53 protein-coding genes (1 of these 53 running past the window's edge) are annotated in these 56339 nt (G+C 64.7%); 28 read left to right on the forward strand and 25 right to left on the reverse strand.

All coding sequences use genetic code 11. The features are described 5' to 3' along the window. Positions 1-132: 132 nt before the first annotated feature. The 3 genes from AC3WUM_RS20170 to AC3WUM_RS20180 all read right to left on the reverse strand — a co-directional run bounded on the left by AC3WUM_RS20170 (position 133) and on the right by AC3WUM_RS20180 (position 6036). Positions 133-2499, reverse strand: a complete 2367-nt coding sequence (locus AC3WUM_RS20170) for a TonB-dependent receptor (protein ID WP_492412534.1) — start codon at positions 2497-2499, stop codon at positions 133-135. Between the two features lie 171 nt (positions 2500-2670). Next, the gene (locus AC3WUM_RS20175; protein WP_492412536.1) at positions 2671-5124 is read right to left on the reverse strand and encodes a TonB-dependent receptor; all 2454 of its coding nucleotides are present in this window, start codon (positions 5122-5124) and stop codon (positions 2671-2673) included. Positions 5125-5379: 255 nt separating this feature from the next. Then, positions 5380-6036, reverse strand: a complete 657-nt coding sequence (locus AC3WUM_RS20180; protein WP_492412538.1) for a flavodoxin family protein — start codon at positions 6034-6036, stop codon at positions 5380-5382. An 82-nt stretch (positions 6037-6118) separates the two neighbouring features. Here AC3WUM_RS20180 and adhP point away from each other — a divergent pair, with 82 nt between their 5' ends. Next, entirely contained in the window at positions 6119-7150 is a 1032-nt protein-coding gene (gene adhP, locus AC3WUM_RS20185; protein ID WP_492412540.1) for an alcohol dehydrogenase AdhP, read from the forward strand. A gap of 197 nt (positions 7151-7347) precedes the next feature. Here adhP and AC3WUM_RS20190 read toward each other — a convergent pair whose 3' ends face one another. The 9 genes from AC3WUM_RS20190 to AC3WUM_RS20230 all read right to left on the reverse strand — a co-directional run bounded on the left by AC3WUM_RS20190 (position 7348) and on the right by AC3WUM_RS20230 (position 16355). Then, positions 7348-7698: a hypothetical protein gene (locus AC3WUM_RS20190; protein WP_492412541.1), complete on the reverse strand. Its 351-nt coding sequence runs from the start codon at positions 7696-7698 to the stop codon at positions 7348-7350. A gap of 176 nt (positions 7699-7874) precedes the next feature. Then, a complete protein-coding gene (locus AC3WUM_RS20195; RefSeq protein ID WP_492412543.1) occupies positions 7875-8279 on the reverse strand; it encodes a VOC family protein in 405 nt (134 codons plus the stop codon). Between the two features lie 13 nt (positions 8280-8292). Continuing rightward, entirely contained in the window at positions 8293-8763 is a 471-nt protein-coding gene (locus AC3WUM_RS20200) for a DUF5990 family protein (protein ID WP_492412545.1), read from the reverse strand. Between the two features lie 60 nt (positions 8764-8823). Further along, on the reverse strand, positions 8824-9222 hold the full coding sequence (locus AC3WUM_RS20205; protein ID WP_492412547.1) for a VOC family protein: 399 nt from the start codon (positions 9220-9222) through the stop codon (positions 8824-8826). Between the two features lie 455 nt (positions 9223-9677). Continuing rightward, positions 9678-9860: a hypothetical protein gene (locus tag AC3WUM_RS20210; RefSeq protein WP_492412549.1), complete on the reverse strand. Its 183-nt coding sequence runs from the start codon at positions 9858-9860 to the stop codon at positions 9678-9680. Between the two features lie 701 nt (positions 9861-10561). Beyond that, entirely contained in the window at positions 10562-11512 is a 951-nt protein-coding gene (locus tag AC3WUM_RS20215) for a hypothetical protein (protein ID WP_492412550.1), read from the reverse strand. Positions 11513-11587: 75 nt separating this feature from the next. After that, positions 11588-12067 (reverse strand): hypothetical protein, encoded by a 480-nt coding sequence (locus AC3WUM_RS20220; RefSeq protein ID WP_492412551.1) that lies wholly within the window; start codon positions 12065-12067, stop codon positions 11588-11590. 1275 nt (positions 12068-13342) lie between these two features. Then, positions 13343-15082, reverse strand: a complete 1740-nt coding sequence (locus tag AC3WUM_RS20225) for an FAD-dependent oxidoreductase (RefSeq protein WP_492412552.1) — start codon at positions 15080-15082, stop codon at positions 13343-13345. 148 nt (positions 15083-15230) lie between these two features. Continuing rightward, positions 15231-16355, reverse strand: coding sequence for an acyl-CoA dehydrogenase family protein (locus AC3WUM_RS20230; protein ID WP_492412756.1), 1125 nt, complete (start codon positions 16353-16355; stop codon positions 15231-15233). A 299-nt stretch (positions 16356-16654) separates the two neighbouring features. Here AC3WUM_RS20230 and AC3WUM_RS20235 point away from each other — a divergent pair, with 299 nt between their 5' ends. Together AC3WUM_RS20235 and AC3WUM_RS20240 are read left to right on the forward strand one after the other, a co-directional pair. Then, entirely contained in the window at positions 16655-17740 is a 1086-nt protein-coding gene (locus tag AC3WUM_RS20235) for a 3-ketosteroid-9-alpha-monooxygenase, oxygenase component (protein ID WP_492412553.1), read from the forward strand. A 193-nt stretch (positions 17741-17933) separates the two neighbouring features. Further along, positions 17934-18506: a hypothetical protein gene (locus AC3WUM_RS20240; protein WP_492412554.1), complete on the forward strand. Its 573-nt coding sequence runs from the start codon at positions 17934-17936 to the stop codon at positions 18504-18506. 32 nt (positions 18507-18538) lie between these two features. Here AC3WUM_RS20240 and AC3WUM_RS20245 read toward each other — a convergent pair whose 3' ends face one another. Together AC3WUM_RS20245 and AC3WUM_RS20250 are read right to left on the reverse strand one after the other, a co-directional pair. Continuing rightward, positions 18539-19915, reverse strand: coding sequence for a sigma-54-dependent transcriptional regulator (locus AC3WUM_RS20245; protein WP_492412555.1), 1377 nt, complete (start codon positions 19913-19915; stop codon positions 18539-18541). Positions 19916-19928: 13 nt separating this feature from the next. Continuing rightward, positions 19929-21674, reverse strand: a complete 1746-nt coding sequence (locus AC3WUM_RS20250; protein WP_492412557.1) for a sensor histidine kinase — start codon at positions 21672-21674, stop codon at positions 19929-19931. Positions 21675-21772: 98 nt separating this feature from the next. Between AC3WUM_RS20250 and AC3WUM_RS20255 the strand changes: the two genes are divergently transcribed. From AC3WUM_RS20255 to AC3WUM_RS20295, 9 genes are all read left to right on the forward strand, one after another. Then, positions 21773-22834: a hypothetical protein gene (locus tag AC3WUM_RS20255; protein ID WP_492412559.1), complete on the forward strand. Its 1062-nt coding sequence runs from the start codon at positions 21773-21775 to the stop codon at positions 22832-22834. A 95-nt stretch (positions 22835-22929) separates the two neighbouring features. Continuing rightward, positions 22930-23325: a hypothetical protein gene (locus tag AC3WUM_RS20260; RefSeq protein WP_492412560.1), complete on the forward strand. Its 396-nt coding sequence runs from the start codon at positions 22930-22932 to the stop codon at positions 23323-23325. A gap of 191 nt (positions 23326-23516) precedes the next feature. Next, on the forward strand, positions 23517-24164 hold the full coding sequence (locus tag AC3WUM_RS20265) for a thermostable hemolysin (protein WP_492412562.1): 648 nt from the start codon (positions 23517-23519) through the stop codon (positions 24162-24164). Further along, a complete protein-coding gene (locus AC3WUM_RS20270; protein WP_492412564.1) occupies positions 24164-25669 on the forward strand; it encodes an AMP-binding protein in 1506 nt (501 codons plus the stop codon). Before AC3WUM_RS20265 ends, AC3WUM_RS20270 begins: the two co-directional genes overlap by 1 nt. Further along, the gene (locus AC3WUM_RS20275; RefSeq protein ID WP_492412566.1) at positions 25666-26331 is read left to right on the forward strand and encodes an iron-containing redox enzyme family protein; all 666 of its coding nucleotides are present in this window, start codon (positions 25666-25668) and stop codon (positions 26329-26331) included. The genes AC3WUM_RS20270 and AC3WUM_RS20275 overlap by 4 nt, the downstream gene beginning before the upstream one ends. A 1-nt stretch (position 26332) precedes the next feature. Further along, positions 26333-27142 (forward strand): SDR family oxidoreductase, encoded by an 810-nt coding sequence (locus AC3WUM_RS20280; RefSeq protein WP_492412568.1) that lies wholly within the window; start codon positions 26333-26335, stop codon positions 27140-27142. 14 nt (positions 27143-27156) lie between these two features. After that, complete coding sequence (locus tag AC3WUM_RS20285; protein WP_492412569.1) at positions 27157-27810, forward strand: hypothetical protein; 654 nt, start codon at positions 27157-27159, stop codon at positions 27808-27810. A gap of 6 nt (positions 27811-27816) precedes the next feature. Beyond that, complete coding sequence (locus AC3WUM_RS20290; protein WP_492412570.1) at positions 27817-28479, forward strand: methyltransferase family protein; 663 nt, start codon at positions 27817-27819, stop codon at positions 28477-28479. A 9-nt stretch (positions 28480-28488) separates the two neighbouring features. Next, positions 28489-30177: a phosphoethanolamine transferase gene (locus AC3WUM_RS20295; RefSeq protein WP_492412571.1), complete on the forward strand. Its 1689-nt coding sequence runs from the start codon at positions 28489-28491 to the stop codon at positions 30175-30177. A 4-nt stretch (positions 30178-30181) separates the two neighbouring features. Here AC3WUM_RS20295 and AC3WUM_RS20300 read toward each other — a convergent pair whose 3' ends face one another. Beyond that, entirely contained in the window at positions 30182-30559 is a 378-nt protein-coding gene (locus AC3WUM_RS20300; RefSeq protein ID WP_492412573.1) for a steroid Delta-isomerase, read from the reverse strand. A 297-nt stretch (positions 30560-30856) separates the two neighbouring features. On the opposite strand from AC3WUM_RS20300, the gene AC3WUM_RS20305 reads away from it, so the two are divergent. Further along, positions 30857-32092, forward strand: a complete 1236-nt coding sequence (locus AC3WUM_RS20305; protein WP_492412575.1) for a helix-turn-helix transcriptional regulator — start codon at positions 30857-30859, stop codon at positions 32090-32092. 395 nt (positions 32093-32487) lie between these two features. Here the strand turns inward: AC3WUM_RS20305 and AC3WUM_RS20310 are convergent, their stop codons facing one another. The 3 genes from AC3WUM_RS20310 to AC3WUM_RS20320 all read right to left on the reverse strand — a co-directional run bounded on the left by AC3WUM_RS20310 (position 32488) and on the right by AC3WUM_RS20320 (position 34608). Then, entirely contained in the window at positions 32488-32970 is a 483-nt protein-coding gene (locus AC3WUM_RS20310; protein WP_492412577.1) for a nuclear transport factor 2 family protein, read from the reverse strand. 94 nt (positions 32971-33064) lie between these two features. Beyond that, positions 33065-33829 (reverse strand): SDR family NAD(P)-dependent oxidoreductase, encoded by a 765-nt coding sequence (locus AC3WUM_RS20315; RefSeq protein ID WP_492412579.1) that lies wholly within the window; start codon positions 33827-33829, stop codon positions 33065-33067. Next, positions 33826-34608 (reverse strand): SDR family oxidoreductase, encoded by a 783-nt coding sequence (locus tag AC3WUM_RS20320; protein ID WP_492412581.1) that lies wholly within the window; start codon positions 34606-34608, stop codon positions 33826-33828. Before AC3WUM_RS20320 ends, AC3WUM_RS20315 begins: the two co-directional genes overlap by 4 nt. Positions 34609-34742: 134 nt before the next feature. Between AC3WUM_RS20320 and AC3WUM_RS20325 the strand changes: the two genes are divergently transcribed. The 6 genes from AC3WUM_RS20325 to AC3WUM_RS20350 all read left to right on the forward strand — a co-directional run bounded on the left by AC3WUM_RS20325 (position 34743) and on the right by AC3WUM_RS20350 (position 40011). Then, entirely contained in the window at positions 34743-35591 is an 849-nt protein-coding gene (locus AC3WUM_RS20325) for an alpha/beta fold hydrolase (RefSeq protein ID WP_492412583.1), read from the forward strand. Positions 35592-35621: 30 nt separating this feature from the next. Then, complete coding sequence (locus AC3WUM_RS20330) at positions 35622-36419, forward strand: fumarylacetoacetate hydrolase family protein (protein WP_492412585.1); 798 nt, start codon at positions 35622-35624, stop codon at positions 36417-36419. A gap of 21 nt (positions 36420-36440) precedes the next feature. Continuing rightward, on the forward strand, positions 36441-37346 hold the full coding sequence (locus tag AC3WUM_RS20335; protein ID WP_492412587.1) for an acetaldehyde dehydrogenase (acetylating): 906 nt from the start codon (positions 36441-36443) through the stop codon (positions 37344-37346). Between the two features lie 20 nt (positions 37347-37366). Next, positions 37367-38422: a 4-hydroxy-2-oxovalerate aldolase gene (dmpG, locus tag AC3WUM_RS20340; RefSeq protein WP_492412589.1), complete on the forward strand. Its 1056-nt coding sequence runs from the start codon at positions 37367-37369 to the stop codon at positions 38420-38422. A gap of 131 nt (positions 38423-38553) precedes the next feature. Then, positions 38554-39558: a Rieske 2Fe-2S domain-containing protein gene (locus tag AC3WUM_RS20345; protein WP_492412591.1), complete on the forward strand. Its 1005-nt coding sequence runs from the start codon at positions 38554-38556 to the stop codon at positions 39556-39558. 126 nt (positions 39559-39684) lie between these two features. Continuing rightward, positions 39685-40011 (forward strand): 2Fe-2S iron-sulfur cluster-binding protein, encoded by a 327-nt coding sequence (locus AC3WUM_RS20350; RefSeq protein ID WP_492412593.1) that lies wholly within the window; start codon positions 39685-39687, stop codon positions 40009-40011. Positions 40012-40032: 21 nt separating this feature from the next. Here the strand turns inward: AC3WUM_RS20350 and AC3WUM_RS20355 are convergent, their stop codons facing one another. From AC3WUM_RS20355 to AC3WUM_RS20365, 3 genes are read right to left on the reverse strand one after another with little or no spacing between them, the layout of a single operon-like run. After that, positions 40033-40830: a sulfite exporter TauE/SafE family protein gene (locus AC3WUM_RS20355; RefSeq protein ID WP_492412595.1), complete on the reverse strand. Its 798-nt coding sequence runs from the start codon at positions 40828-40830 to the stop codon at positions 40033-40035. A 2-nt stretch (positions 40831-40832) separates the two neighbouring features. Then, a complete protein-coding gene (locus tag AC3WUM_RS20360; RefSeq protein WP_492412597.1) occupies positions 40833-42506 on the reverse strand; it encodes a bifunctional protein tyrosine phosphatase family protein/NAD(P)/FAD-dependent oxidoreductase in 1674 nt (557 codons plus the stop codon). A gap of 23 nt (positions 42507-42529) precedes the next feature. Then, positions 42530-43414 carry an MBL fold metallo-hydrolase gene (locus tag AC3WUM_RS20365; RefSeq protein WP_492412599.1) on the reverse strand — a complete coding sequence of 295 codons (885 nt, stop codon included), beginning with the start codon at positions 43412-43414 and terminating at the stop codon, positions 42530-42532. A 243-nt stretch (positions 43415-43657) separates the two neighbouring features. Between AC3WUM_RS20365 and AC3WUM_RS20370 the strand changes: the two genes are divergently transcribed. The 6 genes from AC3WUM_RS20370 to AC3WUM_RS20395 all read left to right on the forward strand — a co-directional run bounded on the left by AC3WUM_RS20370 (position 43658) and on the right by AC3WUM_RS20395 (position 48602). Next, entirely contained in the window at positions 43658-44962 is a 1305-nt protein-coding gene (locus AC3WUM_RS20370) for a sigma-54 interaction domain-containing protein (protein WP_492412601.1), read from the forward strand. Between the two features lie 304 nt (positions 44963-45266). Continuing rightward, entirely contained in the window at positions 45267-45485 is a 219-nt protein-coding gene (gene cydP / locus AC3WUM_RS20375) for a cytochrome oxidase putative small subunit CydP (RefSeq protein WP_492412603.1), read from the forward strand. After that, positions 45475-47040, forward strand: coding sequence for a cytochrome ubiquinol oxidase subunit I (locus AC3WUM_RS20380; protein WP_492412605.1), 1566 nt, complete (start codon positions 45475-45477; stop codon positions 47038-47040). Before cydP ends, AC3WUM_RS20380 begins: the two co-directional genes overlap by 11 nt. Before the next feature lie 10 nt (positions 47041-47050). After that, positions 47051-48187, forward strand: coding sequence for a cytochrome d ubiquinol oxidase subunit II (cydB, locus tag AC3WUM_RS20385; protein WP_492412607.1), 1137 nt, complete (start codon positions 47051-47053; stop codon positions 48185-48187). A 17-nt stretch (positions 48188-48204) separates the two neighbouring features. After that, on the forward strand, positions 48205-48324 hold the full coding sequence (gene cydX, locus AC3WUM_RS20390; protein WP_007187247.1) for a cytochrome bd-I oxidase subunit CydX: 120 nt from the start codon (positions 48205-48207) through the stop codon (positions 48322-48324). Next, entirely contained in the window at positions 48321-48602 is a 282-nt protein-coding gene (locus AC3WUM_RS20395; RefSeq protein ID WP_374680103.1) for a cyd operon YbgE family protein, read from the forward strand. Before cydX ends, AC3WUM_RS20395 begins: the two co-directional genes overlap by 4 nt. 25 nt (positions 48603-48627) lie before the next feature. On the opposite strand, the gene AC3WUM_RS20400 is transcribed toward AC3WUM_RS20395, so the two are convergent. Together AC3WUM_RS20400 and AC3WUM_RS20405 are read right to left on the reverse strand one after the other, a co-directional pair. Beyond that, positions 48628-49779: an acyl-CoA dehydrogenase family protein gene (locus tag AC3WUM_RS20400; protein WP_492412610.1), complete on the reverse strand. Its 1152-nt coding sequence runs from the start codon at positions 49777-49779 to the stop codon at positions 48628-48630. 12 nt (positions 49780-49791) lie between these two features. Continuing rightward, positions 49792-50304 (reverse strand): nuclear transport factor 2 family protein, encoded by a 513-nt coding sequence (locus AC3WUM_RS20405; RefSeq protein ID WP_492412612.1) that lies wholly within the window; start codon positions 50302-50304, stop codon positions 49792-49794. Positions 50305-50444: 140 nt separating this feature from the next. Between AC3WUM_RS20405 and AC3WUM_RS20410 the strand changes: the two genes are divergently transcribed. Genes AC3WUM_RS20410 through AC3WUM_RS20420 form a run of 3 tightly spaced genes read left to right on the forward strand, consistent with a single transcriptional unit; the run spans position 50445 to position 53523 of the window. Continuing rightward, a complete protein-coding gene (locus tag AC3WUM_RS20410) occupies positions 50445-51551 on the forward strand; it encodes a DUF1214 domain-containing protein (RefSeq protein WP_492412614.1) in 1107 nt (368 codons plus the stop codon). Then, on the forward strand, positions 51548-52720 hold the full coding sequence (locus AC3WUM_RS20415) for a sulfotransferase family protein (protein WP_492412616.1): 1173 nt from the start codon (positions 51548-51550) through the stop codon (positions 52718-52720). The genes AC3WUM_RS20410 and AC3WUM_RS20415 overlap by 4 nt, the downstream gene beginning before the upstream one ends. Positions 52721-52731: 11 nt before the next feature. Then, positions 52732-53523: an SDR family oxidoreductase gene (locus AC3WUM_RS20420; protein WP_492412618.1), complete on the forward strand. Its 792-nt coding sequence runs from the start codon at positions 52732-52734 to the stop codon at positions 53521-53523. 271 nt (positions 53524-53794) lie between these two features. Here the strand turns inward: AC3WUM_RS20420 and AC3WUM_RS20425 are convergent, their stop codons facing one another. Both AC3WUM_RS20425 and AC3WUM_RS20430 read right to left on the reverse strand, forming a co-directional pair. Beyond that, positions 53795-54766, reverse strand: coding sequence for a flavin reductase (locus AC3WUM_RS20425; protein ID WP_492412620.1), 972 nt, complete (start codon positions 54764-54766; stop codon positions 53795-53797). Between the two features lie 18 nt (positions 54767-54784). Next, a protein-coding gene (locus tag AC3WUM_RS20430) for a DUF1302 domain-containing protein (RefSeq protein ID WP_492412622.1) crosses the window boundary here: on the reverse strand, positions 54785-56339 show its 3' portion. It continues 350 nt past the right edge of the window; the window shows 1555 of its 1905 coding nt (coding positions 351-1905); its start codon lies beyond the right edge, outside the window — the gene reads right to left on this strand; its stop codon occupies positions 54785-54787.

Genomic DNA, 56339 nt, shown 5'->3' on the forward strand with positions numbered 1-56339 from the left:
GATCTCTTGCCCATCTCGTTCTCCGTTCATCAGAAAATTACCAACGTCCTGATGTACGTCAAACCGAGGCAGGGTCACTCCCGCAAGCGGGAGAGGGGAACAGCATGGCCTCTGGCTAAAAAAGGCAGCGCACTACCACCGCACCGAGCCCGTGATCCCGAACGTCCTCGGCTCCACGAAATTCGCCACCGTCAGGCTGCCGAAGCTCGGGCCGAAGTCGATGTAGTTGGTGGCTGCGTCTTCGTCAGTCACGTTGCGCATCCACAAGGCGAATTCCGCCGACCCGCTCGAGCCAACGCGGATATCGGCCAGCGCGAGCCGCAGGTTGAGCAGCCCGTAAGCCTTCACGCGCGTGTCCGCGGCGACCTGGTTCGCAGGGTTGTACTGCGTACTGCCGGGACCGTCGAGCTGGTAGGGATAAGTGAAGAAGGCGCCCGTGTAGGCGTAGTCGACGACGCCGCGCAGCGTTCCCCACGCTGCGCGATGCAGCGTGCTGTCGAGCAGCACATTGAACGTGTGCTTGGGCGCATGCACGAAGGCGCGGTTGTCGGCCGCGTTGCCGGCGACGAAGCTGCCCGCGTCGCTGGCGTCGGCCGGTGTCGCGTCGTCAGGGTTGCGCACCAGGTCGGTGAACTCGTCGTATTCGGCGTCGAGATACGCGTAGCTCAGGCGCAGCTGCGTTCCCTTCACCGGCACGAGCACGGCCTCGATCTCGGCGCCCTGCACCGTCGCCTCGCCGGCATTGCGGATGACCGAGCCGGCCGCGCTGGTTTCACCGCCGACGAAGGTGGAGGTCTGCATGTCCTTCAACTCGTTGTGAAACAGCGCGAGATTGAACAGCGCCCTGCCATCGAACCAAGTGGTCTTGGCACCGATCTCGAACGAGCGCTGCTTTTCGGGCTTGAACGGCGTCTGCGTCTCCTCGATGTTGATGTTCGGGCGATCGGCCGGCGGCGCGGTGTTGCTGTATTCGCCGTTGAAGCCGCCGCTCTTGAAGCCTTCGGCGTAGCGCGCGTAGAGATTGACGCCCTGCGTCGCGCGCCAGGCGAGCGAGGCCATCGGCGTGGTGGCTTCGAAATCGCCGCTGGCGCGCGTGCCTTCGGGAATGAAGTAGAAGAACGGATCGCTGGTCGAGCCGCTGACTCCGAAGCTGCGGGTCAAGTCCTTCTTCTCGCGCGTGTAGCGCGCGCCGACCGCGGCGGTGAGCTGCTCGGTGAGCCGATAGTCGATCTGGCCGTAGGCCGCCCAGGCCGAGGTCTTGGTGCCGTAGCGCGAGTCGTAGTTGGCGCCGCCGAAGATCAGCTGCTGCGGATTGTAAGTGTCGCCTTCATCGCCGAAGTAGTACACGCCGGCGACGTAGTTGAGGCGTTCTCCGCTGCCGAGCAGTTGCAGATCCTGCGACAGCTGATCGTAGTCGGTGAAGCGCTGGGTGAAGACGAAGTCCAGCGGCGAGCCGTCGATGTCGATCGAATCGTTCCACTCCAGGCGCCGATAGCCGGTGATCGACTTGAGCGTGATCTGCTCCGAAAGATCCCAGCTCAGCGTGAACGAATGGCCCATGATACGGGCCTGTTCGAAAGTCGGCGCATCGATGTCGGCCTCGTCCTGGCGCTGCGTCGAGGCGTACGAGGCGAGCACCGGATAGAGATCGGCGAGCGGCCCGAAACCCGGGTCGAACAGCCCGGTCGGCCGCAGGCGATAGAGCTGGTTGTAGTTGTTGCTCTGGTTGACGTTGGAGCGGTCGAAGCGGTACTCGCCGGCCCAGTCATCGGCGAAATCGAAATCGGCCGCGATGCGCACGGCGTCGTTGTGTCGATTGTTGAGTTCGTCGACCGAGCTCGTGCGTGCCGTGTCGACCCAGCCGTCGCGTCGCTCGCTGCGCACGCCGATCGAGATGCGCGCGATACCCCACTGCGGCAAATCCACCGAGGCCTTCTGCACGAGCGCGTTGTAGTTGCCGTACTCCAGGCTCGCGCTGCCCGAGAACTGCCCGCTCGGCGCGCGCGTGCGCAGGCTGATCGCGCCGGCCAGCGTGTTGCGCCCGTACAGCGTGCCCTGTGGGCCACGCAGCACTTCGACCTGGGCCAGATCCACCACGTCGAATATCGAGCCCTGCGCCTTGCCGATGTAGACGCCGTCGACGTAGATGCCGACCGCCGGGTCCCAGTAGATCGCCGGATTGATCTGGGTGACGCCGCGAATCGCGATCTGCGAAATGGTGTTGTTGGAGGGCGTTCGGCTGATCTGCAGGCCCGGCGCGAGCGCGGACAGATCGTCCACGCTCTGGATGCCGCGCGACTCGATCTGCTCGGACGAGAACGCGGTGACCGCCAGCGGCACGTCCTGCAGCTTCTCTTCACGGCGTTGGGCCGTGACGACTACCTCGGCGATGCCACCCTCTTCCACGCCCGATACTGCTTGCGGAGCATCGTCCTGGGCGGCTGCCGTCAGACAGATCGTGGCCAACAGGCTCGTCATCACGCGACTGCTGTGATTCATGCGGCTCTCTCCCGTGTTCGCGAACGCGCGGTGGCCGTCTGGTTCGACGGCCCCACGCTTATTGGTATGCGCAAGCCCGGCGATCGCCGGACCTGCTCTTGAATAGACCGCGAATGCAGCCGATGCCTCACCCGTAGAGACGAGCTCGGCGCCCCCGCGCTGCGCGAAGGCTTACTGCCAGCGGTAAATCAGCTCCGCACCGATCGTGCGCGGCTCGCCGAACAGCACCGCCCGATCGGCATGCGGCTGGTTGTCGATCGCCGAGATCACGTATTCCTTGTCGAGCAGGTTGCGTCCCCACAAGGCGACTTCGGCCTTGCCACGGCTGCCGGCCGCGATCTCGCCGAGGCTCAGTCGCGCGCCAAGCACGCCATACGAGTCGATTGCCGTCATGCCCTCCTTGCCCGGCTGGCGGCTTCCCTTCCGGTCGCCCGTGTAGTTGTAGTTGAGGTTGCCGCGTAGCACGCCCCAGCTGCGATCGAGCATCGTCCAGTCGATGGCCGCGACGAAGGAATGCGGCGGCGCCGAGACGAACGAAAATTCGTCCGTCACATCTTCACCGTTGATGTTGCGCACCTTGGTGACGTCGGCATCGAGATAGGCGTAATCGAGCGAGAGCAGCAGGCCCGGCGCGGCCAGCAGCGTGGTTTCGAGCTCGAAGCCGCGCATGCGCGCCTTGCCCGCGTTGGCGACCTTGGTGTCCGACACCGTGCCCGAGATCAGGAAGTTGATCTGCATGTCGGTGTAGTCGCTGTAGAACACGTCGGCGTTCACGCGCAGCCGATGCTGCAGCCATTCGCTCTTGACGCCGAGCTCGTAGGCGTCGACGCGCTCGGGCGCGAAACCTTCGACGAAACCGTAGCCATAGTCGATGCCGTCCGAAGCCGGCCCCGAGTCGCCCGATATCTGCGGATCGCGCGTGTTGAAGCCGCCGCTCTTGTAGGCCTCGGCGTACTTCGCGTAGACGTTGACGTCGCGGTCGATGTCGAAGGCGACGATGCCGGTGATCGCGTCATCGCTGAACTTTCGCTTGGCGCGCACATTGTCGAAGCGATCGGCGCTGCTGAGCAGCACGGCGGTTCCGAAGCCGTTGAAGCTGCCTTCGAGGTAGGTGTCGTTGACGCGGAATTTGAGCGCTTCGCGCCGGTCTTCGGAATGCCGGTAGCCGAGCGTCAGATGCAGGCGCTCGTCGAGCAGCTTCGGCGTCCAGGTGCCTTGCGTGTAGAAAGCCAGCGCCTCGTTGTCGATGCTGTTGAGCACCTGGTCGAAGTTGACGAGCCGCGGGTTCAGCAGGCCGCCCAGCAGCGGCTCCAGCGGCGCGATCAGCTCGGGGCTGATGTTGCTGCTGAACTGGTGATAGCGCTGCTTGCGATCCTCCTTGGCCTTTTCACTGAAGTAGAAGCCGCCGACGATGTATTGCAGCGCATCGTCGAACAGCAGGCCGCTGAGCTGCAGCTCGTGCGACCACTGCTTCTGCGTGGTGCGCGGAATCATGAGTTCGGTCGGCCCGCCGTTGGCGACCTGCGCCGCGGGGCCGTCGTAGACGTTGCTGTCGAGCCGATACGTGGTCGAGCCGGCGCCGCCGCCGAGGTCGGTGTAGGCCGCATCGTCGAGCTCGCGATGCGCGCCGATGTACTTGAGCTCGTGCGCTCCGAGGTCGAGCGTGAACGTCGCCGCATGGCCTTCGATGTCGACACGCGATTCTTCGAGCGGTGCGCCCGTGGCGAGCGATTTCAGGCGATGGTGGCTGTACACCGACTGCGACTGCGCGTAGCGCTTGAACAGTTCGGCGGCACCCTTGTCGCCATCGGGCGGCAGCACGGCCTGGTAGAGATAGTTGTAGTAGTCGCTGCGGCTGCGGTCGTAGCTGTAGTCCACCGTGAGCGAATCCGTCGCCTGCCAGCGCAGGTCGAAGCGGCCAGCGAGATCGTCACGATCGCCGAAATCTCCGCCGGGGCCGTCATTGTCGACATAGCCATCGACATTGCTCGCGAGCACGGCGAGCTTGACCGCGAGATCGTCGGCCAGCGGCACGTTGACCGAGCTGCGCAGATTGCGGATGTTGCGCTCGCCGAGGCCGAACTTGTGGCTCATCGAGAAGCCGTCGGTCGACGGTCGGCGCGTCACCAGGTTGACCGCTCCGCCCGTGGTGTTGCGCCCATACAGCGTGCCCTGCGGGCCGCGCAGCACCTCGATGCGTTCGAGATCGGCGACGTCGAAGGCGTTGCCGGTCGATCGCGCGATGTAGACGCCGTCGATGTAGACGCCTACGGGCGGATCCTGCGTGACCTGCGCATCGAGCAGGCCGATACCGCGAATGAAGAAGCGCAGGCTCGCATTGCTGGTCGGAAACGGATCGACCGTCATGCCCGGCACATTGCTGCCGAGATCGCCGAGGCCGTCGATGCCGCGTGTCGCGAGCTGATCGGCATTGAAGGCTTCGATCGAGATCGGAGTCTTCTGCAGCGACTCGCTGCGCTTCTGCGCGGTGACGATCACCTCTTCGAGCGCCGTCTCCTCGGTGGCTGCGCTTTCGTTCTCGCCGGGTTCTCGCACTTCTTGAGCGGACAACGAGAACGGCAAGGCCACGGTGATCAGCGCAAGACGCATATCGAGCTTCTTCATGCTTGCCTCCCCAGACAAGAATCGTGACACGTCGGCGATGCTAGGGGGGCCTTCGAAAAAGCTTCCTCATGCAAGCGGATGAGGGATGGCGCCGTTCAGCAGGTGATGGCTCGGTCAGGCCACGGGGGCGCAGCCTGCTTCATTCGCTGAAACGCCTTGCCCTCTCCCGCTTGCGGGAGAGGGGTTCTCGAGACTTCATATATCCGAGCCTTGTCATCTTGGACGATAGCCGCATGCGCCAAGCACCAGGGATCTTCACGCGACGGGAATGGAAGTCACCGTATCGGCAAACTTCCTGAGCTTTCTGCACCCTCTCGTTTCGGACCAGAAATCGCCATCGTCCAGCGCGACGCCCGGAAAACGATCCCGCTCGATCACTTCCGCATACGGATCGATCAGTGCGCCCATCTCGGCGAGGCACTGTTCTGAGCCGCTCGAACTCATCGTGCAGAACAGTGCCACGCGCGGCATCACCGATGCGTAGCGGCCAAGATAGCTGCGCACGGGACTCGAGACGCGCGCTGCCCAGACCGGCGATCCGACCACGACGATGTCGTAATCCCTCGGGTCGTGCCGCATCTGGTGAATGCGCGGCTTGATCTCGGCGAGCGCCTCGAACGCGCAGCGCAGCATGCCCAGCCGCCCCGTGCGCTTCCCCGAAACGAGAATTTCTTCTTCGTCGGCTCCGAGCATTTCGGCGAGCTGGCGCGCCACGCTGCGCGTGCGTCCACCCCGCGAATAGGACACCACGAGGATTTTCCTCGGGCGATGCGGAGTCGGGCCGCCGGCATCCGCGCTCGCTCCGGGCGAATGCTCCGGCGGCTTCTGGTCCGAACCCGTCGGGGACAATGTCATGAATGAACTCCTTCGATGCGGTTTCGTCAGCGTCCACTCGTGACTCGACCTCGGCATTGATCACGGTCAAGGTGAGGCGTCGGGTGTGCGGCGATCCTAGCTGCACCGCCATCGAGCACGACCGGACGAGATTCCGACCATGACCCAGACCATGAAAGCCGCTGTAGCGCATCGCTTCGGCGCAGCCTTGAGCATCGAAGAAGTGCCGGTGCCGACGCCGGGCCCGGGCGAAGTGCTCGTGCGCGTCATCGCCAGCGGCGTCTGCCACACCGATGTGCATGCCGCCGACGGTGATTGGCCGGTCAAGCCGGTGCTGCCGTTCATTCCGGGACACGAAGGCGCCGGCATCGTCGCCGCGCTCGGCGCGGGCGTGAAACATCTCAAGGAAGGCGATGCGGTGGGCGTGCCGTGGCTGCACGACGCCTGTGGCGGCTGCGAGCACTGCATGACCGGCTGGGAAACGCTCTGCCACGATCAGCACAACACCGGCTACGGCGTGCAAGGCTGCTTCGCCGAATACGTGATCGCGAACGCCGACTATGTGGGCCGGCTTCCGTCGAATGTCGACTTCGCTTACATGGCGCCGATCCTGTGCGCCGGGGTCACCACCTACAAGGGAATCAAGGAAGCCGATGTCCATGCCGGCGAATGGCTCGCCGTTTCCGGCGTGGGCGGGCTCGGCCACGTGGCCGTGCAGTACGCCAAGGCGATGGGCCTGCACGTGGTGGCGATCGACATCGGCGACGAGAAGCTCGAACTGGCCCGCTATCTCGGCGCCGACCTGACCGTCGACGCCACCGATCCGCAAGCCTGCGAACGCGTCATCCGGCAAACCGGCGGCGTGCATGGAGCGCTGGTGACCGCCGTTTCGCTCGGCGCCTTCTCGCAGGCGCTGCGCATGCTGCGGCGCAAGGGAACCGTGAGCCTGGTCGGCCTTCCGCCGGGTGAGTTCCCGATTTCGGTCTTCGATCTGGTGCTCAACCGGCTGACCGTGCGCGGCTCGATCGTGGGCACTCGCAAGGACCTGCAGGAAGCCATCGATTTCGCCGCCGAAGGCAAGGTTCGCCCCACCATCACGCGGGCGCCGCTCGCCGACATCAACCGTGTGCTGAGCGACCTCAGGGAAGGCCGCGTCAACGGCCGCGTCGTGCTCGACATCGCGAGTCCCTGAGCCGACTCGCGATCGGCGCGGCGGCGGTGATCAGTCGCAGTGATCAAGGCTTTCGCCTTCACTGCGGGAGAGCATGAGCATCGCAGGTACGCTCGGCATGATTCGACGCAACCCATGCCGGCGTGATGCCGGCCACCGATGCGTGCATGCGCCAATTCGGCCTGTAGCTCGATTGCCTGTGCCGGGCCGAATGATCTTCAGCGCTTGAGGGCTTGCCTCAGATCGGAATAACTGTCGCGCAGGGTCTCGAACAGCAACTGGGTCGCGTAGGCCACTTCGAAGCTCGACTTGTCGATCGATTCGCGTGCTGCGTGCACCTGGTTCCGCAACTCGTCCCAGCGCTGCTCGGCAAGCTCCCAACGGTCTTTCGCCTCGGCCTTGAACAGGTGCGCCTGCAGCGCCAGCTCGTCGCGGAGCTGCGCCAGGGAATCGAAATCGTGCAAGGAGAAAGGACGCGGTTTTTTCATCGGGGGCTCCTGCCGCCGGCGGGATAGCGGCTTGTCGAGCGCATGGTGGGACACCGAGGTCCGCTGCGCCTTGACCCGCATCAAGCGACTGCGTCGGAGGCCCGGCTTCGTCCTCGCCGCTACTGCAGGCCACGACGCACGAGCTTTTCGAACTCCGCCGCCGCGAACACCGGCACCGCAAGCGACGTACAAAGCCAGTTCGATCCAGCCGAGCGGGCCCGATACGAAAGACGCGGTGGCGATCACCCGCAGGCGCGTTACGCGCCCTTGTTCTTCTCGTCCCAGGCCATCGGCTCCCACAGCTCGACCTTGTTGCCTTCCGGATCCATGATCCAGGCGAACTTCCCGTTCTCGTGGGATTCGGGCCCGCCGACGACTTGAACGCCATCCGTGCGGAGCTGCGATATCAAGCTGACCAGATCATCGACCCGGTAATTGATCATGAAAACCGAGTCGCTCGGACTGAACCACTGGCTGTCCTTGTCCGCGATGTTCCAGACGGTAAGCCCCTCGTCATCGGCCTTGTCGTCCGGCCATTTGAAAATCGCCCCGCCCCAGCTTTCGAGCGCGATTCCCAGGTGCTTCTGATACCAGCCAGCCAAGGCCGCACTATCGTTTCTGCTCTTGAAGAAGATGCCGCCGATTCCGGTGACCTTCGCCATCGCTCGCCTCCTTTCAAACCTTCGGATTAGACAGGACTTTCCAGCCTCCACCGAGGATTGGAACCGTTCCGCAACAGGGGCCACCGTCTCGAGCGAGACCATGGATCTCCGCAAGAAGAACCGCATTGTCTTGTGCGAGGACGGCATCGACCAATGCCCAGGAGATGGTGCCTGTCTTGATCTTGGCACGCCGGGTCCACTCAGTACCCGTTTGTCCCGCCATCGTTCCCGAGTTCAGGTAGAGAAAGCGATCCGAGACCGGCCCCTGTGCGTAAAGCCCAAGGATGTTGGGCACCTCGCTCCCGGTCCGAGACGCAACTCGGACTGGCAGGTCGAACACCAGCTCCCCATCCGTACAGCTGCCGGGTCCGAGCAGTTCCGATTTTCCTCGCTGCACCGCGAATCTCACACCGCTCGGAGCGTCCCTGACCACGATCCGGACCATGAGCTCGCGATTCTCCATACCTGCGCGATCTTTCTTCATGACGGACGCTCCAGATCCAAACCAGCTGTGCCGCGAATGGCCTCGGTGTTTGCGTTGGGCCTATCGCTGCGCCGACTCAGCGTCATGGCAGACCGCTTCAATGTTGTGTCCATCCGGATCGCGAACGAAGGCGCCGTAGTAGTTTGGATGATAGTGAAGGCGCAAGCCCGGCGGCCCGTTGTCCGTCGCTCCAGCGCACATCGCCGCAGCATAAAAGGCGTCAACGAGCGCGCGGCTGGAAACACGGAACGCAACGTGGATGGGCGGAACATTGGGCCCGCCAGCGCCGATCCAGAAATCAGGCTTTGGCGGAACGCCGAAACCTGCCGCGTCATGGCCACCAGTCAGTTCGCCCGGAACCTCCATGAGTAGCTGATAGCCGATGGGCCCGAGCGCAGCGACGTAGAAGGCTTTGCTGCGCGCGAAGTCGCTAACTGCGATTTTGATGTGGTCGATCATGGAATGTCCTTACTTCCTAATCTTCGTCGGTAGCTAGCTTTAAGCCCAACCTTCAGTAGCGCAGCGGAATCAATACGTCGGCTGGAAGCTCTTATTGGACCGCATGGCGCTACCAGAGCCGCAACAGTGGAAGATGCGGATAAATGAAGGTGTACGTGACGGGAACGATAACTCCTATAGCGACGTGCCGCAGCCCGATGATGGGCGAACGCACGGCCAAGATAACCCCAAGCACTACGCAGGCGATGCATAGCAGAACTAGTAGGCAACCCGTAACGAGCTCTATGAGATCCGAAGCACCGTAGGGCTCACCGGGCTCCGGAATCCAACTAGCCCATACCAGCGAGCGGAAAGCCAAGCCGAAAGCGGCCAGGAGCAAAACTGCCCATGAAATCCCGGCTGCGGCTCGGCTTAGAGATGCGGCCTCGATCATGCGCTTTTCAAGGACTGGTGTCCTAGCTCAGCCCACCACCCGGCTTTTCGGATGGTTCGGCCGTAGCGCCTTGTTGGGTGCCAGGAGCGATGTAAATAATCTGCAACTGATGCTTTGATGCGATGGCTAGCATGGCTGCGATAGCCGCCATGCCAATAATAACAACAGGCAACGTTGAAAAAATGTAAGCACTGATGACAAACATCAGAAGCAATGCCCATTGAATCTTGGTGACAGCCTTTGACTGGCATAGGCCGGATCGGCAGCTGCCGCATTGTGTAGCGACTCGGCCCGCGGCTATGGCTTTTCTCCATAGCTCAATGCGAGCGCCGCATACGGGGCAAGCCGATGCTTGTTGCTGCTTCATGGAGCCCAGCGCAGAGCTAAGCGGACGGCCGGCTTTTGGGCCGTTTCGATTGAGCCCTCTGGACTACCTTTGACTCGAATATAGCGACAAGCCCTAGAAGAGTTTCACGCTCAGCAGCATCCATCTGTGCTCCCGTATCGTTCAATAGGCCGGCGACGAGGTAATACTCGGTTTCATTGCGAATACAGCCGCGCCTTATGACTGCCTTGTACTTACTCCAATAACGCCGCCGCACCTCAGAGAGTGTAATAACCTTCCGGGCACGGAAAGCCGCATCGACTGCTGCAACCTGCGCCGGTGTGAAATCTCTTGTTGCCTCTATCGTGTCGTTTGTCGCTTGGCGAAGGCCTGCAAGTCGCTGAGACTTGCTGACCTCCCCGGGTATAACGTCCATGTGATGCGATGGATGGATATCGGAACTTTCTGGGATGCCCCGTAAAAGAGTGGAAAACAGACTCACATACGCCGACAAGTCCGCAAACTCCTGCTCATTTACTAATGACATTTTCGGCATAGCTGTCTAAGCCCGACGCCCCGGTTCACGCGTGGCCCGGACGGAGCGGCGAAGCCACAGAGCCCGGGACGTCGCCTTGAAGCAATGGTTGGGCGACACGCCGAACTGCGCGCACATTCAACTTGAGATCCGGCGACGAAAATTGTGGATAGGTAGTTCGAATAGACCAATCTTTAAAGCCATCTGGCTCAGAGCACCTCTGCTCAGAGGCATCTATGAGCTTCAGAGTGTTCTCATAGTAGTCGGACACTTTGGGGTCGGCATTGCACGAGGAGACCGCCGCGCGAAGACTGTGCTTTCGGGTTCTTCGCCAATGCCTTGGCCAGTCCAATGCGTAGTCCGAGAGGACAGCGCCGGTGCCGTGCTTAAGGTGCTGCCTGAAGTTGATGGTGAACCTAGCAGGTACCACCTGTCTGATGAAAGACGGGGTCAACGAAGCACCGACAATCTTCTGCGCCTTCTCTCCTCTGGCTGCATCGATCATGGGCCTTCCAAGAAAGACTCTACGTTGTTCATCGATAATGGACGGGCCCAGAGAAATTGCGCCTCGAAGCGGCAAACCAATTTCGAAGGCGTGACAAAGAAGGTTATTGCATGCCTCGAGAAAACGATCACAGGGGATGATGTGATACTTCCAACCCTCTCCGGGGTCTGTGCCCTGCGACTCTCGTTCGGCCTCAGATAAAGAACGTGCTTGCGGAAAGTGAGCGTGCGCCCACAGCACGATTGAGTCGCTAGCATAGGCTCCATTCACACGATTGAAGATAAAGGCGTCACCGTCCGCGGTCCAGGTAGCTTCGTCTTCAATATGAAGAAAGCGGTTGAGTTCGCTTGCATGGACGTTCATCGCATTGACGTCGCTAATGAGCGCATCGTATAGCTTGGCCATCTCGCCGAGTCCAAGCTGCTCAAACTTTGATTCGAAGCCGAGGACATCGAACAGCGCGACGAAATACCACAGGTGCTCGTTGTTCATGGCGCCCAATTCCGAGCTTAAGCCGCAGCCATGCCGAAGCGAAGCGGAGGTGTGGCTGTCGGCTTGAAGCTCTCGCTAGAGCGTGACACGGCCATCTAACCTCTCCTTGTAGCCTACCAATGGTGCAACTGCATTGAATGCTCTTGCTGCAAACGCCTCTACAAGCCCCCACACAGGGAAGTGCTTCTGGCCCGTTATGATGTACTCCAGCTGCTTTGTAGAATACAGGCCATTTAATATTTCAAAGGCTCCCTCCTCTGGCCCTTCGAATGTGGCGTGATTCAGCAAGCCCAGTTCTTTTGCCTTTTCGAAGCACGCAACCAAGTTGTGATTTAGATCCCGTATGCCCTTAAGCGACACGCCGCAATGAACGAGGTAGGACTTGAGGGTGAGTTCTATTGCGTGACCAACCAAGTACATGGCTGGGATTGGAGCCACGATTTCGAACCCAGGGCGGTGGCCGATTTCTTCGTCAACGACAACCGCCGCTTCAAAGAACTCGTATGCATAGCGAATCAGGCCGAGTGCTGTAGTTTTCTCGGGATCGTTATGCATTGCCATAGCTCCAACGCCAAATTAAGCCGGGGACCGGCCGCGAGGCTGGGCTGTCGGTCTTGAATTGATGGTTATGCCTTCGCTAAGACTCACAGGTTTTAGTCTCATAATTGTAGCGGCCATCATGATCTAGGCATCTATCTACCCGCCAATAGTGGGTGCGGCTTTGCAGCATGGCCACTAGCAAGCCCACGGCTATGCAACCTAGCCCCTTTGCAATGCCTCGACGGCTTTCAATAAATACCGCGCGCACAGTCCAGATAAAGCCGACGACCACGAGCAGCATCGAGACGAACAGCACCGCGTATTCGACTAGATCACGCATGGCTCTTTGTCAGCATCACGCCAATTAGAAGACACGGATTTTCCCAGTAAACTGACAACGCATTTCGACAAGCTCCACACGGTCTTCGTAACCCCTTGAATGATATAAATCTCCCAACTCCCCGGTGGGATTTTCATGTCCGATAAACCGGCGGGTTCGCAGAGCCCGAAGGCGCATCTAACAGATGCGCCTTCGAACTTGCGCCAGGCATTACCGCCCTCGGTACGGAACCGGGTTTTGTTGCCTGGATTAAACCCTTCATCCTGTTGCGGAGCAAATGGAGGGCTTGCGGCTTCGCTGGAAAGGGGATCGATTTCTCTCGGTCCGAAAATCGCCATCGGCATGGCATGGACGAATAGGCTCGCGTGACTTGAAGCCGCTGAGTCTTATGGCTCAATCGCAGGCTGATGCGGGCTCGTCGCGCTCTGCTCGAGTGGCATCTGATCACAGGCCATGCCGATATCTTCATACCAGCGCATTGGCCGTGCCAAACGGCACGAACGGGTCTGCAATACGGGTTTGCGGCGCAAAACCCATGGCTGGATCGGCGCCCGCTCGATGGGAAAGCTAGCAGCAGAGCGTACGCGGAAGCACCGGCTGCACAGATTTCCGCCCCGCCTCACCGCATGTGATTCACCGTTGCTTCGCCAAACATTTCTGGGTTCCGGCAACGCATTCGCGAGATCCGACTCCGACTCATTTTGGCGCGAAGGCGGTTCAAAAAGATACGAAGCCGCTTCCGGATGAGCCGGGCTTGCGTCAAAAAGAGTCGGCTAGGACTGTTCGCGGACCTGCCTGGGTTTCCGGAACAGCCGAATCGATCCCCAACACCCGAACTCGGGTCGAGATCAGTCGAGTTCGCACCAGAATGAGTCGGCTTCGGGATCGGATCAGTCGAACTCGGGTGTTCAGGAGTCCAAGCCGGCTGCTGAAGACACCTGTTTCACTGGTCAGGACGGCATCTGGATGCTTTGACCCACGACCGCCTTCGCCATATCCCCGGCCGCCACATAGCCGAACGTCATCGCCGGCCCGAGCGTCGAACCCGCACCTGCGTAGGTCGGCCCCATGACTGCCGATGAGCAGTTGCCGATGGCGTAGAGCCCTGCGATGACACCGCCGTCCTCGCGCAGCACGCGTGCGCGCTCGTCGGTCAGCAGGCCGCCCTTGGTACCGATCTCGCCTGCGTCGAGGCGAAGCGCGTAGAACGGTGGCTTCTCGATCGGCCCGAGGCAGCTGTTGGGCTCAACCTTCGGATCGCTGTAGTAGCGCTCGATCGACAGCTTGCCCTTGCCGAAATCGAGATCGACGCCGGTCTTGGCATAGGCACCCATGAGTCGCACGGTGTCGCGCAGGCCGGCCGCATCGACGCCGATCTTGGCCGCGAGCGCATCGAGTGTCTCGGCGCGGTAGTACACGCGGTCCTGCCATTCGCGCGGCAGTTTGCTGTCGGGCGCGATCTGGCCGGGCAGCAGCGGGCCCATCGGATACTTGTAGCGAAAGTTCGCGTCGAACACGATCCAGCACGGCACCGCGCCGCCGCCGCGCGCATGCTCGGCGTACATCGCATCGACGACGTCCGGATACGAGGCCGCTTCGTTGACGAAGCGCTTGCCCTGCCGATTCACCATCACGCAGCCCGGCAGCGAGCGCTCGATGAACAGCGTGGTTTGCTGCGCGGCGCCCGGCACGTGCACGGTCGGCGATCCCCAGGTGCGATGCATGAAATCGAGCTTGGCTCCGAGCGCCTTGCCGGCGCGAATGCCGTCGCCGTGATTGATCGGCGGCGCCGCGGTCCACTGCACCTGCGTGGGTTTTGGCAGATATTCTTCGCGCATCTGCTGATTCGATTCGAAACCACCACATGCCAGCACCACGCCACGTCTCGCTCCGATACGCAGCTTGCGGCCGCCGGTTTGCGTCGCGAGCACGCCCTGCACTCGCCCATCGCTTTCGATCAGCGAATCGAGTCCGGTGGACAAACGCAACGGCACATTGCGCTGGATCATCGCGTAGCGCAGTTGCGCGACGAGGCTTTGGCCGAGCACTTGGCGGCGATCGCGATGCGTCTTGCGGCGCCAGCCCAGGTCCAGCGCATAGCGCAGCATCATGCGCAGCGTGAGCCAGAGCCAGCCTTTTGCGCGCGTGAACAGCACATGCGCCTGGATCTGGTCCATGCCGATGCGGCCCATCAGCTGCGTGCCCTTGAAGGCTTCGCGCTGATTGAAGAACTCGTCGCCGAGCCTGGATGCATCGAACGGTACCGGCTCCAGCGAACGATAGCCGTCCTTGCCGCCGGGCTTGTCGGGATAGTAGTCCGGGTACTTGGGAACACAGCGAAATTCGACGCCGTGCCGCTCCTGCAGAAAGCGAACCATCTCGGGCGCCTTGCGCAGATAGGCTTCGATGCGCTCGGGCGCGACGCTGTCGCCGATCAAGGTCGTCAGATAGACGTGCGCCTCTTCGAAGCTGTCGCGTCCACCGTGCGCCTTCATCTGCTCGTTGCACGGAATCCAGATGCCGCCGCCGGATACCGCGCTCGTGCCGCCGTACTGATCGCTTTTTTCGAGCACGATGGCGCTCAGGCCAAGCGATTGCGCGCTCAGTGCCGCGGTCATGCCGCCGGCGCCGGAGCCGACGACGACCACGTCGTATTCTTCATCCCAGGTGTTGCCGCTCGCGTCTGCCATGACGTATTCCCGATCCGACTGCAGTCATCATCTACCGGCACAAGCCGGAGCTTAGAGTTGGTGGCGCATCAAAAGCCCCTCTCTCCCCGCCTTCGGCGGGACTCTCTCCCGCGAGCGGGAGAGAGGAACGGCCGGCACTTTCTTCGAGCTAGAGGAAGAAGTCGGTATTGTCGCGGCCCAGCAGCACGCCGCCGAAGTTGCGGCCGAACACGTCCGGGTTGTTCGCGTAGTGCGCGCGCGCCGACAGGATGTCGAGGAAGAAACGCACGAGCGGAAAGTCGTTGAAGATGCCGCGGCCACCGCAGGCCGAATGCAGCTGGTAGGCGTGCCGGGCGCAACGCTCGACGACCTGCGCGGCCTGGTAGCGATAGAGCAGGCGCGTGTTGAGATCGACCATCTGCCCAGCCTTGATGCTCTCGAGCAGCGTGCCGAAGTTGCGCATCAGCGTGGTCTTCATCTCGTCGATGGCGACCGAGGTATCCGCCACCGCCATCTGCGCAGGCACCTGCTCCGAGGTCTTGGCGCCCATGTTGCCGGTCCAGTTGCCGCCGAACTCGACGAAGCAGTTCAGCGCGCCCTGCAGGCCTCCGATCGCGGCGGTCGAAACCGCGCGCACGAAGATCTGTCCGAAGGGCAGCTTGTAGAGATTGGCTGTGAACGTCTCGCGGCCCGGATTGGTGCCCATGAAGCCGTCACTTGCCTTGTGCGTGCGGTACTCGGGCACGAACACGTCCTTGACGATGATGTCCTTGGAGCCGGTCGCCTTGAGGCCCATGGTGTTCCAGGTGTCGACGACTTCGTAGTCCGACTTCGGCAGCAGGAAGGTGCGGTATTCCGGCGGCTGGCCTTCGTTGAAGATCAGGCCGCCGAGAAACACCCAGTCGCAGTGATCGATGCCGCTCGAGAAGCCCCAGCGGCCGCTGAAGCGAAAACCGCCTTCGACCGGCGTCACCTGCCCCTTGGGCATGTAGGTCGAGGCGATCAGCGTCTGCGGATCGCGGCCGAACACGTCCTGCGCCGCACGCGGATCGAACAGCGCGATCTGCCAGTTGTGCACGCCGAGCACGCCGTAGACCCAGGCCGTCGACATGCAGCCTTCGGCGAGCACCATTTGAATGTCGTAGAACACCTGCGGGTCCATCTCGTAGCCGCCGTAGAGCTTGGGCTTGAGCACTTCGAAGAAGCCCGCGGCCTGCATGTCCGCGATCGTCTCGGCCGGCAGCATGCGCGCCTCGGCGGCCTTGTCGGCGCGCTGGGCGAGAACCGGCACCATCTCGCGGGCCCGCTGGATCAGCACTTCGGGCGTGACGATCGAGGTGACGTTGTGGCGTTGCGATTGCACGGGGCTCTCCTGCGATGTCGATGGGTCTATCGCGGCGGCGGATAGATCGTGGCGACTGTTGCCGATGGTCGCCGTGCTGGCTTCATCCGAAGTGAGTAGTGGCGACGACGCGGTGGGTCACGCGCTTCGCGCCGACCCAACCCGCGATCATGCGAATGGACGATGCGTATGCGCGGGCAGCTTCCTAGCCTGCCTCCCAGCATCGATCGGACGTGCAACAGGAGCGGGTAATGGCGACTTCGAAGGACTACGGACTGGGTGAATTCACCTTTCCGCGCGGCTGGTTCATGGTGGCCGAGTCCGAGAAAGTAACGAGCGTTCCGCAGGGCGTGCGCTACTTCGGCCAGGACTTCGCGCTCTATCGCGGCAAGGACAGCGGCAAGGTGATCCTGCTCGACGCCTATTGCCCGCACATGGGTACACACCTGGCGCGCAACAACACCTCCTACGTGATCCAGGACGGCGCCGTGGAAGGTGATTCGATCCGCTGCCCTTACCACGCCTGGCGCTTCGGCCCGGACGGCAAGTGCAACCACATTCCGTATGCGAGCGGCCCGATTCCGCCGGCCGCGCGCGTGCGCTCGTGGCCGGTGGCCGAATCGATGGGCGCGGTGTTCGTCTGGTACGACGCCGAAGGCGGCGAGCCCGAGTGGGAGGTGCCGTTCATCGACAAATGGGACGATCCGTCGTGGGTGCGCTGGCGCTTCGACGACCTCGGGCAGATTCAGGTGCACCCGCAGGAGATCCTCGACAACATCACCGACGTCGCCCACTTCAATCCGGTGCATGGCTCGCTCACGCAACGCTTCGAGAACGAGTTCCGCGGCCACAAGGCGATCCAGCGCATGGCCGGCGGCCATCGCACGCTGACCACCGAAGGCGGCCCGCAGCTCGTCACCGAGGCGATCTATCACGGCCCGAGCGTGCTGATCACCTCGATGACCGGCACGCACGATTCCTACATCTTCATCGCCCATACGCCCGTCGACGACGGCTCCACCTACGTCTGGCATGCGCTGATGGTGAAATCGCCGACCGGCCAGGCCGTGGCGAGCGCAGAAGACCTGCCGATCGCACGCGGCTACCAGGACTTCGCGCTCGCCGCGTTCGCGCAGGACTTCGATGTCTGGAAGCACAAGCGTCCGTGCATCCAGGGCCTGTTCGTGCAGGGCGATGGCGCGTTCCACAAGCAGCGCACCTGGTATCGGCAGTTCTACAACCCGCGCGCCAAGCGCGACGAGTATCTGCGCGCTTCCGAGGGCATCCACGTCCCCAAGGGCATGCAGCCGTTCAGTGGGAGTTCGAAGGCGGCCTAGCGCCCGGCCTTCGGTCGTTCGACGACAGAGCCGCGTTCATCCTGAACGCGGCTCTTGTGTTTGCGGGCTCCGGATCGGCCTCGATCGGCGTGCGCCTGCGGGAAATGCGGCAGACTTGCGCTCGCACTTTATCTTCATGCCGATGCCCGATCCGATGAACCGTCCCGCGATTGGCCAAGCCACTCGAGCTTCGATGCTCGTCGGCCTTTGCGCCTTGCTCGCGCTCGCCGCCGGCGCCGAGGAGCCGCAGATGACCTACGCCTTTCAGCCGTCCGAGCGGCATGCGCAGGAGCTCGCGCAGATCGCCTGCCGGGAACCGCATGGCGTCGAGGTCGACCGCATCAAGGCCGTGACCACCCGGCAGAACGATCTCGAGCAGGCATTCGGGGTCGTCGAATGCAAGCCCCACGACTTCATCCGCGGCCAGCCCGTGCGCTATTCGGTCGATTGCCGACGCAGCGACAAGCGCTGGGATTGCGACGAAGGCGCCCTGGAGTTCGCCGTCGCGCTCGGCAGCAAGACCTTGAGAGTGAGGCCCGGGAAGTTCGACAAGGACTTCGCGTACGACACGGTTCAACGCATCGCCACCGCCGGCAACTTCCAGGGTGTGTCGCTTGCTGAGGCAATGCGTTCACCCTGCGCACTGTCTGCCGGCGAGAAGAGCGAGCTGATCGAGATTCACTGCACGGGCGTGCGCGTCATCGCCTCGCAGTGGTGTCCGCGAGGCGGCTGTCCGCGCATCATCTCGGTGGACAGAAGCTTCTAGCCGCTCGGTTGCGGCGTTCGCGATGTGCGCGGCTACAGGCCGTACTTCTTGATCTTGTACCAGATCGAGCGCTCGCTGATCCGCAGCAGCTGGGCGGCCTTGGACTTGTTGTCTCCGCTGGCCTCCAGTGCGCTGCGAATCAGGCGCGTCTCTAGTTTTTCGATGGCCGTTTCGAGGTCGAGGTCGCCGATGTCGCCTTCATTCGCGCTCGGCGGAGATGCCGCGGCGCTCGGCGATTCGATCGGAAAATGCGCCGCCTGCAAACGACGCCCGCCCGAGAGAATCAGCGCACGCTCCACGAGGTTGGCGAGTTCGCGGACGTTGCCGGGCCAGGCGTAGGCGCGCAGATGCGCGAGCGCCTCGTCGCCGAGCTCCGGCGCGACGGCGGTATCGCCGACTTGCTGCCTGATGAAATGCGCGACCAGCGCAGGCAGGTCGTCGAGCCGATCGCGCAGCGGCGGCAGCTGCAGCGAGAACACGTTGAGCCGGTAGTACAGGTCTTCGCGCAGTTTCTGCTGTTCGACGGCCTGCCTGGGCGAACGATTGGTCGCGGCGATCACGCGCAGATCGAGCTTGATGCCTTGATTGCCGCCCAGGCGCTCGACCTCCGATTCCTGCAGCACGCGCAGCAGCTTGGTCTGCAGCGCCACCGGCATTTCGGTGATCTCGTCGAGGAACAAGGTGCCCCGGTTGGCGAGTTCGAATTTGCCGATGCGCTCGCGCAGCGCGCCCGTGAACGCGCCCTTCTCGTGCCCGAACAGTTCGCTTTCGAGCATTTCGGCCGGAATGGCAGCGCAGTTGATGGCGACGAACAGCTCGTCGCGACGCGGCGAAGCGCGATGGATCGCGCGGGCGACGACCTCCTTTCCGCTGCCGGTCTCGCCGCTCAGCAGAACCGTCGCCCGCGTCGGCGCCACCTGCTGGATCTGCTCGCGCAGCTTGAGGATGGCCGGACTCGCGCCGACCAGGCCCTGCCAGACACGGTCGTCCTGCTCGCGCAGATACTGGTTGCGATCGAGCACGCCCTGCACGCGCAGCACGCGGTTGATCGAAAGGTCCAGCGCCTCGACGTCGAAGGGGCGCAGCAGGTAGTCGCAGGCGCCGAGCCGCATGGCCTCGACGGCGCTCTCGATGCTGCCCTGGGCCGTGATCATGATCAGCGGCACGCCGATGCCGGCGTCGCGCAGCTTGGCGAGCAGCTCGATGCCGTTGACGATCGGCATGCGCAGATCGCTGATGACCAAGTCGAAGCCGCCCTCGCGCAGCAACTCGAAGGCGGCCTGGCCGTCGCCGGCACTGACGGTCTTGTGGCCGCGCCTCGACAGCATGATCTCGAGCACGCGGCGCATGTTGGCCTCGTCGTCGACGACGAGGATGCGCAGGGACGGCATGGCGATGCTGGGGCTCATGGGCGGATCACGTTCATTGGGTCAGCGGCGTCGGCAGCCAGAAGCGGAACGCGGCTCCGCCGAGGGCGCTGTCTTCGACCACGATGTCGCCGCCATGTTGCCTGACGATCTGGCGCACCACCGCCAGGCCCAGGCCGATGCCGCCTTCGCGCTTGAAGACGAAGGGTTCGAAGATGGCGCGCCGGTCTTCGGCCGGAACGCCGGGGCCGTCGTCGCAGACTTCGACGATCCAGCGCTCGGCCTCCTTGCGCGTGCCGATCTCCACGTGTCCGCCGGCCTGCAGGACCTGCAGCGCGTTCATCGCCAGGTTGAGCAGGACCTGTGTGATCTGTTCGCCGTCGCAATCGACCCAGGCTTCTTCGGAGGCCCGCCGGATCGACAGCGCGATGCCACGGTCGCGCGCCTGCGCGGCGAGCAGCATGCAGGCGTGATCGATGATGGCGTGCAGATCGTCGCGCCGTATCTGCGGAGGATGCGTGCGCGCGCTATCGAGCATCGAGCTCACGAGCCGGTTCAGGCGTGCGACTTCGCTCTCGATGATGCCGGTCAGTTCGATGCCTTCCGCACTCAGGCCGGGCTCCATGCGCAGCATCTGCGCGGACGAACGCAGGATGCCGAGCGGCGTGCGCACCTCGTGCGCCATCAGCGCAGTCACTTCTCCGAGCGCGGCCAGCTTGGAGGCTTGCGTCAGCGTGGCCTGGGATCGATGCAGGTCTTCGACCAGCCGGACGAAGCTGCGATTGAGTTCGCCGATCTCGCCGGGCCCTTGCGGCGGCGTCGGTGGCGGTGGCCCGGGCTGCAGGTAACGGCGCGTGAAACTGGTCAGTGCGACGACCGGCCTGGCGATCACGCCGGCGACCCAGCTCGACACCAGCACCGTGATCAGCAAGGTCACCGCGAGCAGGCTCGCGAAGGTCAGGCCCATGCGGTGAACCGGCGCCAGCGCAAAAGCGCGTGATTGCAGCAGCAAGGTGGTCCAGCCGAGGCTCGGGTACGGATCGATCGGCGTGGAGCGGGCGGACCCCACGAGCAGATCGCCATCCATCCAGCGCATGCCGCTGAGCGCGCGGATGCGGCTCGTGTCCGCACTGCGCCACTCCGAAGCGTCGGCTCCGGGCTCGGCTCCGGCCTGTCGCAGCGCGGCGGACGCCGCGACGACGCGATGCTGTCCGTCGACGACGAGCACCTGGCGCGAGGGATCGGCCGCCGCATCGAGCCGGCCCAGCAGTTGCCGCCAGTCGTACTCGAGCACGAGCTCGCCGAGCTTGCCCTCGGTGAAGCTCGATTCGATGTCGGTGCGGATGCGCAGCTTGTCGGCGGCGATGCGTTCGAGGCGCACCTGCCCGCCCGGAAGATCGAGCGTCATCCAGGCGGCGCCCGCGACATCGTGCTGGCCGATGCGCCCGGCCGAGCTGCTCGCGACGACGCGTCCCCGCGTATCGACGGCGAGCAGATCGACATAGGCCGAGCCGTAGCGGCGCTTCATCTCGGCCAGGAACACCGACAGCCGCTTGTCGACGTCGTCGAGCCGCAGATCCTGCATCACTTCGAGGTGATTCCAGGTGGTGGCGTTGAGCAGGCGTTCGAGCAGCAGGCGATCGAGCTCGGCCGAGGTGGCGGCGGTCGAGCGGTCGATGCCTTGCTCGATCTCGTCGAGCATCGCGGTGCGCGAACGCTCGAACGCCAGCCAGGTGACGCTGCTGGCCGGAATCAGCCCTGCCAGCAGGAACGCGGCAAGCAATAGCCTACGGATGGTCACGATCAGCGGATCACAGCCTTGCGTTCGATTGAATTAGAGTGCGCCCGATTCGAGGCAGCCAGAGCCCTGAGAGCCGGCCACCCATGATAGACCTTGCGATGCGCCCCCTGAGCCGGCTCGCCGGCCTGCTGCTGGCCTGCGCGTCGGGCTGTGCCTGGGCGCAGGAGCCTGCGACCGGCTCGGGCACCGGCTTCGATCCGATCGCCCGCCGCTACGAACTCGGCCACGGCTTGCCGCTCGGCGACACCGGCGCCGTGCTCGGCGGCTACGGCACCATCTCGGCCGGCGATGCCCAGGGTGCCGACTGGCGCGCCGGAGTCGATTCGCTGAGCGCGTTCCTGTGGTGGGACAACGGCGGCAGCTGGCATTTCTTCTCCGAGACCGAGATCGAAGACGGCCTGGTCGCCGGGCCCGGCCGATTCACTACCGACGAGGCCGAAGTCGAACTCGAGCGCTTCTACGTCGACTACACGCCGGCCGACGCCCTCAAGTTTCGCGTCGGCAAGTTCCTGACGCCGGTCGGCCGCTGGAACCTCATTCACGCCTCGCCGCTGGTCTGGACCACGGCCCGGCCGCTGATCACTGAGACCACGTTTCCGACCAACGCGACCGGTCTGATGGTCTACGGCACGCTGCCGTGGACCGCGAACGGTGTCGAGTATTCGCTGTACTACTCGCCCGGAACCGAACTCGCCCGCGACCGCGATATCGATACCTTCGAGGACGCGCTCGGCGGCCGGCTGCTGTTTTCACCGTTGCCGCATACCGAGCTCGGACTGTCGTACGCCAACTTCGAACAGCGCCAGTCGCCGGACGATCGCAAGAACCTCTACGGCATCGACTTCGCGTGGTCGCGGCGGCGCTGGGAGCTCAGCGGCGAGTTCCACTATCGCGTCACCTCGAGCCGCTTCGAGGATCGCGACGAGCAGGGGCTTTACGTGCAGGCGGTCGCCCCGCTGACGGCGCGCTGGTATGCGGTCGCCCGCTACGAAACCTTCCGGCGCTCGGGCTCCGCGCGCGACATCAACGTCTATCTCGGCGGCCTCAATTTCCGGCCCAGGCCGGCGGTCGTGCTCAAGGCCGAGTACAGCAGCGCCACCGACACCGACGACATCGAGGTCCGCGACGGCTTGCTGTTTTCGCTGGCGGTGCTGTTCTGAATTCCCGGCCGAGCCGCTGGGCGCTGCTCGCAGGCGCGGTCGCGCTCGGCGCCCTGCTGCCGCCGTCGCTACGCGCGCAGTCGGGCGCCCCGCCCTTGCTCGTCGTGGTCTCGGCCGACAACGCCGATGCGCCGAGCGCCGACGAGATCGCGCTGATCTTCAAGCGTCGCAAACTGTTCTGGAGCAACGGCACGCGCATCCAGCCGGTCAATCTTCCGGCCGACCATCCGCTGCGCCAGCACTTCGCGCACACGCTGCTGCGCATGTCCGCCGACGCCCAGGAGGAATACTGGAACGAGCAGTACTTCCACGGCGTGCTGCCTCCGCATGTGCTGGCTTCGGAAGCCGCGGTGCGGCGCTTCGTCGCGGAGACGCGTGCCGGCATCGGCTATCTGTCGGCCTGCGAAGCCGGGGCGCGCCTGCGCGTGGTCCTGCAGCTGACGCCGGAAGGGCGTCCGGAAGCCGCCGGCAACCTGCCCGACTGCCGCTGAGACGCTTCGCGACCCTGCAAGAATTGTCTGCAAAGCTTGCGCACCGACCATTCGTGCAGGCTTTGCATGCATCGAGCGTTTATTCCATCTACCTGAAATAACGCTGCTTTTTAGGTTTGAGCCGGCTGGCACCGGCGTTGCCCGATCGATTCCGAAGCCCGCCGCCGGCGGTGCATGCAGTCGGTCCCGACATGACGCCAGCCCCGCTCCACCGAGCGACAGCCAGCCCGAAACCCGCGCTGATCGAAGCGCAGGCCGCGACGCGTGACGCGCTGACGGCTTTCATCGCCGAGCGCTTCGCCGAGGTCTACGGCGCGAGCCTGTACTGCTACCTGCCCCGCCTGTTCGGCCTGCATGGCACCGATGGCGAGCTGCTCGCCGCGGTCGGCCTTCGCGGCGCGGCCAGCGGGCCCTTGTTCCTCGAGCGCTATCTCGACGATCCGATCGAAGCCTGGGTCGCCAAGCGCCAGGCGCGTCCGGTGTCGCGGCAGCAGATCGTCGAGGTCGGCAATCTCGCGGGCGCTACGCCGGGAGCCTTGCGCGAGCTGATTCCAATGCTCTGCGAGCTGCTGCAGGCCGAAGGCTTCCAGTGGGTGGCGTTCACCGGCGCCGCGCGCCTGTGCAACGGCTTTTCGCGGCTCGGACTGCCACTCGAGATCATCGCGCCCGCCCCGATCGAGCGGCTCGCCGAGCATGAGCGAGCTGCCTGGGGCCGCTACTACGACAGCGCACCATCGGTGATGCTCGGCGACATCGGCAACGGCAGCCGGCTGCTGCGGCACCAGCAGCGCGAGGGCGGCGATCCGCTCGCAGCGCTCGCACGCGTCGGAGCGCCGTGATGAGCGGCCACGACAGCCGCGTCATCGCCGCCTTGCATCGCCACGCGGCCGAGTCGCCCGAGCGCATCGCCCTGGTCGGCGGCGATCGGCGCGTCGATTACGCATCGCTGCTCGATACGGTGAAGGAACTCGCGGCGGGCCTGCGTGCGAGCCGCGGCACGCGGGTCGGCATCGTCGCCGACAACGGCATCGCCTGGGCGTTGTCCGAGCTTGCCGTCCTGCACGCCGGGCTGGTCAGCGTTCCGCTGCCCTTGTTCTTCTCCGCGCAGCAGATCGCGCACGCGATCGCCGACGCCGGCATCGATCTGCTGCTGATCGATCGCCGGCTCGCGCTGCCAATGGCCTTGCCGGGCGCGCAAGACGTCTCGCAACTGCTGCCGCCCGCGACGGCCTCGCTGCTGCGGTTGCTCAGCGTGCCGGCGCAGGCTCGCCCGCTGCACGCGGCGACGCGCAAGATCACCTACACGTCCGGCACCACCGGATCGCCCAAGGGCGTCTGCCTCGGCATCGAGCAGCAGGAACGCGTCGCCGAAGCGCTCGCGCAAGCCAGCGGTGCGAACGCGCAGTCGCAGCATCTGTGCGTGCTTCCGCTGGCGACCCTGCTCGAGAACATCGGCGGGCTCTACGCCCCGCTGCTGGTCGGCGCCACGACGCATGTGCCCTCACTCGGCGCGGTCGGCCTGGATGGTGCGAGCGGCTTCGATCCGGCCAGGTTGCTTCAGCAGATCGAGCTGGCCCAGGCCAACAGCGTGATCCTCGTGCCGCAGCTGTTGCTGGCGCTCATCGCCGCGATCGAAGCCAGGGCGCCGCTGCCGAAGAGCCTGAGCTTCGTCGCGGTGGGCGGCGCGATGCTGTCGCCGACGCTGCTGGGCCGCGCGACTCGATCGGGACTGCCGGTCTACGAAGGCTATGGCCTGTCCGAGTGCGCCTCGGTGGTTGCGCTCAACACGATCCACGACTGGCGAGCCGGCACGGTAGGCCGGCCGCTGCCGCATCTGAGGCTGCGGATCGCGCCCGATGGCGAAGTGCGGGTCGCGGGCAACGGCTATCTGGGCTACGTCGGCGAGCCGGCGCACGAATCGACCGACGAAGTGGCGACCGGCGACATCGGCCACCTCGACGAAGACGGCTTCCTGCATCTGACGGGCCGCAAGAAGAACATCTTCGTCACCGCCTACGGCCGCAACGTCTCGCCCGAATGGGTCGAAAGCGAGCTCGCGCTGCAGCCGGCGATCGCACAGGCCGCGGTGTTCGGCGAAGCCAGGCCCTACAACGTCGCGGTGATCGTGCCGCGCACGCGCGATCTGGTCGCAGTGCAGTCGGCGCTCGATGCCGTGAATCACGGCCTGCCCGACTACGCGCGCATTCATCGCTGGATCGTCGCTTCGCAGCCGTTCGCGCCGGCCAACGATCAGCTCACGCCCAATGGACGCTTGCGCCGAAGCGCCATCGCATCGGCGTACCGCCTTCAACTCGAATCCCTCTACGACGAGACCGCTGCATGAGCCACTACGAAGTCCTGCAGGCCGAAACGCTGGCCGAGCGAACCGCGCTGCTGAACCAACCCCTGTTCGCGGACGCGATGGCCGGGCGCGTGAATATCGCGATGTACATCGCGTTCTTGACCCAGGCCTATCACCACGTCAAACACACCGTGCCGCTGATGATGGCCTGCGGCGCCCGTCTGACCGATCGCCACGAATGGCTGCGCGCCAGGATCGTGAGCTACATCGACGAGGAATACGGCCATCACGAATGGGTGCTCGACGACATCGTCGCGAGCGGCGGCGATCGCGAGTCGGCGCGGCACAGTGTTCCGGCGTTCGAAACCGAGATGATGGTGGCCTACGCCTACGACCTCATCGAACGCGGCAATCCGGTGGGCTTCTTCGGCATGGTGCACGTGCTCGAAGGCACCAGCACCGCGCTGGCGACCAATGCCGCGAAACAACTCGCGCTCGCGCTCGGCCTGCCCAGGACGGCCTTCACCTACCTGAGCAGCCACGGCGCGCTCGACGTCTCGCATGTCGATTTCTTCCGCGACCTGGTCAACGAGCTGACGCCCGGCGATCTCGACGCGGTGATCCAGGCATCGCGCCGCTTCTACCGGCTTTACAGCGCCATCTTCGCCGCGCTGCATCGCCAGTTTTCCGTGAGGGAGCGCTGACATGAAACTCGCAGACAGTCGTGTACTGCTGACCGGCGCATCCGGCGGCATCGGCAAGGAAGTGGCATTCGAACTCGCCGCGCGCGGCGCCGAGGTGCTGTTGTCCGGAAGACGCGCGACGGTGCTCGACAACATCGCCAGCTCGATCGTCCATCTCGGCGGCAAGGCGCGCGTGCTGACTTGCGACCTCAGCGAGCCATCGTCGGCGGAGAACCTCATCGCACGTGCGACCGAGGACGGCCTGCGGCTCGACGCGCTCGTCAACTGCGCCGGTGTTTCACATTTCGGCCTGTTCGAAAACCTGTCCAAAGCGCAGCTCGATGCGATCTGGCAAACCAACGTGACCGCACCGATGCAGCTCGCAAGCGCTGCGCTGCGACCGTTCAAGGCCCAGGGCAGCGGGCTCATCGTCAATGTCGGATCGATCTTCGGATCGATCGGCTTTCCGTGCTTCACCGCGTACTCGGCGAGCAAATTCGCCTTGCGCGGCTTCTCCGAAGCCTTGCGTCGCGAACTCGCCGGCAGCGGCGTCGGCGTGCTCTACGTCGCTCCGCGCTACACGCGCACGCCGATCAACGAAGGCGCGACGAGCCGCATGGCCGAAGCGGTCTCGATGAAGCAGGACGAGCCGCAGACGGTCGCTCGCATCATCGTCGACGCGATGCAGGCCGAGCGGCGCGAGCGCTATCTCGGTTGGCCGGAACGCTTCTTCGTCAAGCTCAACGCGGTGTTCCCGCGTCTCGTCGACAAGGGGCTGCGCGAACAGGGCGAGCGTATGCGGCCCTTCGCACTGTCGCAGACATTGAATTGATGGAGGCTACGAACATGTTCAGCAACCCGATGACCAAGAGTCTGCTCCTGCTGGCGGCCGGACTGCTCGCCAGCTGGCTGATGCCCGCGCACGCCCAGACCTGGAGCGATGACGTCGCCCGGCTGCAGCACGGCTGGGCCGAGGCGTACTACCAGACGCCGGAACACGACAAGCTCGCGAAGTTCGAGCAGCTCGCCGCCGATGCGCAATCCGCCGTCGAACACAACAAGGGACGGGCCGAGCCGATGATCTGGCAGGCCATCATCCTGAGCAGCTACGCGAAGTTCCAGGGCGGGCTCGGCGCACTCGACAAGATCAAGCAGGCGCGCGACGAGTTGCTCGCCGCCGAGAAGATCGACGCGACCGCGCTCGACGGATCGGTCTACACCTCGCTCGGCAGCCTCTACGCCAAAGCGCCCGGCTGGCCGCTGTCGTTCGGCGACAAGAAGAAGGCCAAGGCCTATCTGGAAAAAGCGCTGCAGCTCAATCCGAACGGAATCGATCCGAACTTCTTCTACGGCGAGCTGCTCGCCGACATGAGCGAGCGCGATCAGGCACGCCGCTATCTCGAAGCGGCGATGTCGGCGCCCGCGCGCGCAGGCCGCGAAGACGCCGATGCCGGTCGGCGCGGCGAGATTCGCGCCGCCCTCGACAAGATCAAGGGCTGAGGCGTGATGAAGCATTCGGCAACGGCCCCGGCAACATCGGTCTCCATCGGCGCCGCCCCGCCCGCTGCCTTGGGGCCCGTCCAGCGCCGACGTCGGCGACGCCTTCAATGGCTCGGCATCCTGCTGCTACCGCTGTTGCTGGTGTGCCGCTCGGCCTGGCCCGACAGCAGTCCCGCGCACGAGAGCATCGAGGCGCTCGGGCAGCTGCTGATGCTGGTCTGCATCGCCGGCCGCACCGGCTGCACCTTGTATGTGGGCGGCCGCAAGTGTGCGGAACTCGTCACCGATGGTCCCTACTCGGTCAGCCGCAATCCGCTCTATGGCTTCTCGCTGCTGGGTGCGGTCGGCGCCGGCCTTCAGTCGGGCTCGATCACGGTCGCCGCCGTGATCGGGCTAGGCTTCTTCGCCGTGTTCGACCGGCTCATCCGCCAGGAAGAACGCTATCTGGCCACCAAGTTCACGACGTTCGCGAGCTACTGCGCCTCGACTCCGCGCTGGCTGCCCAGGCCAGGGCTGTGGCACTCGGCCGATCAGCTGCTCATCGAGCCTCGGCACGTTTTCAGAACCCTGCGCGACGCCAGCCTGTTCCTGCTCGCGTTTCCGGTGTTCGAACTGATCGAATGGGCGCAGACATCGGGCCACGTCGGCGCGCTGGTCTCGCTCTACTGAGATGGCGCGATGAACCATGATGTCGAAGCGGCTGGCGGCACACGGGTGGCGTGGCGGGACCGGCTCGATCGGCTGTCGCGAATCACGGTGACGCCGACCACGCTGATGCTGCTGGTGGTGGCCTACCTGCTGCTCACGCAGAACCAGTCGCTCGCCAAAGCGGTCGTCGGCTCGCTGCCGAAGCCGTTCGGCTTGCAGGAGTGGCGCATCGCCTTGTCGGCTCTGATCACCACGTTCGATGCCCTGATGCTGGCCATGATCGCGCTGAGCTGGAAGCCGGTGCAGAAGCCCGCGGCCTGCGTCCTGCTGGTGACCGCCGCGGTCTGCAGTTACTTCATGGACAGCTTCGGCACGCTCATCGACAAGTCGATGATCATGAACGTGGCGCACACCGACTTTGCCGAGGCCTCCGACCTCATGGGCGGGGCGTTCTGGACCCATGTGACGGTGTTCGGGCTGCTTCCCGCCACGATCGTCTGGAAGCTGCAGCTGCGCCGGAATGGCTTCTGGAAAGAGTTCCGGACCCGGGCCGCGCTGCTGATGCTCGTGCTCACGGTCCAGGCCGCCGTGATCGGGCTGCAGTACAACGAACTCTCGTTCTGGGGCCGGGAAAACCGGTCCGTGGCGGTGCTGATCAACCCGGTCTCGCCGATCAACTCGGCGTACTCGTATCTTCGGCACCAGTATCGCGAACACCATGCCGCCCCGCTGCTGCGCATCGCCAGCGATGCGACCCGCGCCGCGACCGTGGGCGTCCGTCCGTTGCTCGTGGTCATGGTCGTCGGCGAAACGGCCCGGGCACAGAATTTCCAGCTCGACGGTTATGGACGCGCCACCAATCCCGGGCTGTCGGCACGACACGACCTGTTCAACTTTTCCGCCGTCCGTTCCTGCGGTACCGCGACCGCTGAATCCGTGCCCTGCATGTTCTCCAATCTCGGGCAGAGACGCTTCTCGCCGCGGCGTGCGGCCGAACAGGAGAACGTCCTGGACGTGCTGCAGCGTCTCGGCGTCCGTGTCGCCTGGTGGGACAACGACTCCGGCTGTCAGGGCGTCTGCAGTCGCGTCGGCTCGATGTCGGTCGGCCAGAAGAACGATCCGCAATTCTGCTCGCAAGGCCAGTGCTTCGACGGGGCGCTGCTGAGCGATCTCGGAAACGTGAAGCTCGACACCGACGAGTCGATGCTGCTGGTCCTGCACATGAAGGGCAGCCATGGCCCCGCCTACTTCAAGCGATACCCGGACAGTGCGCGCCGCTTCACGCCCGATTGCCGCGACGAGAGCGTACAACGCTGCTCGTTGAGCGAGGTCGTCAACGCCTACGACAACTCCATCGTCTACACCGATTCGGTGCTTTCGGATCTGATCGGGCAGCTCGACGCGCGATCGGCTTCCACCGACTCGGTCGTGCTCTACGTTTCGGATCATGGAGAAAGCCTCGGAGAGGCGGGCCTCTATCTGCACGGCATCCCGTATCGACTGGCGCCCGATCAGCAGACGCACGTGCCGATGTTCCTGTGGCTTTCTTCGCAGACATCTTCACGACTGAAGCTGGATACCCGCTGCCTCGCACAGGCCACCGCGCAGCCGACATCCCACGACGCCGCGTTCCACACGCTCATGGGCCTGTTCTCGGTGCGATCGAAAGCGCATGACCCGAAGCTGGACCTGCTGAGTGCTTGCGAGAACGCGAGCTGAGGCTTCAGCCCATCTGCATGTCGCTCAAGCCCCAGAACGCGCGCATCGAGGCGATCTTGCCTTCGGCGTCGAAGCGCATCACGTCGATCACGCGAATCAGCGCCGGCCCCTGCGGCATCTCGAGTTGCACGTCGAAGGCCATCGCGGCTTCCTGCCCCTGCGAGGCCCGGATCGGGGCCGCGAGCGCGAGCTTGGCTCCGGTCTTGATCGAGTTCCGGTAGAACTTGGCGATCGCCGGCTTGCCCTGCATCGGCGGCTTGCCGACCGGGTCTTCGACCGTCGCGTCGTCCGCATACAGATCGATGATGGCCTCGGCGTCGCCGTGGTTGAAGCCGTCGATGTAGCTTTGCAGCACTTTCTTCATCTGTTTTTCGTCGACCATTCGGTTTGCCCTGTTTTCGAATTTGGGAAGTGCAATAAAAAAATTAACTCTGTCCGAGCGATTACCGTACGAATCCTCTGACTTCTCCGCGATAAACTACTGTCCCAAATAGGTAATTTCGGCAATTCATCCGAACGGACGAGTTTTTGCCGATCGCTGAAAACCTGTGCCTATACTTCGACACCCCCGGCCGCCATGGATGTGTGTGCAAGGGGTCAATCCGTTCCGAACCATCGCACAGGCCCCCCAGGGGCGAACGGAGTCACGACAAGACGTGGGTGGAGGAGATCCAGACGCATGTCAGCAAAATTCGATGCACTCGATGTAATTGAACGCCCGGTCACCGAGCGGCCGGTCGTCACCTCGATCAGATCGCGTTTCGTCGCACGCGACGACGAGTCCGAACCTGCGGAAATCGTTCCGCTCGATCGGCTCATCGGCGCGATCTACGAGGGACCGATGGAGTCCCCGCCCTGGCAATCCGCGCTGCAGCTCATGCGCGAAGCCCTGCGTGCCGGACACGTGACCCTGATCCTGCGCCCGCCGACGAGCGACAGCGCGGGCATCATGATCAACACCGGCAAGACCACGATGGAAGGCCTGGAGTCGTACTCCAACCGCTTCTTCGCGCTCGATCCGTTCGTACGTCTCAAAGAAGGCGAAGTGGTCACCGCCGAGGAGCTGATCGGCCGCCAGTGGCTCGAAAGCCCGATCTACAAGGAGTACATGCGCTCGATCGACGTGCGCCATCTGCTCGGAGCCGACATCTCCGGCGATGGTGTGGAATGTCGCCTGCGAGTGACGCGGCCGCATGGAGCCCCCGAATTCTCGGCGCAGGACAAGACGTTGTGCCGCACTCTGCTGCCGCACCTGAAGCGCTCGATCCAACTGCACACGCGCATCGATTTCCTCGAATGCGAGCGCCAGCTGTTCGCCGGTGCGGTCAATCGCATGCTGCTCGGCATGGTCATCTTCGACCAGAACGGCACCATCATCGAAACCAACCAGGAAGCCAAGCGCATCCTCGCGGAGAAGGACGGCATTCGCCTGTTCGGCAATGCGCTCGGCGTCGATTCGAGCACCGAGAGCCGCGAGCTGCAGAGCATGATCCGTCACGCCCTGACGGGTCCGTGCTCGGCCGGCAATGGCGGACCCGTCATCGTCGAGGCGATGTCGGTTTCGCGTCCTTCGGGCCGCGCCAAGCTCGGCGTGCTCGTGCGTCCGATTCCGCTCGGCCAATGGTCCGAAAGCAAGCAGCGGCCGGCCGTCGCGGTGTTCCTGCGCGATCCCGAATCGAATGCGGCGCAACCGTCGAACGAGCTGCTGCGCAAGCTGTTCGGGCTCACGCGCATGGAAGCTTCGCTCGCGATGCTGCTCGCCGAAGGCTTCACGCTCGACGAAGCCGCCGAGAAGATGGATGTACGCCGCAATACGGCGCGTACGCATCTGCGCTCGATCTTCTGCAAGACCGGCGTTACGCGGCAGACGATGCTGGTGCGGCTGTTGCTCAACAGCGTGATTTCGGTCAGTTGATCGTCGGGAAAAGCCCCTCTCCCGCACGCGGGAGAGGGGACTGCAAAGAGTCGCTGTACTCCGAGGGTTCGTTCGGAAAGTGCGTGCATGCTCCGACCTTCCCCTCTCCCGGTCCTTCGGACCACCCTCTCCCGCAAGCGGGAGAGGGGACCAGCAAGGCGTGCATCCTATCGGCGGTGATTCGATAAACAGGTACTTCCGCAGCACAAGCTGCCGTTCCTCTCTCCCGCTTGCGGGAGAGAGTCTCCGCGCAGCGGGGGAGAGAGGGTTCGTTCGGAAAGTGTGCGCATGCTCCGACTCTCCCCTCTCCCGGTCCTTCGGACCACCCTCTCCCGCAAGCGGGAGAGGGAAACTGCATCGCAGCGGTGCTCAGAGCAGCATCGCAGAATCGCAACTCACCCCAGCTTCTTCCCACTCCTCGCCAGCCAATGCGCGGTGATGTTCGGTGCCTGCTCGAACGGCGTGACGATCTCGTAGATGCGCTCGTAGGTCGCGCGCTTGATCAGCCATTCGCCGTCGCGCTTCACATAGGTGTCACGATACAGCGCGCTGCCGTCGGTGATGATCTTGTTGCGCAGGTCGAGAAACCAGTCTTTCAGATACCAGACGCCGGTGGCTTCGGTGTCCGAGACGAAGTCGATCTCCGGATGGTTGACGTGATGCAGCGCGATCGCGTCCGCATGAAAGGCGTAGCGCAGGGCATCGAGGATCGAATCGCGGCCCTGCGCTTCGAAGCGATAGGTGCCGCCCACATAGCAGACGCTCGCGTCCTCGACGAACAAAGCCTGCAGCTCGTCGAAGTTGGCGGTGTCGATGCAGCGGCAATAGCGGTACTTGAGTTTGCGGATCAGCTCGAGGTCTTCCAGCGGCAGCGGCATCGTCGGTCTCCTGCTCATGAAGGTGTGCGCCGAGCATGTTGCGCGGGGCGCGCAGCGGCTTCGTCCATTCGCAGGAGCGCGCGATGCAGCACGCTCAAACCCCGAAGCCGCCCGAGACGTTGATCTGCTGGCCGGTCACGTAGCCGTTGGTGGCGAGAAACACGACCGCATGGCCGATCTCCTCGGGCTGACCCCAGCGCTTGATCGCGAGCAGCTTCTGCGTCTCGTCGATCCACTCCTGACCGAACACGCCACGCTCGGTGAGCTCCTTGAACATGCCGGCCTCGATGACGCCGACGAGTACGGAATTGGCGCGCACGCCGTGGCGCCCTTCTTCTTTCGCGATCCCCTTGACGAGCGCTTCGTTGGCGGCCTTTGGTACCACCGACAGACCATCGCGCGGTGGAAACCAGACGTGGCCCGCGGAGCCCAGATGCACGTAGCTTCCGCCGCTTTCACGCAGCTTCGGCAGCGTGGCCTGCACGACGTTGAAGAAGCCGTGCACTTCGATGTCGATCGACTGCCGCCAGAGCGCCTGCGTGGTCTCCGCGATAGGAACCTGCTCGACGACCGGGCCCGCGGCGAACACGACGGTATGGAGGCGGCCGTGCTTCGCGATCGCCTGCTCGACGGCCGCGACGACGCTGCTCGCATCGGTCAGGTCGGCCGCATGGGCGCTAGCCTTGCGTCCGCCTTTGGCGATATCGGCGGCGAGCGTTTCGGCGAGCTCGCGCTTGCGGCGATAGACGATCGCGACGTCGCTGCCGGCCTCGGCGAGACTGCGCACGACGTGCTGGCCGATGCCACCGCTGCCGCCGAAAACGATCGCGGCTCCCTTTCCAAAAGCTTTCATCGTCATGGTTTCCGGCCTCCACCGGCGTCGTGATTGACGGTCGCGGCCGCCAGGAATGCAGGGCGCTCGCCTCCACCATGCAGCAGCAGATTGCTGCCGCTTACATAAGACGCGGCCGGCGATGCGAGCCAGACGCAGGCGTCGCCGATGTCGTTCGGCTGAGCGAGTCTTTGCAGCGGAATCGTCGCAGCCACCGCCGCGACGCCGCTCGCGTCGCCGTAATGCAGATCGGCCTGTTCGGTCAGCACCGGGCCCGGCGTGACGGCGACGACGCGCACCTTCGGTGCCCACTCGATCGCGAGCGATTGCACGAGGCTCAGCACCGCGGCCTTGGCGGCGCCGTAGGCGGCGGTTCCGGGCGACGGACGCAGGCCGCTGACGCTGGCGATGAAGACGATCGCGCCACTGCCCTGCTTCTGCATCTGTGCATTCGCGAGCTGGGCCAGATGAAACGGAGCCAGCAGGTTGAGCTGCAGGATCTTGTCGTGGAAGCGCGGCGAAGCCTGGTCGGCCATCGCGAAAGGCGAACCACCGGCATTGTTGACGAGCACGTCGAGCCGGCCGTGGCGCTCGATCAGTTCTGCGAGCAGCGCGACGCGGGCCTGCTCGTCACGCAGGTCGGCAGTGATGAATTCGGCCCTGCGTTCTCCAGCTTGCGGCAGCGATTCGGGCCGCTCGCGACCGCAGGCGATCACGGTCGCGCCCGCAGCCAGGAAACGCTCGCTGATACCGCGTCCGACGCCCTTGGCGCCACCGGTGACGAGAACGACGGGCGGTTGCGGCATGCGCTGACTCCGGAAGCGGATTCAAGACAGCGCGATGCTAGGCCATCGCCGCGGTGCTTCCGTAGTCCAAAGAGACGAAGCCAGTCCCTCGGCGGACGCAGACGATGCGAAAGCCTCATCGACTGTGCTTCGTCATGCCCCAAGACTCCGCTCCCGCCGTCAAGCCCGTGCCGGAAGGCCGCTATGCGCAGCTGCGCAACGGGCATCGCATCCACTATCACGACGACGGTGACGGCGAAGTCGTCGTATTCCTGCACGGCTCGGGCAATGGCGCCTGCGGCTACAGCAATTTCAAGGGCAACTGGCCCGCGCTCGTCGAGGCCGGCTATCGCTGCATCGTTCCGGATCTGATCGGCTACGGTTACTCCGACAAGCCGACCGAGGCGCAGTACACGCTCGATTTCTTCGTCGAATGCGTGCAGCAGACGCTCGCAGCGCTCGGCATCCCGCGCTGCACGCTGGTCGGCAATTCGCTCGGCGGTGCGATCGCGCTCGGACTCGCGCTCGCCCAGCCTCAGCTCGTGCAGCGCCTCGTGCTGATGGCGCCGGGCGGGCTCAACGACCTGCCCGACTATCTCGCCATGCCCGGCATGGCCGCGATGTTCAAGCTGTTCGGCAGCCCCGAGCTTCCGAGCGAGGCGATGATGAAGGAGTTCTTCGCCAAGGCCTTCGTCGTCGATGCATCGGTGGTCACCGACGAACTCGTGCGCGAGCGCCGCGAGCTCATGAAGCTGCAGAACCCGCAGGTCATCAAGACCATGAAGGTTCCGAACCTCACCGAGCGCCTGCCCGAGATCGCCTGCCCCGCGCTCACGCTGTGGGGGCTCAACGAGAACATGATGCCGGACAGCGGAATCCTGAGGCTCGCCAAGGGCCTGCGCAACGGGCGCATGGTGCTGGTTCCGAACTGCGGCCACTGGGTCATGATCGAGCATCGCGAGCTGTTCAATCGCACGGTGCTCGATTTCCTGCGCCATGGTTGAGGTCGAGACACCCATCGCGGAGACGCGCGCATGTCGCTGAGCACCGAACGCCAGCGCGAGCTCGGCGACGAGCTCTTCGACGCGCTGCGCTCACGCCGCACGCTGGCGCCCTTGAGCGGGCGCGTCGACGGCATCGACATCGACGACGCCTATCGCATCTCGCTGCACTTTCTCGACCGGCGCATCGCGGCGGGCGAGCGCGTGATCGGCAAGAAGATCGGCGTCACGAGCAAGCCCGTCCAGGACATGCTCGGCGTGCACCAGCCCGACTTCGGCTTTCTGCTCGACGTCATGCAACTCGCGGACGGCAGCAGCGTGAGCCTGTCGAAGGCGAAGCTGATCCAGCCGCGTGCCGAAGGCGAGATCGCCTTCGTGCTCTCGCGCGATCTGCAGGGCCCCGGCGTCACCGAGGCCGACGTGATCGCCGCCACCGACTACGTCTGCGCCTGCTTCGAGATCGTCGACTCGCGCATTCGCGACTGGCAGATCCGCATCGAGGACACCGTGGCCGACAACGCAAGTTGCGGCGTCTTCGTGCTCGGCCGTGATCGCGTCTTGCCGCGCTCGCTCGATCTGGCGGCGGTGACGATGCAGATCCAGAAGAACGGCGAGCATGCCGCGTCAGGCATCGGCTCGGCCGTGCAAGGTCATCCGGCCGCCGCCGTCGCCTGGCTCGCGAATACGCTCGGGCGCTACGGCATTCCGTTCAAGGCCGGCGAAATCATCCTGTCGGGCTCGCTCGCTCCGCTGCTGCCCGCGTCGGCGGGCGATCGCTTCGACATGCAGCTGCAAGGCATCGGCTCGGCGTCGATCGGCTTTACCGAATAACCGCTTTCATCGGGACGCTCCATGCAAAAGATCAAATGCGCAATCATCGGTCCGGGCAACATCGGCACCGATCTGCTCTACAAGCTGCGCCGCTCGCCGGTGCTCGAGCCGGTCTGGATGGTCGGCGTCGATCCGGCATCCGAAGGCCTTGCGCGTGCGCGCGAGCTCGGCATCAAGACCACCGACCAGGGCGTCGACGGCCTGCTGCCGCACGTGGCCGCCGATGGCGTGCAGATCGCCTTCGACGCGACGAGCGCCTACGTGCACAAGGACAACTCGGACAAGCTCACGCGCCTCGGCGTGATGATGATCGACCTGACGCCGGCCGCGATCGGCCCGTATTGCGTGCCGCCGGTGAACCTCGCGCAGAACACCGAACGCCGGGCGATGAACGTCAACATGGTGACCTGCGGCGGCCAGGCGACGATTCCGATGGTCTATGCGGTCTCGCGCGTGCAGAAGGTGCGCTACGCCGAGATCGTCGCGACCGTCGCATCGAAGTCGGTCGGTCCGGGCACGCGCCGCAACATCGACGAGTTCACCCGCACCACCGCGGGCGCGGTCGCCCAGGTCGGCGGGGCCGACGAGGGCAAGGCGATCATCGTGATCAACCCGGCCGAGCCGCCGCTGATCATGCGCGACACCATCCACTGCCTGACCACCGAAGCCCCGCGCGAACGCGAGATCGAGGAATCGGTGCACGCGATGGTCGCCGAGGTGCAGCAGTACGTGCCGGGCTACCGGCTCAAGAACGGCCCGGTGTTCGACGGCAACCGGGTCACCACTTACATCGAGGTCGAAGGCCTCGGCGACTACCTGCCGAAGTACGCGGGCAATCTCGACATCATGACCGCGAGCGCGACGCGCACGGCCGAGATGATCGCTAGGGAAATCCAGGCCGGGCGCTTCAAGCTCGAAGCGGCCTGAGCGCTGACCGGAGCCACACCATGAGCACACTCGCAGGCACCCGCGTCACCACGCACGACATGTCGCTGCGTGACGGCATGCATCCCAAGCGCCACCAGATCAGCATCGAGCAGATGAAGGCGATCGCGCAGGGACTCGATGCGGCGGGCGTTCCGCTGATCGAGGTCACGCACGGCGACGGGCTCGGCGGAGCGTCGGTCAACTACGGTTTTCCGGCTGCGAGCGACGAGGAATACCTGCGCGCGGTGATTCCGCTCATGAAGCGCGCGAAGGTTTCGGCGCTGCTGCTGCCAGGCATCGGCACGGTCGATCACCTGCGCATGGCGGCCGATTGCGGCGTCACCACGATCCGTGTCGCTACCCATTGCACCGAAGCCGACGTCAGCGAGCAGCACATCCAGCTCGGCCGCAAGATGGGCCTCGATACCGTGGGCTTTCTGATGATGGCGCACATGATCGAGCCACAGCAGTTGCTCGAACAGGCCAAGCTCATGGAGAGCTATGGCGCCAACTGTCTCTACGTGACCGACAGCGCGGGCTACATGCTGCCCGAGGACGTCAAGGCGCGGATCGGCCTGTTGCGCGACAAGCTGCAGCCGCAGACCGAGATCGGTTTTCATGGCCACCACAATCTGTCGATGGGCGTCGCCAACTCGATCGCGGCGGTCGAAGCCGGCGCACGGCGCATCGACTGCGCCTGCGGCGGCATGGGCGCCGGAGCCGGCAACACGCCGATGGAGGTCTTCATCGCGGTCTGCAATCGCATGGGCATCGAAACCGGCGTCGATTTGTTCAAGGTCAGCGACGTCGCCGAAGACCTCGTCACGCCGATCCTCGATTTTCCGGTCCGCATCGATCGCAATTCGCTCACGCTCGGCTATGCGGGCGTGTACTCGAGCTTCCTGCTGTTCGCGCGCCGGGCCGAACAGAAGTACGGCATGTCGGCACGCGAGATCCTGCTCGAACTCGGACGCCGCAAGATGGTCGGCGGACAGGAAGACATGATCGAGGACACCGCGATCACGATGGCCCGCGAGCGCGGCATCAAGCCGGACGCCAAGTCACGTGCCGCCTGATGCCGTTCATCCTCTGAATGGACTAAGACGCGCCCTGCGCCAGGCACCACACTAGCTCGCACAAGCCTACAAAACGCCGGCCCAGCCGACAGACCCACGCGTGAAGATCGCCGCAGGAGGAGAAGACAACAATGGGTGAGATGAACCTCAAAATGCTGCTGGAATCGCAATCGCTGGAACGTTGCCCGTTCCCGATTCCGACCGGCTGGTTCTTCGTCGATTTCTCCGATCAGCTCAAGGTGGGCGAGATTCGCAACGTCGAAATGCTCGGCCAGGAATGGGTGCTGTTCCGCAGCGAGAGCGGCCAGGTCGGCATGACCGACCCTTATTGCCCGCACCTTGGCGCGCATCTGGGCCACGGCGGCAAGGTGGTCGGCGAAAACATCCGCTGCCCGTTCCATCACTGGGAATACAACACCGAAGGCTGGTGCAAGGCGATTCCATACGGCAAGGTCGCGCCGCCGATCATCAAGAAGCAGGCGATCCTGCGCACGCTGCCGGCGGTCGAGAAGTACGGCATGATCTGGGTCTGGTATCACCCCAAGTGCGAACCGCCGAGCTGGCAACTTCCGCACATTCCGGAGATCGAAGACGAAGGCTACACGGGCGACCGTCGCGGCAGCTGGCCGGTGCACACGGCGATCCAGGAAGTGGCCGAGAACGGCGTCGATTTCGCACACCTGAAGTTCCTGCACGGCGCGGCCGGCATTCCGCCGGCGGTCGTCAACTTCAAGGATCACGTCATCGAGATCGACATGGCCGGCGGCTACATCGTCGGCAAGGGCTATGGCCCGGGCCTCAACGTCTTCCACTTCACCCAGGAAGGCGTCAGCGCGACGATGATTTCGTACACGCAGCCGATCACGCTCGAACGTTCACAGATGAACATGAGCTTCCGGCACAAGGATTACGGCGCCGGCACGCGTGAAGCGGCCATCGCCAAGAAGCTCGTCGATCACATGATCGGCGCGGCCGAGGGCGAAGAGAGCGCCGGCTTCGAGAGCGTGGACTTCATCGTCTGGAACAACAAGAAGTATCGCCCGAACCCGCTGCTCTGCGACGGCGACGGCCCGATCCTGCAGTACCGCAAGTGGTTCAGGCAGTTCTACGCGGACGGCGATCTGTCGAAGATCTGATCCTCATCCGATTGCAAGTTTGCAGTGCTGCGCCCGTATCGCGAGTTTGCTCCTCCAGCGATACGGGCGCTTCCTTTATCAGCGTCGCGTCCAACTCATTCACCTACCCGCCGGAGTTTTTTGCGCATGCCCGAAGTCCGCGTCAAAGGCCGTGACGGCACCGAACAGGTTCTCGAGGCCGCCGAAGGCACGCAGCTCATGGAGACCTTGCGCGATTCGGGCCTGGGCGTCGATGGAACCTGCGGCGGCGCGTGTTCCTGCGGCACCTGCCACGTCTACGTCAGCGCGGAGTGGAGCGCTCGTCTGCCGGCGAAGAGCGAGGACGAGTCGATGATGCTCGAAGCGCTCGCCGAGTATGTGCCGCTGCGCGAGGGCTCGCGCTTGTCGTGCCAGATTCGGATCGAGCGCGAGGTTTCGGGAATCGTGCTCGAAGTCGCGCCCGCGGTGGACTAGCGCGCGTGCCGGCAGGCTCGTTCAGACGATCCTGATGACGATCACGGCGGCCGCGACCAGGCTGATGGCCCCGAAAGACCGCTTCAGCGTGACCACCGAGAGACGCCCCGCCAGACGGCTGCCGACGACCATTCCGGCGAGTGAGCCGAGCGCAAACGGAACCGCGACCGGCCACAGCATCGAACCCGCGCCCGCCGCCACGGCGACACTTCCGGCGGACACCAATGCAATGACGCCCAGCGAGGTGCCGATCACGCTGGCCTGGTCCAGGTTCGTGTAGCGCGCCAGCGATGGCACGATCACGAATCCGCCACCGACTCCGAGCGCTCCGCTCAGCACGCCCGAAAGTCCACCGGTCATCATCAGGGCGCGAGCGCACGGTGCGGTCCAGTGCAGCCGCCCCTGGTCCGGGTCGAGCACGCAAGGCAGCTTCTGGTCGGGCGGAACCGGCGACGCCGCGCGGGCGTCCCTGATCATCCGGATCGCCACGTAAGTCAGAACCAGCGCGAAGATGACCGTCATCGGCGCCGTGGGAATCCGGTGCGCGATCCAGGCGCCCAGTGGGGCCGTGCAGATGCCGACCGCACCGATCAACCCCGCCGCCCGGTATCGCAGTCTGTTTTCGCGCAGGGCGATGGCGCCGCCCAGCGCCGCCGAGATTCCGACCGCCAGCAGCGCGATCGGCGCGGCCTGCACCACCGTCAGGTGCAAACCCAGCATCAGCAGCGGCATGGCCAGGATGCCGCCGCCGGCCCCCGTCAAGGCGAGCGCCAGGCCGATCAGCGCACCGAACACGACCGTCAGCAAGGAGCTGTCCACCGCTATCCGACCAGTTCGGGCTGGGCGAGCCACTCACGGCCCTTGAGCATGCCCTGCCAGTACAAGGGCGGCAGGATGCGCTCCTTGAGCAGCCAGGCGAGCCGCGAGGGCTTGCGACCGTCGATCAGAAAGCGCGGAAAACTCGGCTTGAGCTGGCCGCCGTAGGCGAACTCGGCGAGCACGATCTTGCCTCGTTCGACGGTCAGGGGGCAGGACCCGTAGCCGTCGTACCGCGCGCTCAGCGGCTCGTCGCGCAAGGCCGCGACGACGTTGTGGGCCACCACCGGCGCCTGCTTGCGGGCGGCGGCGGCGGTCTTGGCGTTGCTGGTGTTGCCGGCGTCGCCGAGCCCGAACACGTTGGCGAACCGCTGGTGCCGCAGCGTCCCCGGATCGAGATCCACCCATCCCGCCGCATCGGCCAGCGGGCTCGCCTTGATGAAATCCGGCGCGCACTGCGGCGGCACCGCATGCAGCAGGTCGAACGAGCGTTGAATCGTTTCGCGGTCGCCGCCAGGCAGCAGCCTGCTGAAGCTGGCGATGCGATTGGGCCCGTCCACCGCCGTGAGCGTGTGCCCGAAGTTCAGCTGCACCTGATAGCGGTGTACGTACTCCATCAGCGCCGGCACGTAGTCCGCCACTCCGAACAGCACCGCGCCGGCGTTGTAGAACTCGGCGGTGACTTCCCCCTGCAGTCCGGCGCGTCGCCAGTGATCGCAGGAGAGATAGAGCGCCTTTTGCGGCGCGCCCGCGCATTTGATCGGCATCGGCGGCTGGGTGAACAGGGCACGCCCGCGGCGCAGCTGTCGCACCTGCTGCCAGGTGCAGGGCGCGAGGTCGTAGCGGTAATTCGAAACGACCCCGTTCCTGCCGAGCGTCTCGGCGAGCCCGGGAATCGCCGCCCAGTCGAGTTTCAGCCCCGGGCACACGATCAGCATGCGATAGCGCACCACGCGGCCGCCTTCCAGCATCACCGCGTCCTGCTCGGGTTCGAATCCTGCGACGGCCGCCTTGATCCAGTGCACGCCCTTGGGAATCAGCCCGGCCATGTTGCGCACGGTCTTTTCAGGCTCGAAGACACCCGCTCCGACCAGCGTCCAGCCGGGCTGGTAGTAATGCGCCTCCGCCGGATCGACGATGGCGATATCGAGCCCGGGCGCCCGCGCCAGCAGGCTCGCGGCGGCGGCGATACCCGCGGCACCCCCGCCGATGATCACCACCGTGTGCTCGGCATCGGTGCGTTCGCCGACGATGGCCGGCGCGCTCGAAGCCATCAGGCGCGGCATCAGCGCGGACAGCTCGTAGCCCGCTCGCCGGGCGGTATCGATCAGTTCCGCCGCGGGCGCGGCGTGTTTCGATGACAAAGCCCATAGCGTGGTGGAGCGCATTCCGCTTCGGCAGTAGGCCAGTGCCGGCGCCGGCACCTTCGCGAGCAGTTCACCGAAAGCCTGCGCGTCGGCGTCGGAAACCTGGCCCGATACGATCGGCAGATAGTGAAACTGCAGGCCGTGCGCCGATGCGGCGGCAGCGATCTCCTCGTGCGTCGGCTGATCGGCTCCCTCGCCGTCCGGCCGGTTGCAGATCAGTGACTTGAATCCTTGCGCGGCAACGTCCCCGACCTCGGCCAGGCCGACCTGCGGAGAGACCGACAAGGCGGAAGTCAGTCGAGCGATCTTCATGGAAGCTCCGGGTTGCGGGCGCATCAAAGGGCGTTGAGCGGAATCTTCAGGTAGCTCACCCCGTTGTCCTCGGGCTCGGGCAACTCGCCGGCACGCATGTTGATCTGCACCGACGGCAGGATCAGCGTTGGCATTTCGAGCTGCGCGTCGCGCGCGGTCCGCATCGCCACGAAGGCGTCTTCATTGATGCCGTCCTTCACGTGGATGTTGTGCGCGCGCTCTTCGGCGACGGTGGTTTCGTAGCGCAGCTCCCGTCCGTTGGGCCGGTAGTCGTGGCACATGTAGAGGCGGGTTTCGGCCGGCAGGCTCAGCACCTTGTTGATCGACCGATACAGCGTGCGCGCGTCACCGCCCGGAAAGTCGCAGCGCGCGGTGCCGTAGTCGGGCATGAACAGCGTGTCGCCGACAAAGGCGATCGTTTCCGCACCGTCGCCGATCACATAGGTCAGGCAGGCCGGCGTATGTCCAGGCGTATGCATCACCCGCGCCTGCAAAGACCCGATGGCGAACTCGTCGCCGTCATGGAACAGCTGATCGAACTGGCGGCCATCGCGGGCGAATCGCGCGTCGGCGTTGAAGATCTTGCCGAACATGTCCTGCACGGTACGAATCCGGTCGCCGATGGCGATCCGTCCACCGAGCCGTTCCTTCAGGTAGTGGGCGCCCGAAAGATGATCGGCATGGACATGGGTTTCGAGATGCCATTGCACGGTCGCATGCAGTTCGGCGACGCGGCTGATCAGCCCATCGGCCGAACCGGTGCTGGTGCGGCCGGACTTGGGGTCGTAGTCGAGCACGCTGTCGACGATCGCGCATTGGCGGGTGCTGCGGTCGAGGACGATGTAGCTGATGGTCGACGTGGCTAGGTCGAAATGCCCTTCGACGACGAGCTGGCTGGTGGTGCGCATGCCGCGCTCTCTTGGTAAGCCGCCGGAAATAGCGACGCCTTGCAGTTCTCACGCACCGTGCCAGCGCAGGCGGGTTCGCAAGCCCTTGTTCCACATGCGAAGACGGCCGCATCGCAGGCGAAGCCGAGGCAGTTGGCAGTCAGTCCGGCGGCAGCGATGGCAGCCAATGGCAGTTGTTTGGCAGCTTCGGAAGGCAGTGCTAGGCTCGGCCGCCAGCCGGCCCGTCGCCGAGGAAACCCGATCATGTCGACCGCAGAAAGCTCGGTTAAGACCCTGATCTCCTACCTGGAGCACGAGCCCACGCCGATGATCGTGCTCGACATCGACTACAACATCCTCGCCTCCAACACCGCCTACCAGCGGCAGTTCGCCACGCCGCGCCAGCAGATCAGCGGACGCAAGTGCTTCCGCGTTTCCCATCAGTACAGCGTGCCCTGCGACCAGGCGGGCGAGCGCTGTCCGATGAAGCGCGCGGCCGAGACGCGCCTGCCCGACCGCGTCCTGCACATCCACCACACGCCGAGAGGCCCGGAACACGTCGATGTCGAACTGCGGCCGATTCTCGACGATGCGGGTTCGGTGATCGCCTACGTCGAGCGGCTCACGAGCGTCGCAGGCGCCTCGGCGCAGCCGCGCGAAGCCGGGCTGGTCGGGCGCGCGGCCTCGTTCAACGCCGCGCTCTCGGCATTGCTGCGCGCCGCGCCGTCGCAGATCCCGGTCTTGCTGCAAGGCGAGTCCGGCACCGGCAAGGAACTGTTCGCACGTGCGCTGCACGAAGCGAGTTCGCGCACGCGCGGGCCGCTGGTGGTGGTGGACTGCACCGGGCTTTCGGAATCGCTTTTCGAGAGCGAACTGTTCGGCCACGAACGCGGCGCTTTCACCGGCGCGCTGCAACGCAAGATCGGGCTGGCCGAAGCCGCGCATGGGGGCACGCTGTTTCTCGACGAGATCGGCGACGTTCCGCTCAACATGCAGGTGAAGCTGCTGCGCCTGATCGAATCGGGAACCTTTCGCCGCGTCGGTGGAATCGAAACCCTGCGCGCCGATTTCCGCCTGGTCGCGGCCACTCACAAACCACTCAAACAGATGGTCGAAGCCGGCAGCTTCCGGCAGGACCTCTACTACCGCATCAACGCCTTTCCGGTTCACCTGCCGTCGTTGCGAGAGCGCGCAGAAGACATTCCGCTGCTGGCGGAGAGCCTGCTCCGGCGCATGGCCGACACCGCGCCGCTGCGCCTCGACGACGATGCGATGGAGGCGCTGCGGCGCTACCCGTTTCCAGGCAACGTGCGCGAGTTGCGCAACGTCCTGGAACGCGCCCGCCTGTTCGCGGACGACGGCGTCATTCGCATCCGCGACCTTCCCGCCGAGGTGGCCGGCGACGAGCCGGTGGCCTTGCATTCCGCCGGCACGCGGCGGAGCAAGGAGAAAGCGCGGCTCACGCATGCGCTCGCCGTATTCGAGGGCACCCGAGCGGAACTCGCACGTCACCTCGGACTGAGCGAACGCACCCTCTACCGCAGGCTCAAGCGCTACGACCTCGAGTAGCGCGACTCACTGCCATCGCACTGCCATGCCAGGCGCGCGGCAGTGATCATGGCAGCCAATCTGGCGGCCCGGCGTTTCAGCGGCGAGCCAAGGCTTTGATTGCGCTAGGCACATCGGGCCGAGCGCGACTGGCACGGGCATTGATTCGATCGGTCGTGCATGCCGCAAGAGCGTGCTCCAGGGAGATCGAGATGAGTGTCGCCGCGAGCCACCATGATGGCCGGACCGGATTGATGCGGATCAAGGACGTCGGCCTGCAGCGGCGTCACCATCAGCCCCGCAAGATCCCCACTCCGTGACGCGGATGAAACAGCGCGGCGCATCAAGCTCGAATCATCATCCGCCCCTGGGGAAGGAAATCGCATTGATCCTGGCGGTCAAGCTGCTGGCGATCATCGTGCTGTGGCAGCTGTTCGTCAGTCACCGGCGAGTCGACGTCGATAGCGTCGCCGCCGGCAGCAGTGTCTTGGGCGAGCTCTCGCCCGCAACGTCCCTCTCAACTGGATCCCCACATGATCAGTGAGCAACTCGTCGATCTCTCGCGTCTGCAGTTCGCCGCCACCGCCATGTACCACTTCCTGTTCGTGCCGCTGACGCTCGGCATGGTCTGGCTGCTGGTCATCATGGAATCGGTCTACGTCATGACGGGCAAGCTCGTCTACAAGGACATGACGCGCTTCTGGGGCAAGCTGTTCGGCATCAACTTCGCGCTCGGTGTCACCACCGGCATCACGCTCGAGTTCCAGTTCGGCACCAACTGGGCGTACTACTCGCACTACGTCGGCGACATCTTCGGCGCGCCGTTGGCGATCGAAGGACTGATGGCCTTCTTCCTGGAGTCGACCTTCATCGGCCTGTTCTTCTTCGGCTGGGATCGCCTGTCGAAGCCGCAGCATCTGCTCGTCACGATCCTGATGGCGATCGGAACGAATCTGTCGGCCCTGTGGATCCTGATCGCCAACGGATGGATGCAGAACCCGGTCGGCGCCGAGTTCAATTACGAAACCATGCGCATGGAACTGACCGATTTCTGGTCGGTGATCTTCAATCCGGTGGCGCAGGCCAAGTTCGTCCACACCGTCTCGGCCGGCTACGTCACCGGCGCGATGTTCGTGCTGTCGATCTCGGCCTGGTATCTGCTCAAGGGCCGCGACGTCGAGTTCGCCAAGCGCAGCTTCCGCGTCGCCGCGGCCTTCGGCCTGGCCTCGGTGTGCTCGGTCATCGTGCTCGGCGACGAGTCGGGCTACACCGTCGGCGAATCCCAGCAAACCAAGATGGCGGCGATCGAGTCGATGTGGGAAACCGAGAAAGCGCCCGCCTCGTTCAGTCTGGTGGCCTGGCCCAACGAGGCCGAGCAGAAGAACGATTGGGCCATCGAGATTCCGTGGGTCATGGGGCTGATCGGCACGCGCTCGGTCAGCAAGCCGATTCCGGGCATCCTCGAGATCAAGGCGAAGAATCGCCAACGCATCGTCTCGGGCATCGAGGCCGCCAAGGCGCTGGGCAAGCTGCGGGCGAATCGCAGCGATGCCGAGGCCAGGGCCGTGTTCGAGCACCACAAGGCCGACCTCGGATTCGGCCTGCTGCTGCGCAAGTACGTCACCGACTTCGGGCAGGTGACGCCGCAGATGATCGAGCTCGCCGTAAACGACACGATTCCGCGCGTCACGCCGATGTTCTGGGGCTTTCGCGCGATGGTCGGCATCGGCTTCCTGATGCTGGCCCTGTTCGCGCTGGCCGCGCTGTCGACGCTGCGCACGCGATCCGAGACACGGCGCTGGCTGCTCAAGTGGGCGCTGTGGTCGCTGCCGCTGCCGTGGATCGCCTGCGAACTCGGCTGGTTCGTCGCGGAGTACGGGCGCCAACCCTGGACGATCTACGGCGTGCTGCCGACCCATCTGTCGGTGTCCACGCTCAGCGTCTCGAACCTCTACGGATCGCTGGCCGGATTCGTCGGCTTCTATACGGCGCTGCTGATCGTCGAGCTCTATCTGATGCAGCGTTTCGCGCGGCTCGGCCCCGGCAGCCTCGGCACCGGCCGCTACGCCAACGAGCCCATCCACGCCGCCGCGCATTGAGGATCACGCCATGTTCGACTACGAAACCCTGAAGCTCATCTGGTGGTTGCTGATCGGCGTGCTGCTCATCGGCTTCGCCGTCATGGACGGACACGACATGGGCGTCGGCAGCCTGCTGCCCTTCGTCGGTCGCAGCGACGTCGAACGCCGCGTCGTCATCAACACGGTGGGGCCGCACTGGGACGGCAATCAAGTCTGGTTCATCACCGGCGGCGGCGCGATCTTCGCGGCCTGGCCGCTGGTCTACGCGACCGCCTTCTCCGGCTTCTACTGGGCGATGCTCGCGGTGCTCTGGGCCTTGTTCCTGCGTCCGGTGGGCTTCGACTACCGCAGCAAGATCCACGACGCGCGCTGGCGCTCGGCCTGGGACTGGGGACTCTTCGTCGGCGGGACCGTGCCGCCCGTGATCTTCGGCGTCGCCTTCGGCAACCTGCTGCTCGGGGTTCCGTTCCACTTCGACGAAAACCTGATCTCGACCTACACCGGCTCGTTCTGGCAGCTGTTGAATCCGTTCTCCGTGCTCTGCGGCGTGGTCAGCAGCTCGATGATCGTCCTGCACGGCGCGATCTATCTTGCGCACCGCACCGAAGACCCGATCGCCACGCGCGCGCGCCTGGCCGCCTACGGCTCCGCACTGGTGATGCTGCTCGCGTTCAGCGCGGCGGGCCTGTGGCTGCTGCACATCGACGGCTACGCGATCACCTCGGCCGTCGACGGCGCAGCGCTCGCCGATCCGTTGACGAAGTCGGTCGAACGCCGGGCCGGCGCCTGGCTCGCGAACTACCGTGCGATGCCGCTGACGATGATCGTTCCGACGGCGGCCTACGTCGGCGCGATCGCCGCTCTCGTGCTGCTGCGCGCCGGTCGCAGCGGCCTGGCCTTCATCATGTCGAGCGTGATGCTCGCCGGCGTGATCGGGACCGCGGGCGTCTCGATGTTTCCGTTCGTGATGCCGTCCTCATCCGATCCGGGACACAGCCTGACCGTCTGGGACAGCACCTCGAGTCCGCTCACGCTCGGCATCATGCTGGTGGCGGTTCTGATCTTCATGCCGCTGATCATGTTCTACACGGCATGGGCTTACCGGGTGATGCGCGGAAAGGTCACCACCGCCGGTATCGAGCGCAACACGCACAGCGCCTACTGACAGGCAAGGAGACAGGCATGTGGTATCTGACTTGGGTTCTGGGTGTCGGCTTCGCGGTGCTGCTGGCCATTCTCAACGCCATGTGGGGCGAGAACGAACAAAGCCGGCGTGACGCCGAACAAGAGCCGCCCGCATGAGCCAGCCTCCGGCGCAGCCGGGCATGGCCTGGGCCTCGCTCGCGCTCGGCCTGCTGCTGATGTTCGGCATCACCGCCTATCCTCGCGCGCTGGTCGACGCGGCCGGCAAGCCCGACCACATCGCGGCGACGCTTGCGGCCTGGGCGATGGCGGCCGGCATCGTTCGCGGAGTCGGCTTCGTACCGCGCAACGGACTGCTTCGCATCGCGCTATCCGGCTGGAGCAGCGCGCTGGCCTGCGGCCTCGCCCTGCTGCGCCTGTATCTCGTTCGCGGCTGAACTGCCCGTCTGCACGACGGGCGCTTCAGCCCAGCAAGGCCCGGCCGATGACTTCCTTCATGATTTCGTTGGTGCCGCCGTAGATGCGTTGCACGCGCGCATCGGCGAGCATCCGCGTCACCAGGTACTCGTTCATGTAGCCGTATCCGCCGTGCAGCTGCACGCAGTCGTCGATGACCTGCTGCTGCATGTCCGTGACCCAGTATTTCGCCATCGAGGCCGTGGCCGTATCGAGCCTGCCGTCGACCACGTCCTGCACGCAGCGATCGACGAAGGTCCTCGCCACGCGTGTCACCGTGACGGCTTCGGCGAGCTTGAACTTGGTGTGCTGGAACTCGGCGATCGCCTTGCCGAAAGCCTTGCGCTCGCGCACGTAGGCGAGCGTGGCCGCGACCGCGCCTTCCATCGCCGCGACGCCACAGAGCGCCACGATCGCTCGCTCGTACGGCAGGTCGCTCATGAGCTGCGCGAATCCCCTGCCCTCGGTTCCGCCGAGCAGGTTCGCGGCCGTAACGCGCACGTCCTCGAAGAACAGCTCGGCGGTGTCCTGGGCTTTCATGCCCATCTTGTCGAGCACGCGGCCGACGCGAAAACCCTTCAGGCCCTTGGTCTCGACGATCAGGATCGACAGGCCGCGCGAGCCGCTGTCGGTGCGCACGACGAGCGCGAGCAGTCCCGCGAGATAGCCGTTGGTGATGAAGATCTTCGAGCCGTTGACGATGTAGTCGTCACCGTCGCGAACCGCGCGCGTGCGAATGCCCTGCAGGTCGGACCCGGCACCAGGCTCGGTCATCGCGATCGCGCCGATCAGTTCTCCGCTCGCGAGCTTCGGAATGAACTCGCGCTTCTGCGCCTCGGTCCCGTGATTGAGGATGTAATGCGCGCAGATGCTGTGCACCGCGCTGCCGAAGCCGCTGATGCCGCGGCGCGAAAGTTCCTCGTAGATCACCGCCTCGTGGCGAAAATCGCCGCCCGCTCCACCGTACTCGCCCGGAATGTCGGTGCAGAGCAGGCCCATCGCCCCGGCCTTGCGCCAGATCTCGGTGCCGACGTGATTCTGCTTGCGCCAGGCCTCGTCGTGCGGAACCATCTCGGTCTCGACGAAGCGGGCGACGTTGTCGCGAAACAGGGCGAGGTCTTCGTCCATCCAGGGCGAGACATGGTCGAGCAGACTCATCGATGAAAGCCTTCAGTGCGGAGCCGGGGCGCTGCGCCCGGCGAACAGGGGTTTGAGCGTATCGGCGCTTTGCGCGAGCGCGAGCGTGGAGCTCACGACGAAGCGCGTCGCGGACATCTTCCAGCGGCCGTCGACCTTGGCGTAGCGATCCTCGTAGTAACCGCCAAGCTGCGTGATGCCGCCGCTGCTCGTGTCGATCAGGAAGTAATGCAGGCTCCAGAGCCCGCTCGCCGCGGCTTCCGATTCGATCGTGATCTGGTGATTGGCGCCGTGGTGCATCTCGACCATGTGCGGCTGGCAGCCGATGTCTCGGAACAGCTGCACGACGGCGTCCGCGTTGTCGAAGCTGCCGAGCGCTCCGTAGTCGATCAGCATGCGGCCGTCGATGAAGCAATCGCGCATGCCGTCGGCGTCCTTGCGATCGCAGCAGAAGAAGTAGCGCGCCTTGAGATGGCGAATGGCCTCGATGTCCTCGAGCCTGCGCAGGCGTGCCTCCAGGTCGTTCCCCATTCCATTGTTCTGCATACGCTGCTCCGATCACGCGACGCCGCATGGTGATCCGTGCGGCGGCCTCGCCGACTCCCCCATTCGAACGATGACGCGCTGCCACGAGGCTCCTAAGTTCGGGCATCGGGCCATGCCATAGCGTCGGGAGCCAGAGCAGCATGTCGGTCGAGAACGATGTGATATCGGGGCGCAGCTGGGAAGCCTTTTGCGACGCGCTCAAGCAGGCCGGCCAGCAGGTGCTGCGCCAGGAAGCCCCGAGCGATGCGCTCACGCGGGCGGAAGGCTGGCGCTACCTGACCCGATTGCTGCGCATCGGGCTCGAGATGCATCTCGAATTCGCCGACCCCGAAGCGCCAGGCTTCTTCGCTCCATCCCACGAGACCGGCAAGATCGGCGCCGACAATCCGGACAATCTGTATCTGATGGGCCGACTCGACGGCCGCTACGACTATCGCATCAGCGGCGTGCGTGGCAGCGTTCCGTACTTGAGCTTCGGCACGCAGAAAGGCGGCTACGAAACCGACGGCCGCATGGTGCAGACGGGTTTTCTCGACGGCGCCAGACTCGAGCTCGACGAGCAAGGCCGCTTCGAGGTCGTGCTGAGTTGCCAGCCGCAGCCAGGCAATTGGCTGCCGATGGAACCGGCCACCAATGCGGTGATCGTGCGCCAGACTTTCATCGATCGCCGCGCCGAAACTGCGGCACAGCTGCGCATCGAACGCATTGGCCGCGATCGGCCGCCTGCTCCGTTGACGCCCGAGCGACTCTCAACCGGACTCGAGCGCGCGGCGAAATTCGTCGGCGGCACCGCGGGCGTCTTCGCCGACTGGGCGCAGAGCTATCTCGCGCACGCCAACCAGCTGCCACCGGCCGACCAGGCGCTCTGCCAGCGATCGGGTGGCGACCCGAACATCTTCTACTACCACTCGTACTGGCAGCTCGCCGACGACGAAGCGCTGATCCTTCATCTGCCGCGCATTCCGGACTGCCGCTTCTGGAACCTGCAGATCGACAACTGGTGGATGGAATCGCTCGACTATCGCTATCACCGCATCTGCCACAACCAGCACTCGGCCAGCCGCAACGCCGACGGCAGCGTCGACCTGGTGCTTGCGCATCGCGATCCGGGCCACGCGAACTGGCTCGAAACCGCGGGCCACGACCGCGGCACGATGTGCCTGCGCTGGGTCGGCGCGAAAGAGCCTGTGCATCCGCAGACGCGCGTCGTGAAGATCGCCGATCTGAAACGGGAGCTCGCTTCATGAGCGATGTCCTGAATGCGGAATCGATGCTCGCCGAAGCGCTCGCGCAGACGCCGGGCCTGAGCGACTTCGGCGACGAGAGTTTTCGCGAAGGGCTGGCGGTGCTGAGCCGCTCGCTCACCGATGACGCCAGGCTCAGCGAACTCGGCGCCACGCTGCTGCGCCAGAAGATCGTCACCCAGCTCGCCAACCGCTTGCGCATCGAGGATTACTTCGCACGCCATCCGGAGATCGCGGACGAGATCATCGCCCCGCCCCTGTTCATCGTCGGCGTTCCGCGCACGGGCACCACCAAGCTGCATCGCCTGCTGTCCTGCGACGAGCGCTTCTGGTGGATGGCGTTCTGGGAGTCGCAGTTCCCGGTGCCGTTTCCGAACGAGACTTTGGAGAACCCCGAGGCGCGCCGTCGCCAAGGCGCCGAACTCGTGGCGATGATGACGCAGGCCATGCCCAAGCTGCTCGCGATCCATCCGATGGAGAACGAGGCCGCCGACGAAGAAGTGATGCTCATGGAGCATTCGATGCTCTCGGCTTTCAACGCCTACGCCGAAGTGCCGGGTTACATGCGCTGGCTCGATGCGAGCGACCAGGCGCCGGCTTACCGCTACTTGCGGCGCCTGCTGCAGTTCCTGCAATGGCAGAAGCGCAGGCGCGGCGTCACGGCGCAGCGCTGGGTACTCAAGGCGCCGCATCACCTGCTGCGCATGCACCTGCTGCTCGAGGTGTTTCCGGGCGCGCAGGTGATCCTCACGCATCGCGATCCGGTGCAGAGCATTCCGTCGATCGGCAGCTTCGTGCACACGCTGCGCTGCATCTACAGCGACCAAGCCGATGCGGCGACGGCCGGACGCGAATGGAGCGAGATCATGCAGCGCGCCCAGCTGCACACGATGCGCGTGCGCGAGCAGGCTCCGACGCAGTTCATCGATGTCGATTTCCGCGACACCGTCAAACAGCCGATGGCGGTGGTCGAAAGGCTTTACGAGTTCATCGGCTGGCCGCTCGGCGATTCCGCGCGCGCGGCGATGCAGCGCTGGCTCGCGGCCGATGCGCAGAGCCACCAGGGCGGACACGATTATTCGCCTGCACAGTTCGGCCTCAGCGAAGCGGGCATTCGCCGCGACTTCGCCGAATACAGCCGCCGGCATCTGCGGGACATCCTTCCCGCTTGAGGAGAGAACGCATGCTGCTACAGGACAAGATCGTGGTGATTTCGGGCATCGGCCCCGGGCTCGGCATCAAGCTCGCGGTCGAGGCTGCGCGCGAAGGTGCGCGCGGACTCGTCGTCGCGGCACGCAGCGCCGACAAGCTCGTCGACGCCGAGCGGCGCATCGCCGAACTCGGAACCCGCTGCGAAGTGCTGCGCTGCGTCACCGACATCACCGACCGTGCCCAATGCGATCGGCTCGCGGCCGAGGCGAGCGAGCGCTTCGGCCGCATCGACGCGCTCGTCAACAGCGCCTACTTCCACGGCGACATGGACTACGCCTCGAGCGCGAATCTCGACAGCTGGCAGGCCGTGCTCGACACCAACCTGCTCGGCACGCTCAAGCTCGTGCAGGCCGTGGTCCCGCAGATGAAGCGCCAGCGCAGCGGGGCAATCGTCAACATCAACACGATGGCGGCGCGCGTCGTGCCGCCGCTCGGCGAAGCGGGCTATGCGGCCTCCAAGGGTGCGCTCGCGGTCGCCTCCAAGTTCCTCGCCAAGGAGCTCGGCCCCGACGGCATTCGCGTCAACAACGTGCACATGGGCTGGATGTGGGGCGCGCCGGTCGAAGCCTACATGCACTGGCAGGCCGAACAGAGCGGCACCACGGTCGATGCGCTGGTCGGCCAGATCGCTTCGCAGATCCCGCTGCGCCGTATTCCGCCCGACGAGGAATGCGCACGCGCGGCGCTGTTCATGGTCTCGGATTACGCGAGCGTGGTGACGGGCGCGACGCTCGATGTGAATGGCGGGCATTACATGCCGTGAGGGTCATGAAGGGAGAACCACTCCGGAACAAAGCCAGACGCGCAGAACCTCCGACATCCCCTCTCCCGCAAGCGGGAGAGGGGACCAACATACCATGACTCAAGGATCAATCATGCTTTGAGATAGTCTGTCTTTCCTCTCTCCCGCTTGCGGGAGAGAGTCCCTCGCAGAGCGAGGGGAGAGAGGGTCAGACCGGAAGTGCACACATTCTCCCCCTCTCCTGTCTCCCAACTTGGCGCATCACCCCGTCTCGCAACCGAGAGAGAGCGCTTTACCCCCAAAGCTTCACCGCATCCGGATCGATCACCGTCAGCAAGCGCCCGAGCAGCAGCTTGAGCGCAGGCGAATCCGCCGCGCCGAGCTTTTCGAGCACTTCGGACTCGACCGCCTTGGCGGCCGATATCACGCGCAGCGCACATGCGGCGCCGCTCGTGGTGAGTTCATAAGCGCTCGCATCGCCGGCCAAGGGCTGCACGAAACCGCGTTCGACCAGGCTCGCGAGCGCATCCTGGGCCTCGGCTTCGAGGATGCCGGCGAGCCCCTGCCCTAGGCTCGCGACGCTGACCGATCGCCGCAAGGTCAGCGCCGACAGCACGAAGAACTGCTCGTCGCTGAGCTGCTCCTGCGCGAGCAGCGGCCGGATGCGCGCATAGAAGCGGAAATGCGCCCGGCCGAGCAGGTAGCCGAGAAAATCCTCGCTGAAGCTGCCAGCCACCTCGGCGCTGCGCGGAGCGGTGTTCGACGAATCCCGCTTCGTCGCATGCGCATAGCGGCCGCCATGGAAGACCAAAGGCGGCGCATCGCCGCAATCGAAGCGCAGCACCTCACCGACGAAGATCGTGTGGTCGCCGCCTTCGTACTGGAACGTCGTGCGGCACTCGAAGCGGGCGCTGCATCCAGGCAGCAGAGGCACGTCGCCGATTCCGCTTTCGCAATCGATGCCGGCGAACTTGTCCACGCCTGCGCGTGCGAAGCGCCCCGAGAGTGCGTCCTGGTGCGCCGCGAGCACGTGCACGGCCCAATGTTCCGTGCTCTGGAAAGCCGCCAGATTGTGCGAGTTGTTCGCGAGGCTCCAGAGCACCAGCGGTGGAGCCAGCGACACCGAGTTGAAGCTGTTGACCGTCAGGCCGAGCGCTTGGCCGTCGGCCGCTCTCGTGGTGACGATGGTGACGCCGGTGGCGAAGCTGCCGAGCGCCTTGCGGAACTCGGCGGCGTCATGCGTGCTGGGCTGGGCGGCGCTCACCATCTGCTCCGCGGCAACTCAGAAGTTGTACTTGGCGCTGAAGGTCGCATAGTCGCGATCCGTGTAGGGGTTGGCCTTGAGCGTGCTGTCGCCGATGGTCTTGTTCACGTTGCCAAAGAAGAAGTTGTAGCCGACGCCGATCTGAAGGTTCTGCAGGCGCGTGAACTGCACCGACAGGCTCACGCGCGTATCGCCGTCGCCATACAGCGCACCGAAGGCGCCCGCGAGCGCCGGCGTTCCCTTGACGAGCGAGGCGACGGTGATCGGCGTCGACACGTCCCAGCCCTGGATCACGTTGTGGCGCGTCGGAATGACGAGGGTCTGGAAGCCCACCGCATCCTCGTCGTAGAACGAAACGCCTCCATCGCCGACCATGATCTGACCCGGACGCGAATCCACGCGGTCGAGATCGAACAGATGGTGATAGGCCACTTCGGTGACCCACGACAGATCGTCGAACAGCCAGCCCGGGTTGGTCACGTAGATGGCGGACATCTGCACGCTGCCTTCGCGGCCGCGCGTGTAGATCGGGCTCAGCACGCCCGAGACATAGGCTTGCGCCGGCATCGCGGCGCCATCGCGGTAGATGATGTCGCCGCCGACGTTGAACGGCCCGGCCACCGTCGAGAAGCTCGCGCCGTAGAGATGGATGCCGTCCCAGTACTTCACGTTGTACGTCGTCGGCACCTGCTGGTTGACGATCTGCGTGGTGATCTCGGGGTTGGTCGTGAACGGCGCGTAGCCGAAGTTGAGCTGCACGGTCGGATTCGGATCGCTATAGCGCAGGAAGTACAGGCCGACCTGCATGTTCGAGAACTGATGCTTGAGTCCGATGCCGTATTGGCCGTGCGCGCTCGGACGCAGATCCTCGGCGCGGTAGGCGTAGATGTAGGCCGGAGCACCGGCCGCGTTGCCGATCGGCGCGAGGATCTGGCTGCAGATCAGGCTCTCGAGGCCCGGCGGAATGATCGGTGGAAGACTGGTGCCGAGAATGCTGATGTTCTGCAGCAGGCCCGGACAATTGCCGAGATAGCTGACCGGGTTCGCCGAGCCGTAGACGAAGGTCGCGCCCGGCCCCACCGCATCCGACGGCGAGAAGTAGTCGCCGACCGGGAAGATCTGATTCGGCCGGAATGCGAGCTTGTAGTAGGCCAGCAGCGAGGATTCCGGCGTCAGCGACATCTGCATCGACAGCTGATTGGTCGGCAGCAGGATCGCCTTGATCTCGGCGCCCGGCACGAAGGCCTTGGTCGCATCGGCCGTACTCTGCGCGCCCGAGATGCCCGGAAAGAACAGGCTCTCGCCCCAGGCCACCACATGCTTGCCGGCGCGCAGGTTCAGGTTGACGTCGCCGAACAGGTTCCAGTCACCGTAGACGTAGGCATCGAGCAGGCGCGCACGCGATCCCTGATAGCGACGCGTTTCCTTGGTGAAGCGGTCGTTGTCGCCGAACTTGTTGACGGTTTCGGGCGAGTCGTTGTCGTTGTCGCCCGCGCGATACACGTGATCGTAGAAACCGTCGGCGCTCGCGACGATGCCGTAGGGACCATGCGTGTAGTTGAGTTCGAGCAAG

It is taken from the genome of Hydrocarboniphaga sp. FW305-C-57, assembly GCF_058783045.1.

Bases quoted from the DNA above. Each gene is read 5' to 3' on its own strand.
- AC3WUM_RS20170 (WP_492412534.1), bottom strand. From the start codon at position 2,499: ATGAATCACAGCAGTCGCGTGATGACGAGCCTGTTGGCCACGATCTGT.
- AC3WUM_RS20175 (WP_492412536.1), bottom strand. From the start codon at position 5,124: ATGAAGAAGCTCGATATGCGTCTTGCGCTGATCACCGTGGCCTTGCCG.
- AC3WUM_RS20180 (WP_492412538.1), bottom strand. From the start codon at position 6,036: ATGCCGAGGTCGAGTCACGAGTGGACGCTGACGAAACCGCATCGAAGG.
- adhP (WP_492412540.1), top strand. From the start codon at position 6,119: ATGACCCAGACCATGAAAGCCGCTGTAGCGCATCGCTTCGGCGCAGCC.
- AC3WUM_RS20190 (WP_492412541.1), bottom strand. From the start codon at position 7,698: ATGCGGGTCAAGGCGCAGCGGACCTCGGTGTCCCACCATGCGCTCGAC.
- AC3WUM_RS20195 (WP_492412543.1), bottom strand. From the start codon at position 8,279: ATGGCGAAGGTCACCGGAATCGGCGGCATCTTCTTCAAGAGCAGAAAC.
- AC3WUM_RS20200 (WP_492412545.1), bottom strand. From the start codon at position 8,763: ATGAAGAAAGATCGCGCAGGTATGGAGAATCGCGAGCTCATGGTCCGG.
- AC3WUM_RS20205 (WP_492412547.1), bottom strand. From the start codon at position 9,222: ATGATCGACCACATCAAAATCGCAGTTAGCGACTTCGCGCGCAGCAAA.
- AC3WUM_RS20210 (WP_492412549.1), bottom strand. From the start codon at position 9,860: ATGTTTGTCATCAGTGCTTACATTTTTTCAACGTTGCCTGTTGTTATT.
- AC3WUM_RS20215 (WP_492412550.1), bottom strand. From the start codon at position 11,512: ATGAACAACGAGCACCTGTGGTATTTCGTCGCGCTGTTCGATGTCCTC.
- AC3WUM_RS20220 (WP_492412551.1), bottom strand. From the start codon at position 12,067: ATGCATAACGATCCCGAGAAAACTACAGCACTCGGCCTGATTCGCTAT.
- AC3WUM_RS20225 (WP_492412552.1), bottom strand. From the start codon at position 15,082: ATGGCAGACGCGAGCGGCAACACCTGGGATGAAGAATACGACGTGGTC.
- AC3WUM_RS20230 (WP_492412756.1), bottom strand. From the start codon at position 16,355: ATGGTGCCGGTTCTCGCCCAGCGCGCCGACAAGGCCGCCGAGGCGCGC.
- AC3WUM_RS20235 (WP_492412553.1), top strand. From the start codon at position 16,655: ATGGCGACTTCGAAGGACTACGGACTGGGTGAATTCACCTTTCCGCGC.
- AC3WUM_RS20240 (WP_492412554.1), top strand. From the start codon at position 17,934: ATGCTCGTCGGCCTTTGCGCCTTGCTCGCGCTCGCCGCCGGCGCCGAG.
- AC3WUM_RS20245 (WP_492412555.1), bottom strand. From the start codon at position 19,915: ATGAGCCCCAGCATCGCCATGCCGTCCCTGCGCATCCTCGTCGTCGAC.
- AC3WUM_RS20255 (WP_492412559.1), top strand. From the start codon at position 21,773: ATGCGCCCCCTGAGCCGGCTCGCCGGCCTGCTGCTGGCCTGCGCGTCG.
- AC3WUM_RS20265 (WP_492412562.1), top strand. From the start codon at position 23,517: ATGACGCCAGCCCCGCTCCACCGAGCGACAGCCAGCCCGAAACCCGCG.
- AC3WUM_RS20270 (WP_492412564.1), top strand. From the start codon at position 24,164: ATGAGCGGCCACGACAGCCGCGTCATCGCCGCCTTGCATCGCCACGCG.
- AC3WUM_RS20275 (WP_492412566.1), top strand. From the start codon at position 25,666: ATGAGCCACTACGAAGTCCTGCAGGCCGAAACGCTGGCCGAGCGAACC.
- AC3WUM_RS20280 (WP_492412568.1), top strand. From the start codon at position 26,333: ATGAAACTCGCAGACAGTCGTGTACTGCTGACCGGCGCATCCGGCGGC.
- AC3WUM_RS20285 (WP_492412569.1), top strand. From the start codon at position 27,157: ATGTTCAGCAACCCGATGACCAAGAGTCTGCTCCTGCTGGCGGCCGGA.
- AC3WUM_RS20290 (WP_492412570.1), top strand. From the start codon at position 27,817: ATGAAGCATTCGGCAACGGCCCCGGCAACATCGGTCTCCATCGGCGCC.
- AC3WUM_RS20295 (WP_492412571.1), top strand. From the start codon at position 28,489: ATGAACCATGATGTCGAAGCGGCTGGCGGCACACGGGTGGCGTGGCGG.
- AC3WUM_RS20300 (WP_492412573.1), bottom strand. From the start codon at position 30,559: ATGGTCGACGAAAAACAGATGAAGAAAGTGCTGCAAAGCTACATCGAC.
- AC3WUM_RS20305 (WP_492412575.1), top strand. From the start codon at position 30,857: ATGTCAGCAAAATTCGATGCACTCGATGTAATTGAACGCCCGGTCACC.
- AC3WUM_RS20310 (WP_492412577.1), bottom strand. From the start codon at position 32,970: ATGCCGCTGCCGCTGGAAGACCTCGAGCTGATCCGCAAACTCAAGTAC.
- AC3WUM_RS20315 (WP_492412579.1), bottom strand. From the start codon at position 33,829: ATGACGATGAAAGCTTTTGGAAAGGGAGCCGCGATCGTTTTCGGCGGC.
- AC3WUM_RS20320 (WP_492412581.1), bottom strand. From the start codon at position 34,608: ATGCCGCAACCGCCCGTCGTTCTCGTCACCGGTGGCGCCAAGGGCGTC.
- AC3WUM_RS20325 (WP_492412583.1), top strand. From the start codon at position 34,743: ATGCCCCAAGACTCCGCTCCCGCCGTCAAGCCCGTGCCGGAAGGCCGC.
- AC3WUM_RS20330 (WP_492412585.1), top strand. From the start codon at position 35,622: ATGTCGCTGAGCACCGAACGCCAGCGCGAGCTCGGCGACGAGCTCTTC.
- AC3WUM_RS20335 (WP_492412587.1), top strand. From the start codon at position 36,441: ATGCAAAAGATCAAATGCGCAATCATCGGTCCGGGCAACATCGGCACC.
- dmpG (WP_492412589.1), top strand. From the start codon at position 37,367: ATGAGCACACTCGCAGGCACCCGCGTCACCACGCACGACATGTCGCTG.
- AC3WUM_RS20345 (WP_492412591.1), top strand. From the start codon at position 38,554: ATGGGTGAGATGAACCTCAAAATGCTGCTGGAATCGCAATCGCTGGAA.
- AC3WUM_RS20350 (WP_492412593.1), top strand. From the start codon at position 39,685: ATGCCCGAAGTCCGCGTCAAAGGCCGTGACGGCACCGAACAGGTTCTC.
- AC3WUM_RS20360 (WP_492412597.1), bottom strand. From the start codon at position 42,506: ATGAAGATCGCTCGACTGACTTCCGCCTTGTCGGTCTCTCCGCAGGTC.
- AC3WUM_RS20365 (WP_492412599.1), bottom strand. From the start codon at position 43,414: ATGCGCACCACCAGCCAGCTCGTCGTCGAAGGGCATTTCGACCTAGCC.
- AC3WUM_RS20370 (WP_492412601.1), top strand. From the start codon at position 43,658: ATGTCGACCGCAGAAAGCTCGGTTAAGACCCTGATCTCCTACCTGGAG.
- cydP (WP_492412603.1), top strand. From the start codon at position 45,267: ATGAAACAGCGCGGCGCATCAAGCTCGAATCATCATCCGCCCCTGGGG.
- AC3WUM_RS20380 (WP_492412605.1), top strand. From the start codon at position 45,475: ATGATCAGTGAGCAACTCGTCGATCTCTCGCGTCTGCAGTTCGCCGCC.
- cydB (WP_492412607.1), top strand. From the start codon at position 47,051: ATGTTCGACTACGAAACCCTGAAGCTCATCTGGTGGTTGCTGATCGGC.
- cydX (WP_007187247.1), top strand. From the start codon at position 48,205: ATGTGGTATCTGACTTGGGTTCTGGGTGTCGGCTTCGCGGTGCTGCTG.
- AC3WUM_RS20395 (WP_374680103.1), top strand. From the start codon at position 48,321: ATGAGCCAGCCTCCGGCGCAGCCGGGCATGGCCTGGGCCTCGCTCGCG.
- AC3WUM_RS20400 (WP_492412610.1), bottom strand. From the start codon at position 49,779: ATGAGTCTGCTCGACCATGTCTCGCCCTGGATGGACGAAGACCTCGCC.
- AC3WUM_RS20405 (WP_492412612.1), bottom strand. From the start codon at position 50,304: ATGCAGAACAATGGAATGGGGAACGACCTGGAGGCACGCCTGCGCAGG.
- AC3WUM_RS20410 (WP_492412614.1), top strand. From the start codon at position 50,445: ATGTCGGTCGAGAACGATGTGATATCGGGGCGCAGCTGGGAAGCCTTT.
- AC3WUM_RS20415 (WP_492412616.1), top strand. From the start codon at position 51,548: ATGAGCGATGTCCTGAATGCGGAATCGATGCTCGCCGAAGCGCTCGCG.
- AC3WUM_RS20420 (WP_492412618.1), top strand. From the start codon at position 52,732: ATGCTGCTACAGGACAAGATCGTGGTGATTTCGGGCATCGGCCCCGGG.